General features: G+C 52.7%; 47 protein-coding genes and 1 pseudogene (1 of these 48 running past the window's edge). 38 read left to right on the forward strand and 10 right to left on the reverse strand.

Translation table 11 applies throughout. The features are described from left to right. Positions 1–79: 79 nt before the first annotated feature. The 4 genes and pseudogenes from PSCS_RS15585 to PSCS_RS16260 all read left to right on the forward strand — a co-directional run bounded on the left by PSCS_RS15585 (position 80) and on the right by PSCS_RS16260 (position 4015). Positions 80–1191 (forward strand): IS3 family transposase gene (locus PSCS_RS15585; protein WP_397387140.1). Its coding sequence is split into 2 segments (ribosomal slippage): positions 80–332 and positions 332–1191, totalling 1113 coding nucleotides; the frame shifts between segments, so codons are not numbered across the junction. Positions 1192–1208: 17 nt separating this feature from the next. Beyond that, positions 1209–1820 (forward strand): annotated as a pseudogene (cysD, locus tag PSCS_RS08975) (sulfate adenylyltransferase subunit CysD); the annotation flags it as partial. Next, positions 1820–3721, forward strand: coding sequence for a sulfate adenylyltransferase subunit CysN (gene cysN, locus PSCS_RS08980; protein WP_068811781.1), 1902 nt, complete (start codon positions 1820–1822; stop codon positions 3719–3721). The pseudogene cysD and the gene cysN, both read left to right, overlap by 1 nt. A gap of 165 nt (positions 3722–3886) precedes the next feature. Then, positions 3887–4015 (forward strand): hypothetical protein, encoded by a 129-nt coding sequence (locus PSCS_RS16260; RefSeq protein ID WP_267890005.1) that lies wholly within the window; start codon positions 3887–3889, stop codon positions 4013–4015. Between the two features lie 11 nt (positions 4016–4026). Here PSCS_RS16260 and PSCS_RS08985 read toward each other — a convergent pair whose 3' ends face one another. Both PSCS_RS08985 and PSCS_RS08990 read right to left on the reverse strand, forming a co-directional pair. Beyond that, positions 4027–5457, reverse strand: a complete 1431-nt coding sequence (locus PSCS_RS08985; protein WP_068811782.1) for a mannose-1-phosphate guanylyltransferase/mannose-6-phosphate isomerase — start codon at positions 5455–5457, stop codon at positions 4027–4029. Positions 5458–5792: 335 nt separating this feature from the next. Beyond that, positions 5793–6218: a nucleotidyltransferase substrate binding protein gene (locus PSCS_RS08990; protein WP_068811783.1), complete on the reverse strand. Its 426-nt coding sequence runs from the start codon at positions 6216–6218 to the stop codon at positions 5793–5795. Positions 6219–6378: 160 nt separating this feature from the next. On the opposite strand from PSCS_RS08990, the gene PSCS_RS08995 reads away from it, so the two are divergent. Together PSCS_RS08995 and PSCS_RS09000 are read left to right on the forward strand one after the other, a co-directional pair. Then, complete coding sequence (locus PSCS_RS08995; protein ID WP_068811784.1) at positions 6379–6612, forward strand: CopG family transcriptional regulator; 234 nt, start codon at positions 6379–6381, stop codon at positions 6610–6612. After that, positions 6599–6865, forward strand: a complete 267-nt coding sequence (locus tag PSCS_RS09000) for a type II toxin-antitoxin system RelE family toxin (RefSeq protein ID WP_068811785.1) — start codon at positions 6599–6601, stop codon at positions 6863–6865. Before PSCS_RS08995 ends, PSCS_RS09000 begins: the two co-directional genes overlap by 14 nt. A 3-nt stretch (positions 6866–6868) precedes the next feature. Here PSCS_RS09000 and PSCS_RS09005 read toward each other — a convergent pair whose 3' ends face one another. Further along, the gene (locus PSCS_RS09005; RefSeq protein ID WP_068811786.1) at positions 6869–7351 is read right to left on the reverse strand and encodes an RES family NAD+ phosphorylase; all 483 of its coding nucleotides are present in this window, start codon (positions 7349–7351) and stop codon (positions 6869–6871) included. Next, positions 7351–7830: an antitoxin Xre/MbcA/ParS toxin-binding domain-containing protein gene (locus tag PSCS_RS09010; RefSeq protein WP_158662860.1), complete on the reverse strand. Its 480-nt coding sequence runs from the start codon at positions 7828–7830 to the stop codon at positions 7351–7353. The genes PSCS_RS09005 and PSCS_RS09010 overlap by 1 nt, the downstream gene beginning before the upstream one ends. A gap of 302 nt (positions 7831–8132) precedes the next feature. On the opposite strand from PSCS_RS09010, the gene PSCS_RS09015 reads away from it, so the two are divergent. Continuing rightward, complete coding sequence (locus tag PSCS_RS09015) at positions 8133–8522, forward strand: H-NS histone family protein (RefSeq protein WP_082866367.1); 390 nt, start codon at positions 8133–8135, stop codon at positions 8520–8522. 53 nt (positions 8523–8575) lie between these two features. Here the strand turns inward: PSCS_RS09015 and PSCS_RS09020 are convergent, their stop codons facing one another. Then, positions 8576–9763, reverse strand: coding sequence for a Fic family protein (locus tag PSCS_RS09020; protein WP_068811788.1), 1188 nt, complete (start codon positions 9761–9763; stop codon positions 8576–8578). Positions 9764–10153: 390 nt separating this feature from the next. Between PSCS_RS09020 and PSCS_RS09025 the strand changes: the two genes are divergently transcribed. The 8 genes from PSCS_RS09025 (at position 10154) to PSCS_RS16265 (ending at position 20851) form a co-directional block, all read left to right on the forward strand. Continuing rightward, positions 10154–11893, forward strand: a complete 1740-nt coding sequence (locus PSCS_RS09025; RefSeq protein WP_082866366.1) for an SLC13 family permease — start codon at positions 10154–10156, stop codon at positions 11891–11893. 134 nt (positions 11894–12027) lie between these two features. Then, the gene (locus PSCS_RS15590; RefSeq protein ID WP_157885679.1) at positions 12028–12174 is read left to right on the forward strand and encodes a class IIb bacteriocin, lactobin A/cerein 7B family; all 147 of its coding nucleotides are present in this window, start codon (positions 12028–12030) and stop codon (positions 12172–12174) included. A 433-nt stretch (positions 12175–12607) separates the two neighbouring features. Beyond that, positions 12608–13918: a DUF2235 domain-containing protein gene (locus PSCS_RS09030; protein ID WP_068893738.1), complete on the forward strand. Its 1311-nt coding sequence runs from the start codon at positions 12608–12610 to the stop codon at positions 13916–13918. A gap of 609 nt (positions 13919–14527) precedes the next feature. Next, entirely contained in the window at positions 14528–15961 is a 1434-nt protein-coding gene (locus PSCS_RS09035) for a GGDEF domain-containing protein (protein WP_068811790.1), read from the forward strand. Positions 15962–15968: 7 nt separating this feature from the next. Beyond that, the gene (locus tag PSCS_RS09040; RefSeq protein ID WP_068811791.1) at positions 15969–19442 is read left to right on the forward strand and encodes an EAL domain-containing protein; all 3474 of its coding nucleotides are present in this window, start codon (positions 15969–15971) and stop codon (positions 19440–19442) included. A gap of 112 nt (positions 19443–19554) precedes the next feature. Further along, the gene (locus PSCS_RS09045; RefSeq protein ID WP_068811792.1) at positions 19555–20328 is read left to right on the forward strand and encodes a GGDEF domain-containing protein; all 774 of its coding nucleotides are present in this window, start codon (positions 19555–19557) and stop codon (positions 20326–20328) included. Between the two features lie 13 nt (positions 20329–20341). Then, on the forward strand, positions 20342–20665 hold the full coding sequence (locus PSCS_RS09050; RefSeq protein WP_267890004.1) for an EAL domain-containing protein: 324 nt from the start codon (positions 20342–20344) through the stop codon (positions 20663–20665). 60 nt (positions 20666–20725) lie between these two features. Next, positions 20726–20851 carry a hypothetical protein gene (locus PSCS_RS16265; protein ID WP_267890003.1) on the forward strand — a complete coding sequence of 42 codons (126 nt, stop codon included), beginning with the start codon at positions 20726–20728 and terminating at the stop codon, positions 20849–20851. An 83-nt stretch (positions 20852–20934) separates the two neighbouring features. On the opposite strand, the gene PSCS_RS09055 is transcribed toward PSCS_RS16265, so the two are convergent. Further along, on the reverse strand, positions 20935–21258 hold the full coding sequence (locus PSCS_RS09055) for a helix-turn-helix domain-containing protein (protein WP_068811794.1): 324 nt from the start codon (positions 21256–21258) through the stop codon (positions 20935–20937). Between the two features lie 500 nt (positions 21259–21758). Here PSCS_RS09055 and cysQ point away from each other — a divergent pair, with 500 nt between their 5' ends. The 3 genes from cysQ to PSCS_RS09075 all read left to right on the forward strand — a co-directional run bounded on the left by cysQ (position 21759) and on the right by PSCS_RS09075 (position 24845). Continuing rightward, the gene (gene cysQ / locus PSCS_RS09060) at positions 21759–22589 is read left to right on the forward strand and encodes a 3'(2'),5'-bisphosphate nucleotidase CysQ (protein ID WP_317621798.1); all 831 of its coding nucleotides are present in this window, start codon (positions 21759–21761) and stop codon (positions 22587–22589) included. A 621-nt stretch (positions 22590–23210) separates the two neighbouring features. Next, on the forward strand, positions 23211–24293 hold the full coding sequence (locus PSCS_RS09070; protein WP_068811796.1) for an NAD-dependent epimerase: 1083 nt from the start codon (positions 23211–23213) through the stop codon (positions 24291–24293). 36 nt (positions 24294–24329) lie between these two features. Then, positions 24330–24845, forward strand: coding sequence for a VanZ family protein (locus PSCS_RS09075; protein ID WP_068811797.1), 516 nt, complete (start codon positions 24330–24332; stop codon positions 24843–24845). 716 nt (positions 24846–25561) lie between these two features. Here PSCS_RS09075 and PSCS_RS09080 read toward each other — a convergent pair. Genes PSCS_RS09080 through ylqF form a run of 3 tightly spaced genes read right to left on the reverse strand, consistent with a single transcriptional unit; the run spans position 25562 to position 32576 of the window. Then, the gene (locus PSCS_RS09080) at positions 25562–28495 is read right to left on the reverse strand and encodes an insulinase family protein (protein ID WP_068811798.1); all 2934 of its coding nucleotides are present in this window, start codon (positions 28493–28495) and stop codon (positions 25562–25564) included. Further along, complete coding sequence (locus PSCS_RS09085) at positions 28492–31497, reverse strand: SNF2-related protein (RefSeq protein WP_068811799.1); 3006 nt, start codon at positions 31495–31497, stop codon at positions 28492–28494. The genes PSCS_RS09080 and PSCS_RS09085 overlap by 4 nt, the downstream gene beginning before the upstream one ends. 11 nt (positions 31498–31508) lie before the next feature. Further along, positions 31509–32576, reverse strand: coding sequence for a ribosome biogenesis GTPase YlqF (gene ylqF / locus PSCS_RS09090; RefSeq protein WP_082866364.1), 1068 nt, complete (start codon positions 32574–32576; stop codon positions 31509–31511). Positions 32577–32911: 335 nt separating this feature from the next. Here ylqF and PSCS_RS09095 point away from each other — a divergent pair, with 335 nt between their 5' ends. Further along, on the forward strand, positions 32912–33232 hold the full coding sequence (locus tag PSCS_RS09095; RefSeq protein ID WP_068811801.1) for a BolA family protein: 321 nt from the start codon (positions 32912–32914) through the stop codon (positions 33230–33232). A gap of 147 nt (positions 33233–33379) precedes the next feature. Beyond that, positions 33380–34366 carry a glucosaminidase domain-containing protein gene (locus PSCS_RS09100; protein ID WP_068811802.1) on the forward strand — a complete coding sequence of 329 codons (987 nt, stop codon included), beginning with the start codon at positions 33380–33382 and terminating at the stop codon, positions 34364–34366. Positions 34367–35378: 1012 nt separating this feature from the next. On the opposite strand, the gene PSCS_RS09105 is transcribed toward PSCS_RS09100, so the two are convergent. Beyond that, positions 35379–36461, reverse strand: coding sequence for a polysaccharide deacetylase family protein (locus tag PSCS_RS09105; protein ID WP_082866363.1), 1083 nt, complete (start codon positions 36459–36461; stop codon positions 35379–35381). Positions 36462–36788: 327 nt separating this feature from the next. Here PSCS_RS09105 and rpsB point away from each other — a divergent pair, with 327 nt between their 5' ends. The 18 genes from rpsB to tilS all read left to right on the forward strand — a co-directional run. Next, positions 36789–37586 (forward strand): 30S ribosomal protein S2, encoded by a 798-nt coding sequence (rpsB, locus tag PSCS_RS09110; protein ID WP_068811803.1) that lies wholly within the window; start codon positions 36789–36791, stop codon positions 37584–37586. Positions 37587–37784: 198 nt separating this feature from the next. Then, positions 37785–38654, forward strand: coding sequence for a translation elongation factor Ts (tsf, locus tag PSCS_RS09115; RefSeq protein ID WP_068811804.1), 870 nt, complete (start codon positions 37785–37787; stop codon positions 38652–38654). A gap of 193 nt (positions 38655–38847) precedes the next feature. Further along, complete coding sequence (gene pyrH, locus PSCS_RS09120; RefSeq protein WP_068811805.1) at positions 38848–39585, forward strand: UMP kinase; 738 nt, start codon at positions 38848–38850, stop codon at positions 39583–39585. A 17-nt stretch (positions 39586–39602) separates the two neighbouring features. After that, complete coding sequence (frr, locus tag PSCS_RS09125) at positions 39603–40160, forward strand: ribosome recycling factor (RefSeq protein WP_068811806.1); 558 nt, start codon at positions 39603–39605, stop codon at positions 40158–40160. 11 nt (positions 40161–40171) lie between these two features. Then, positions 40172–40936, forward strand: coding sequence for a polyprenyl diphosphate synthase (gene uppS, locus PSCS_RS09130; RefSeq protein ID WP_068811807.1), 765 nt, complete (start codon positions 40172–40174; stop codon positions 40934–40936). A 74-nt stretch (positions 40937–41010) separates the two neighbouring features. Further along, positions 41011–41931 carry a phosphatidate cytidylyltransferase gene (locus PSCS_RS09135; RefSeq protein ID WP_068811808.1) on the forward strand — a complete coding sequence of 307 codons (921 nt, stop codon included), beginning with the start codon at positions 41011–41013 and terminating at the stop codon, positions 41929–41931. Continuing rightward, positions 41931–43148: a 1-deoxy-D-xylulose-5-phosphate reductoisomerase gene (gene ispC, locus PSCS_RS09140; protein WP_068811809.1), complete on the forward strand. Its 1218-nt coding sequence runs from the start codon at positions 41931–41933 to the stop codon at positions 43146–43148. Before PSCS_RS09135 ends, ispC begins: the two co-directional genes overlap by 1 nt. A 30-nt stretch (positions 43149–43178) precedes the next feature. After that, positions 43179–44600 carry an RIP metalloprotease RseP gene (rseP, locus tag PSCS_RS09145; RefSeq protein ID WP_068811810.1) on the forward strand — a complete coding sequence of 474 codons (1422 nt, stop codon included), beginning with the start codon at positions 43179–43181 and terminating at the stop codon, positions 44598–44600. Positions 44601–44646: 46 nt separating this feature from the next. After that, complete coding sequence (gene bamA, locus PSCS_RS09150; protein ID WP_068811811.1) at positions 44647–47346, forward strand: outer membrane protein assembly factor BamA; 2700 nt, start codon at positions 44647–44649, stop codon at positions 47344–47346. Positions 47347–47421: 75 nt separating this feature from the next. Next, positions 47422–47931 (forward strand): OmpH family outer membrane protein, encoded by a 510-nt coding sequence (locus PSCS_RS09155; RefSeq protein WP_068811812.1) that lies wholly within the window; start codon positions 47422–47424, stop codon positions 47929–47931. A 29-nt stretch (positions 47932–47960) separates the two neighbouring features. Beyond that, complete coding sequence (gene lpxD, locus PSCS_RS09160) at positions 47961–49112, forward strand: UDP-3-O-(3-hydroxymyristoyl)glucosamine N-acyltransferase (RefSeq protein WP_317621799.1); 1152 nt, start codon at positions 47961–47963, stop codon at positions 49110–49112. After that, a complete protein-coding gene (gene fabZ, locus PSCS_RS09165; protein WP_068811881.1) occupies positions 49112–49555 on the forward strand; it encodes a 3-hydroxyacyl-ACP dehydratase FabZ in 444 nt (147 codons plus the stop codon). The genes lpxD and fabZ overlap by 1 nt, the downstream gene beginning before the upstream one ends. Then, the gene (gene lpxA / locus PSCS_RS09170; protein ID WP_317621800.1) at positions 49528–50322 is read left to right on the forward strand and encodes an acyl-ACP--UDP-N-acetylglucosamine O-acyltransferase; all 795 of its coding nucleotides are present in this window, start codon (positions 49528–49530) and stop codon (positions 50320–50322) included. The genes fabZ and lpxA overlap by 28 nt, the downstream gene beginning before the upstream one ends. Before the next feature lie 22 nt (positions 50323–50344). Further along, complete coding sequence (gene lpxB, locus PSCS_RS09175; protein ID WP_068811814.1) at positions 50345–51523, forward strand: lipid-A-disaccharide synthase; 1179 nt, start codon at positions 50345–50347, stop codon at positions 51521–51523. Next, positions 51520–52158 carry a ribonuclease HII gene (gene rnhB, locus PSCS_RS09180; protein WP_082866361.1) on the forward strand — a complete coding sequence of 213 codons (639 nt, stop codon included), beginning with the start codon at positions 51520–51522 and terminating at the stop codon, positions 52156–52158. Before lpxB ends, rnhB begins: the two co-directional genes overlap by 4 nt. A 46-nt stretch (positions 52159–52204) precedes the next feature. Next, entirely contained in the window at positions 52205–55912 is a 3708-nt protein-coding gene (gene dnaE / locus PSCS_RS09185; RefSeq protein ID WP_068811815.1) for a DNA polymerase III subunit alpha, read from the forward strand. Between the two features lie 84 nt (positions 55913–55996). Continuing rightward, positions 55997–56950: an acetyl-CoA carboxylase carboxyltransferase subunit alpha gene (locus PSCS_RS09190; RefSeq protein ID WP_068811816.1), complete on the forward strand. Its 954-nt coding sequence runs from the start codon at positions 55997–55999 to the stop codon at positions 56948–56950. A gap of 89 nt (positions 56951–57039) precedes the next feature. Beyond that, positions 57040–57671: the start of a tRNA lysidine(34) synthetase TilS gene (gene tilS / locus PSCS_RS09195; protein ID WP_158662859.1), read on the forward strand. 847 nt of this gene lie beyond the right edge of the window; 632 of the gene's 1479 nt are visible here — the first part of the coding sequence; the start codon lies at positions 57040–57042; the stop codon falls past the right edge of the window.

A 57671-nucleotide genomic window follows, 5' to 3' on the forward strand; every position in this document is an offset into this window, starting at 1 on the left:
TGTAAACCTCCCCTAAAATTGGGCCAGTGATTTTTAGAGGTTCTTGTGGATAATAGTAGTTAACCACGGAGAACCGAAAATGCGAAAAACGAAATTCAGCGAGCACCAGATTATCAAGATCCTCAAGGAGGTCGAAGGCGGTAGGATGGTCAAGGATGTCTGCCGCGAGCATGGCATCTCCGATGCCACGTACTACAACTGGAAATCGAAGTATGGTGGTATGGAAGCCTCCGACATCCGACGGCTGAAAGCCCTGGAGGAGGAAAACGCCAAGCTCAAGCGAATGTATGCCGATATGGCGCTTGAGAACACTGCCCTGAAGGACGTCATTGAAAAAAAGCTCTAGCGCCGGCAGAGAAACGCAGTATTGTCGATTATCTGGTAAGTGAGCATGGGCTCAGCGTTCGGCGCAGCTGCAAAGCACTGCGACTGAGCCGCTCGACGTACGATTACCAGCCAGATACCCACAGGGACGACGAGGTGATCGAAACATTGCTGTCGGCGGTTGAACGCTATCCACGCTACGGATTCAGAAAGCTGTATCACGTACTGAGGCGAGAGGGCCATCAATGGAACCACAAGCGATTACACCGAGTGTACTGCGCTTTGAAGCTTAACATGCGACGACGCGGCAAACGACGACTACCCAGTCGCAACCCGAAACAGCTGTCAGTACCGCAGTCGTTGAACCAGAGTTGGTCGGTTGATTTTATGAGCGATGCACTGTACTGCGGGCGGCGATTTCGCACCTTCAATGTGGTCGATGACTTCAACCGTGAGGCTCTGGCCATCGAGATCGATCTGAATCTGCCAGCCGCACGAGTGATCCGCACGCTGGATCGACTGGCTGCTTGGCGCGGATATCCGGAGCAGGTCAGACTGGATAATGGCCCTGAGTTCATCTCGGTCGCACTGGCCGAATGGGCAGAGGAAAACAATGTGCACCTGGAATTTATTTCGCCAGGAAAACCAACGCAAAACTCATATGTTGAACGGTTCAATCGAACCTATCGGAACGAGGTATTAGATTTTTACGTCTTCCGGAATCTGACGGAAGTTCGGAATATCACAGAACAATGGCTGACAGAATACAATGAAGAACGGCCGCATGAGTCACTGAATGACATTCCGCCAGCAGAATATGCTCGGCTGAAAAATGAACCCTTGGCCTCTAAAAACTGTTGGCACTAATTAAGGGATGTTTACAGATTAACCCCTTTGATCACGGATCTTCATTACATACGGATATGTGGAAGACGCAAGGCCTTAAACAGGCGCTTGATCATTATGGCTTCGATGCGGCTTTTGGTGGTGCACGGCGGGATGAAGAAAAGAGTCGGGCTAAAGAGCGTATTTTCAGTTTTCGTTCGGCAAATCACCGCTGGGACCCCAAAAATCAGCGACCGGAGGTGTGGTCACGCTATAACGGCCTGAAAATGCCGGGTGAATCTATCCGGGTATTCCCTTTGTCTAACTGGACTGAGCTGGATATTTGGCAATATATACTGACGGAAGGAATCTCTATCGTCCCGTTGTATCTGGCAGCCAACCGTCCCGTTGTTCAGCGCAATGGCACCTGGATTATGATCGATGATGAGCGGATGCCGTTAAATCCGGGCGAGCAACCGCAGATGAAATCTGTGCGATTTCGTACGTTAGGCTGCTATCCGCTCTCTGGTGCGATTGAGTCGAATGCATCCACATTGACAGATATTATCCAGGAAATGCTGCTTTCCACCACCTCTGAGCGTCAGGGGCGTCTGATCGATTTTGACCAGGCTGCATCGATGGAGAAAAAGAAGCAGGAGGGCTATTTCTGATGAGCCAGCAGTCAGACTTGATTGAGAACGACATCACCTCCTACCTGAACCAGCATCAGCACAAGACTATGCTGCGCTTTATCACTTGCGGTTCCGTTGATGACGGCAAATCCACCCTGATTGGCCGTTTGCTCTACGAATCCAACCTGCTGTTTGATGACCAGTTAGCTGCATTTGAGAGCGATTCCAAAAAATATGGCACGCAGGGCGGTGATCTAGACTTTGCCCTGCTGGTGGATGGTCTGGCAGCAGAGCGAGAGCAGGGCATTACCATCGATGTGGCCTATCGTTTTTTTGCCACGGATAAGCGTAAGTATATTGTTGCAGACACGCCGGGTCATGAACAGTACACCCGAAACATGGTGACTGGCGCGTCGACAGCAGATGCCGCCGTTATCCTGATAGACGCACGACGTGGTGTGTTGACACAGACACGACGGCACAGCTACCTGGCGCACCTGATTGGTATTCGCAAAGTGGTTGTGGCCATCAACAAAATGGACCTGGTTGATTACAGCCAAGAGCGCTTTAAGGCCATCGAACAAGAATATCGTCAGTTTGCAGAGCAGTTGGGCCTGGAAGCTATTACGCTGATACCGTTATCTGCATTGAAAGGCGATAACATCATCGCATCCAGCACCCGGATGCCCTGGTATCAGGGGCCGTCTTTACTTTCCTGGCTCGATAACTGCGAGGTGAATACCGACGCCATGCAGGGGCAGCCATTTCGATTTATGGTTCAGGGAGTCAATCGCCCCAATCTGGACTTTCGAGGTTACAGCGGCATGATTGTCGCTGGCCAGGTGCAACCTGGTGATCGGGTTCGCATACAACCATCTGGTAAGGAGAGTACCGTTGAACGCATCGTCACGTTTGATGGCGATCTGGATCAAGCGGTGGCTGGCCAGGCGTTAACGTTAACCTTGAAAGATGAATTGGATATCTCTCGTGGCGATGTCATTTCAGTCGCCAGTGCTCCTTGTGAGGTCTCCGACCAGTTTGAATCCACGATTGTCTGGATGTCTGACGGGGCCATGTATCCGGGGCGTCCGTATCGCATCCTCATCGGCACTCAATGGGTGAATGCGACGATTACTGCCTTAAAACACCGCGTGGATGTCAATACACTAGCGCAGGAGGCCGCCACCAAGCTGGAGCTGAACCAGATAGGTATCTGTAATATCAGTTTTGATCGACATGTCCCCTTTGAAGCTTATGCGAAAAACAGAGAGCTTGGTGGCTTCATTATCATAGACCGGATGAGCAATCAGACGGTGGGGGCGGGCATGGTGCATTTTGCCTTGCGCCGATCCCATAATATTCACCAGCAGCACTTTGATATCAACATGCAGGCCAGGGCACAGCAGAAGGGGCAGCAGCCCGTTGTGCTCTGGTTCACTGGACTCTCTGGTGCCGGTAAGTCCACTATCGCGAACGAGGTAGAACGGCAGTTATTTGCGCTTGGTCGACATTCCTATCTGCTTGATGGTGATAACGTTCGACATGGTCTCAACCGTGATTTGGGCTTTACCGATGCTGACCGGGTAGAAAATATCCGCCGAGTGTCGGAGGTAGCAAAGCTGATGATTGACTCGGGTCTTATCGTGCTGACTGCCTTTATTTCACCTTTCAGAGCGGAAAGGATCGGTGCCAGGCAAACGATTGGTGACAAGCAGTTTTATGAGATATATGTGGATACACCACTGCGTGTAGCGGAAAAAAGAGATGTGAAAGGGCTCTATAAAAAAGCACGTAAAGGTGAACTCAGGAACTTCACCGGCATTGATTCACCTTATGAAGTGCCCAAATCACCAAAGCTGACAGTAACGACAGAAAATGAAACACCCGAGCAGTCAGCTGCCCAGGTCATCGAGTTCCTGAAAAAAGAAGGTATTATTTAGTAAATACATAGAGTTTATGATCCGTGTCACATTTTCTTTTATACATGTGATTTCCGGATAAAGATCTGCAGAAAATGGTCGTTAGCCAAGTATATGGTAATAGGGTGTGTGTAAGCCTCCTATAACATGACTTTTCTTTTCGTTGTGAAACGGCAGGAGAATACGATGAATAATAAGATAAAAAACCAGCCTGCAGCCGTCGCCGAGGCCCGAGAACATTTTGTCTATGTCATAGTTGCCATGATGCTGATAGCCGGAACCACCGAATGGTTTGGCGCAGTTTTTTCCGGCTGAGAGGCGGAGCATTAACTCCGCCCAAAATTATCCTGCAACCGGACAATATCGTCCTCGCCCAGATAACTGCCGCTCTGTACCTCAATCAGCTCTAGCGGTACCTTGCCCGGATTCGTCAGCCGATGAATCTCTCCCAGCGGAATATACACAGACTGATTTTCCGAGAGTATGCTCACTTTCTCACCCACCTGAACTTCTGCCGTGCCAGTTACCACAATCCAGTGTTCTGCCCGGTGGTGATGCTTTTGCAAAGACAGCGACGCGCCGGGTTTCACCGTAATCCGCTTCACCTGGTAGCGATTACCAAAATCGATCGAGTCATAACTGCCCCAGGGGCGGTGCACTTCCCGGTGATACAGATGTTCCTGACGGTCATCTTCTGCGATCTGGCTGACTGCCTCTTTAACATCCTGAACCCGGTCTTTATGGGAAACCAGCAGGGCATTTGGGGTATCAACAATGACAATATCTTCCAGTCCGATAGTACAAACCAGCTTGTCTTTGCTGTTGCTGTGTACCAGCGTGTTTTTCGAATCGATATTGAGAACATCGCCGACCGCTGCTGTACCTTGTTCGTTCTTGTCTAGAATGTCCCAAATAGCGCGCCATCCGCCAATGTCACTCCAGCCAGCATCCAGGCCGACAACATTCACCTTGTTGCTTTTCTCCATGACTGCGTAGTCAATGGAATCGGAAGGGCAGGCTGCGAACGCTGCCTTGTCGATACGAACAAAATCCAGGTCTTCCTTTGCAGTCTCATAAGCCGCTTTGCAGTGGCGAGCGATGGCTTCATTATGTGCGCTGAGTTCTTCAATAAAGGTTGCGGCCTTGAAGACAAACATGCCGCTGTTCCAGTAGTAGTTCCCGCTTGCAAGGTATGATTCAGCGGTTGCCAGATCCGGCTTTTCAACGAACTGTTTTACCGGCTTTACCTCATGACTGTCATTTTTGCTGCTTCCTGACTCACATTCGATATAGCCGTAGCCCGTTTCAGCATGGGTTGGCACGATACCGAAGGTCAGTAATGCGTTATCCGATTGTGCTGCCGAGACGGCAGTTGCCAGGGCCCGCTCAAACACGGCTTGATTGGCAATGACGTGGTCCGCAGGGAACACCGCAATGACTGCGTCTGAATCAATTTCCAGCGCTTTCAGTGCTGCGAGGGCGATGGCAGGTGCCGTATTCTTTGCTTCTGGTTCGAGCAGAATGGCAGCAGGGCTGATGCCAACCTGCTGAAGTTGGTCGGCCAGCATAAATCGGTGGTCTTCATTACAGACCAGAATAGGGGCAGCCAGGTGCTTCACCCGCAACGCCGTGTCCTGAAGCAGCGTTTGTCCGCTGCCGCTGAGCCTGTGAAACTGTTTGGGGTAATGTTTTCTGGACAGTGGCCAAAGGCGCGTGCCCGAACCACCAGAGAGAATGACAGGAATCACTGTGCTCATTTAATTACTCACTTTTCCATATGGGTAAAAAGACATAGCGTTATTGTACATGGAATGAGAATGTACGGGTATGACAGAACGGCAGGACTAAACTGCTACGACCAGGGACTTTGGTTTGGAAAAAATTGCCACTTTGCAGCTCAATCAGTTTTAGTGGCACTTTTCCCGGATTCGTCCATGAATCTTTTTTCCCAGATCACCTTGCCGATACGATCGATATGCTCGATCAGGGCCTGGTTTTGCAATTCATGGTAAGGCTGAGCACTGCTTTGTGAACAGTCAGATATTTGTTGAATACCCCGGACATCAAATCCAGGGTTTTGGTGTCCAGAGCGTCACACATTGAGTTCTTCCAGCAGCTTCAGATACCAGTCATCGAGCATAGGCAGATACTCTGCACGCAGGGTGATAATGATGGCTTCAAACTTGCTGAAATCATAGGTATGGCTCATGAGGTTTCTGTCGCCGATCATGCGTAACCAGGTGTCTGCGTCATCCAGATATTTGGCGGCATATGCCTGCCTTACCACCGCTTTGGGTGATATCTGGTTGATCTCCAGGCCATCAAACTCCATTTTGTCTTTCAACACCTTCCACGCCAGTTCAAAGGTATACTCAAAGCGCTGAATAATACCCTCTTTTTCCAGTTGACTCAGGGTCTCCGGCTCTTTTTCCAGCGCCTCTCTTAACAGCAGGAAGGCTCGCTGAAAATTCTTGAATCGCTGTTGCCAGCGTATGTCTTGAGGGGGGTGTGTGCTCATGACATTAGTATAGACGGGAAGGAGGGCGGTTTAGCAGGGGCAACTACAGGACTGACTGGCAACTTCAGATATCAGTTATCGAGCTTCAAATCGTATCGTCGTTGACGCTATAACGTTGTGGCGATATGATGTTTTGACATCATGGTAATTGGAGAGCCCAATGAACGAAACATCAAAGCGTTCTACGATATATTTTGACCCTCAGTTACACGCAGCACTGAGGCTAAAGGCAGCCCATACGCACCGCTCCCTGTCAGACATTGTTAACGATGCTGTTCGTGCAGCATTGGCTGACGATCAGGAAGATTTGGCAGCGTTCGAGGAACGCGTTTCCGAGCCAACAATGAGTTATGAAGCCTTGCTGGACGACTTGAAGGCTCATGGCAAAATATAAGCTTGTCTTTAAGAAGTCGGTTGCAAAGGATCTTCGCTCAATTCCAAATAGAGATGTCGCCCGCATTCTTCAGCGCACAAGAAAGCTGCAGGAAAATCCTCTCCCGGTTGACAGCGAAAAACTGTCAGGGCAAGAACGTTACCGGATTCGGCAGGGCGGCCTGTACCGGATCATATATGAGATGGAAGATGAACTGCTTGTCGTGACGGTTGTGAAGGTAGCCCACCGAAAGCATGTTTATAAGCGCAGCTAAGTTTTATTGCTTGATACCATTAAATGCCCTTGAATTGTAAATGTCAGCAATAGTGTCTATCAGTTTTATATCATCGATAGCATTGTGGGCAGGGTTAATCACCATGATTTCACCAAGACCAGCAGCCACAGCACAGCTCGGGACAATTAATCCGAATGCTTCGCTACTCTTGAACCACTGTTCACCAATTTCCTGTGTAGACTCAGGGAAAGGGTGGTGTGTCCAGTCATCTGGCAGATCATTCCCGTTGAGTCGGTCAACCTGTGTATCATCGGGTATTTCGTAAACGCCCAGACGGGTCGATGGTGGCAGCATGCGAGGGCTGCTCGTGTAATTTGCCATCTCCAACTGAGCTACCGCGGCAGACATCGCAAAGTACAGCACCGGCGTGTGAGGTTTATTCCAGCGCGCACCGTTTGCGTAACTCCCGCCAAGCCCCCTCAGGTCTTCTAGATATTTTTGTTTGGCAATTCGGTACAGGAGCACTAGGTAAATTCCCCGTGCTCAATGCTGTCGAGTAGCTGAGAGACCCACTGGCGCCCCTGAAAGGTATCGAACTGATCAATAGGGCGGGAATCGTTCAATGCACCCACAGGACTTCTCAACCACTGTAGTGCCAGTTCTTCAGACTCCCAAACCTCGTTAGCCTGTTGAATCACTCTAACCGCATGCAGCATTTCTTCTGATTGGCCACTGGGTAGTGATTGACGTCGATAAACCCGGCTCAGGTTGCTCGAAGACACTCCCAGGATAACAAGGAAGGTTTCGCGGAGCCCGGTGCCTTCAACAATGTTTTTCACCCACTTTCCCGGAATGCCTTTTCGCGATTGGCTGATAAATTCGCGTTGATCGCGAAGGGTTTCAACGGGTATGGCGTTGTAAACCAACCCAGTGCTTTTGTAAGGCGGAATGTCTTTTGCCCGGAAAGTATGCGCGCGTGGGCGCGAATTCTCTAACGTCGTCATTTTGCTTCTTCTTGCTTTTTGTTGCGCTGCTTTTTTTTGTGCTCCCTTTGTTTTGGTTAAGGGCTTTTTCGTGCCTCGACCTTCTGGTAGCGTTGCCATTATACTTCCTCTCGTCAATATGATGTTAGTTTTGCATCATGTTGACGAGAGGTCAAATGATGATTCATTTAATCTGTTATAGCAGACTTATTAAGCCATCATATTTGTTTTATTTCTTATTAATTCTATTTAATATTCAATCTCAGGAAATAATAATTTAAAAATAATAGTTATTTTTAATTCTCTTAGTATGGGAGTGTATTTTGAGTAAATACGAAGAAATCCAGAATAAAATCGCAGAGCTGCAAAAACAGGCCGATGAGCTGTATAACAGCGAGCGCAAAACTGCGATTCAGGAGTGCAAAGAAAAAATCAAGTTATATGATTTGACGGCATCGGATTTGGGACTTTCCGGTGGTGCAGGGCGGGGCAGAAAAGCTGCGACGAAAACAGTTGCAGGAAAATCTGCTGGGAGCACTAAATCAAAAGCAACGGCTAAAAAAGGGCGTAAAGCGGGACGTAAACCCGTCAAAAAAGCAGAGCCCAAGTTTATCGGCCCTAACGGTGAAACCTGGGCGGGTCGTGGCAAGCAACCGAACTGGCTGACTGACCTGATCAATAACGGGGCGTCTCTGGACGATTTCCGGGTCTGACTCATGTAAACCCGTTGTCAGTTTTATTGAACTGGCAGCATGGCTGCCCAGTGTCATTGTTCCGGGAACAAGCCGGGCATCCATCGCCCGGCAAGCGAGGCAGGAAACGCAATCGTTAACGGTGCTCGCGAACTTTGTGAATGCAATGCGCCGGTTTTTATCAGCTCAGATGTGATGCGCCTGGCTGTGCGCTCACTGACTCCAACCAGATCAGCCACCTCGCCTCGGGCCACCTCACCTTGATGAAGAATGGCACGAAGGACTACATCTGATTTTGGTACCAGTGTGCCACCTCTGATTTTCTCTTGGGCCCAAATCATGATCCTGTTCTGAAGCTCATCCGGGCGCATCAATTGCTCCATAAAGGCAATTTGATCCAGGCAGGTGGAGAGAAAATAATGCGCGAAATCAATCAGCGCCTTCTCACTGAGAGCGCCACGACCATCGCGATCTCCCTGCCTTGGCTGATCGCATGCCTGCAGGTGTTTTTTGTAATCAGACTCACTCCTCGCCAGTCCTCGAGCAACGGACCATAGCCCCTGGGTGTCAAGCGTTTCACGCAGCATGGCGTAGCTCATCAGCCTGGCAACGCGGCCATTGCCATCGAGAAAGGGGTGGACCCATAACATCCGATGGTGGGCGCATGAGGCGGACAAGATGGCGCTAATCTTGCCGGGGCGACTATAGGTTTCATGCATTTTGGATAGAAATCGAGGCACTCTAGCCGGACTGATTGCCAGGTGCTTGCCCACTTCGACATCACGTTCCCTGAACTGTCCGGGTACAACCTTGGCAGTTTCTCCCGTTTTAGGATTCTTAACTACGAGCAACTCTTCAGGCAGTTGCTCACAAAAGCGACGGTGTATTGCCCGAATCATTTCCGGGTCAGTTGCCGGCGCTTCTAATCCACCATCATCAATCCATTGTTGCACCTTAATATGGGCTTTTGCCTCCAATTGCAGGTCCCTTTTCTCAGGATCGGCACTGTAGTCATCCTCAAGAGCCCGCTCGATATCAACCGGGTGGGTGTTATGGCCTTCTATCAAGTTGCTGTAGTAACAGTTCATAGAGCGAACCAGACCAGCCAGGGCGCGAACGACAGGTGCCGGCAAGCTGTGACGGAAACCTGCGTTGCGTGTTGCCAGTTCTAATGCCAGGTCGTTTAGGTGCTCCCGGTGAGGGCCCTCACTAATAAGTAAGGGTTCAAACAAGAAGGTATCTTCCTCGGCATCTCTCATCATGGAGGGCTCCTTGGTGGCCGCTTTTTTGGCCGCTTTGAATTTATCAATAAAATCATGATATCAGGATGTTAGGAAGGAGGTAAGTGAATTTACTGCCTGATTATTGGCCGGTTAAATGGCTGGAATCAGACGGTGTTTTCAGGTCGAAGACCCAAATAGGCTATTTGGACTCCAAATTTATTGCTATAACCTTCTGAACAGGCCATACATTTATCTGTCGACTATCTATGTTTTCCGGATTAATACCCATACTTGATTTTCGAGTATTTAATGGACTGAGCATTATGACGATTAATTTGAATAGCCGTAGCCTGTTTACAAAAACTAATAATTAAGCATTGCCACCGCGCCTGAAGCCCGTATACTCCCCAGAATAATAAGAGCGAATTTATGCCTATGGACCTGTCGCAACTTTTTATTCTGGCCACCTTGTTTTTTCTGGTTGGCATGCTCATCTGGGGACGTTACCCGGTTGGTGTGATTTTCTCTTCCGTGGCCTTTGTCTACTTTGTCGCCGGCTTTATTCCCCTTGAATCCCTGACCCGCCAGATCGTCAATCCCGGCCTGATCACCGTGGTGCTGCTGATGCTGATGGCGACGGTGCTGAACAAAGTCAGGTTGCTGGAGGTCTGGGCAAACCGGTTGGTGCGCGGCGGTTACCGCAGCGCCCTGGCAAAGCTGCTGACAGTGGTGGGGCTGCAATCCGCCTTCCTGAATAACACCGCCGTGGTCGCTTCACTGATCGGGCCGCTGCGCTCGGCCAGTAAAAAGGATGCGCCCAAGCTGCTGCTGCCGATGTCATACGCAGCGACGCTTGGTGGCATGCTGACCCTGATCGGCACTTCCACCAACTTGCTGTTAAGCGGTTTTATCAGTGAAGCCGGGTTACCCGAGTGGAATATCTTCACGCCGCTGCCCATGGGCATTTTGCTGTTCTGCATTTGCCTGGGCGTTATGCTGCTGCTTTTCCCTTATTTGCTGAAACCATCCGAGGTGGAAGAGACACCGCGTGAGGATTACCTGATTGATGCCCGGGTCTCTGAGGATTGCCCCCTGATCGGCAAAACGGTCAGCCAGGCGGGGCTGATTCGGCTGGATGAGTTGCGTCTGGTGGAAATAGTCCGCCACGGTCAAGTGATTGCGCCGGTTCGCGCCTATCAAACCGTACGGCCCGGGGACATTCTGGTGTTTGCCGGTGATGTCTCCCGGCTGGATCTGCTTTCGCAGTTTCCCGGTCTGGTCACTCGAGGTCACGGCCAGGACATTCCTACCGACAATCTGCTGGAAGTGATGGTCAGTGGCGAGTCAGCCCTGGCAGGGCATCGACTGGGGCGGGTAGATTTTCGGTTGCGCTACGATGCGTCGATTGTCGCTGTGCGCCCGGTGACACCGCATTTCGACCTGATGAAAGGGCAGTTGCCGATGCGTTTGCAGGCCGGTGATACGCTGGTGCTGGCGACCGGTCCGGATTTTACTGCCCGCAACGGTGTGGAGCGTAACTTCATTCCCATTTCCCGGCCTATGGTCACCAAGTTTGTCCGGCCCTGGAAGTCTCATTTTGCCCTGAGCACGTTTTTGCTGACCATCCTCGGTGCCAGCCTGGGCATGTTTTCTCTGATCAAGGGACTGGCCTGTGTGCTGGTGCTGTCATTGGCCGTCAACCTGGTCAGGGCTCAGGAGCTGCGCCGCAATGTGCCCTGGCAATTGATTTTTACCATCGCCTCCGCACTGGTCATCAGCTACGTACTCAATGACTCCGGCCTGGCTGCCATCTTTGCCAACGGTGTGCTGGCCACCCTGGACAGCGACCCTCGGCTGTCCATGATAGCCATCCTGCTGCTCACCGCGCTGATGACCGAGATGATGACCAACAACGCCGCCGCTGCGTTGATGTTCCCCGTGGCGCTGAGCACTGCCACTGCACTGGGGCTCGACTACATGCCCTTTGTCATGGCTGTGCTCTATGGTGCCAGTGCTTCCTTCCTGACCCCGCACGGCTACCAGACCAATCTCATGGTCATGTCTCCCGGCGGTTACCGCCCCCGTGACTACCTCAGGGCAGGGCTGCCCATCTCCGTTGCCTACCTCGGCAGTGCCGCTTTTTTGCTGCCGGTATTTTTCCCCTACTAAATAGCCTGGTCAGCAAGCTGTTCTGTCCATTAATGAAGGCATTTTTTCCTGTGACAGGGTCGTAGAGGCGCTAAACTATTTATGTTGGTACATTTGTATCAATGAAACTGTCTACATATACAAGGAGTGTAAAGATGAGAGAGCTTACTCAAACTGAAGTAGAGCAGGTTAGTGGCGGACTGGGACCATTGGCCGTGATAGGTATTGATCTGGCATTAAATGGTGTCTTGCTGGGGTATGCGACATTCATGTCGTCGCGCTATATGCAGCAAGAATCATAGCCTGTCACGACCGTAACGGTGGAGTCTTTATCGAGGCTCCGCCTTCATTAAACAAAGCCCAGTAATAATCAATGAACATACCAGGCTCCATGAAACAATGTTGCCAGACAAAAGCATGCTCGGAACCTGCAGCGCTAAAAGTAATGCTACAGTCAGTTGAATCAGGCCAAATACGAGCAATAAACCGCGCACACTGAATATTCTGGGTAACATCTTTATCATCCTTAATGGGTCTTCACCATCTAAGTTTAGTTGCTGCAATGACCCTCTGCTGCCGCATTACCCGTTCGGGTGATTGGCATGATTTATAAATGTGAACTGATTCACATTTCTCCTGCTTAGTCCTCGGTTCATCGCAAAATTCTATACCGAACGTTGCCTTTGCGACACAATGCCGAACTTTATAATAATCGTAAATAATAATTGGCAGATCATGGAAAACAGAACTGCGCATATAACGGTAGCCAGTGATGCAGGTGTCACGGCAAACAATACCGCGGCTGGACATCGGCATTTGGTCCTGGGGCTTGATGGCACGTGGAATACACCGGATCAGCAGGACCGCGACCGTCAGTGTCCAAGCAATGTGGTGAAACTGCTGCGCGCTATTGATACCCGGCAGAGCGATGTTGAGCAGCTTAAATACTACGATGCGGGCGTTGGTACCGATGGCTTTGTCGATAAACTCTGGGGCGGTATCGCTGGCCGGGGGTTGTTCGGCAATATGCGCCAGGCGTATGTGTGGTTGCTGGAAAACTACCGTATCGGTGATCAGCTTTTTCTGTTCGGATTCAGTCGTGGCGCTTTCGCGGTACGTAGCCTGGTCGCGATGATTGACCTGTGTGGTATCCCCAAGCGTGTCGATTATTCCTACGATTTTATGGATGTCGCCTCTGAGGCGGCGCGGATTTACCGTGAGCCTATCAAGACAAAGCAAAAGCGCATGGCACGTGAGTTTCGTAACCGGTTTCATGCTGTGGATGCCACGGTTACCATGCTTGGCGTCTGGGATACGGTGGGTGCGATGGGGCTGCCAACCCAGGGATTACTGGGCAAACTGACCCGGTCACAGCACCAGTTTCATAATACCCGATTAAGTAAGAACGTGCGCCATGCTTATCAGGCACTGGCCATGAATGAGATGCGCCGCCCGTTTGAACCGGCGCTGTGGCGTGGCAAATGTCCCAAAGACGTCGAAACGGTAGAGCAGGTCTGGTTCCCCGGGGTGCATGGCAATATTGGCGGCGGCTATGCCGATGCCGGACTCTCTGATGTAGCGCTGGAGTGGATGCTGGAAAAAGCCGCAAACCACGGTCTGACACTGCGCCCCAATTATCTGATTAACCGGGTCGACCCGAACCCTTTTGCTGAAATGCGCGATCCGATTCGCCCCCTGTATCGCAGTCTGATGATTGGCCGCCCCCGCGTTCGTCGCATTGGCAGCGGTGCCATCGGCGAAGCCATCGATCTGTCTGCCGCCCGACGCTGGCTGGCCGTCAGTCGCCCGGAAGCGCCACCGGCCAATTTTCTGGTTGATAGCCAGCGTGGCAGGAATTTTCAGCGCCGGGCGGGCGAATACGCGCACGTCGAGCAGGCGATTACTGAGTCAGCGCTAGAGCCAGAGATAGGGCCAGAGATAGGGCAACTGAATTCGCAGCAGCACGTATCTAACAGGTCCAGGTCTGCATCAAACAGAACAAACAGTCACTCGCTGGCTACCCGCACAACTTCCTCGCATTTTTAATATTTGCCGCCAACCTTTTGTAGTCATCATACGAGGCAATGGTGATGTGATCGATGAGCCCCTTACTAGCCACTCAGCCGCGTTCCTTGTGTAGTGGTTTAAAAAATGACGAAATAAAATTGTCACGGTATATCAAGTCAAGACCAATTTTTTACGTGTTATATCGTGTAATTTTAAAAGTGACGCGGTATACCCAATAAGATAACGTGTTTAATAGTGTATAAACGGTCGAACGTATTTTTGCATGGTGTATTGGGCAAATAATTCAAACTGACTGGGTATATCCTGAATTGTTAAAAACCATCAAATTTGAGACACATGCCTTTCACTGAGGCGGATGAGAAGGCGGAAGTGGTGATTATTGCTGCGTTTCGGAAACTGGCGCCTGAGATTCCGATTATTACAGAAAATGCCTTGGCAGATGCTAAACTATTCGCACCGCAAACATATAATGTGTTTTAAATAAATATTATTGAGTTCTTCTATGCGTTATAAGAGAATGTGAGCACCTTCACAATTTTGGGTTAAATTTCATATCCCAGTCAGGAAGTCCTGTAAACATAAAAATCATTTTTATCAGTTCCTAAGGTGTGTTAGTCGGGTGCATGTTTGAATCAGGAAGAACAGTCAGGCATCGAGCCTTTAGCCGACACCGCTGGTAATCAAGTCCAGCCATACCGACTTCTCCTGTTTGGCGCGGTGATTTTGGCGTTAGCGCTGATTGGCATCTGGTCCAGGCCTTCCGGCGCTTTTGCCGCCCTGTGGCCTGCCAATGCGGTGATGCTGGTCTGGCTGGCAAGGAGCGGCTCATCGGCGTCTTTGGCACACTACTTTTGTGCCGCTCTGGCCTTTTCTGCAGCCGATCTCATGACTGGCGCAAGCGTCGGAAATGCCCTGATACTGGCTTGTGGTAACTTGCTCAGTGTCGGAACCGGATTGCTGTTTTTGCACCTGTGCCGTTTGAAGACGATTGACCTGTCGGAGCGCGCCAGTGTCTTTCAGGTTCTGTTGCTGGCGTTGATCGGGGCGAACGCAGGCGGATTACTTGGTATGGTTGCCTGGCCGAAAATGTTCGGCGGCACTTTCCATGAGGGGTATTTTTACTGGGCCGGCACCGACTTTGTGAACTATATTGCATTTCTGCCACTACTTTTTGCCATGCCGGCATCACGTATTGAATTGATCAGGTCGCTGCGTCGGGATCTGAGTCAAACAAAGGTCTTGCCAGCGATAACTACGCTTCTGATGTGTGGTTTGCCAGTCTGGACGGATAACCCTAATGCACTGGCATTCCCGTTGCTGGGCCTGCTCTGGTGCGCTTTTACCTATAGTGTGTTTGTGACCGCACTGCTGACCCTGCTTTATTGTCTTTTTGCGCTGTTGCAGATATCACGTGTCTTTGATCAGGGGGCTGCTGATTTTTCGGGCTGGGCCGATCTGATGCTGATTCGTGTCAGTATCTCCTCCATTGCGCTGGCACCGATCGTGGTCTCAGCCTATATTCATTCAACCCGCGTCCAGGTAGCCAAGCTGGCATACTCAGCCAATCATGATTCGCTCACAGGAGCGCTCTCACGTGCTGCCTTCATGGAGGCACTGCAGGACAGAATGCAATCGCTGTCGGACGGACAATGTGTGACACTGTTTTTGATGGACCTGGATCATTTCAAAAATATTAATGACACTCATGGGCATTTGGCGGGTGACAGTGCGATTGTTCATTTTGTGCAAGTTGTTCAGCAGTGCCTCAGAGCGGGTGATGTTATTGGCCGGATTGGGGGGGAAGAATTTGCTGTAGTGTTTGCTGAGGAAAATAAAGAAGACTTTGACGCGCCCCTGATTGCAGATCGTATCCACAAAACCCTGAACGATTTGCCATTGGTGTTGCCCGATGGCAAGTCCTTGCCTTTCACAGTCAGCATTGGCATTGCAGAATGTTCAACACCTGGCGATTCGCTGGAGGCGCTGGTTCAGCAGGCCGATGATGCGTTGTATAAAGCCAAGGCGGCTGGTCGGGACCAGACAGTACTGAATCGGGTATAATGAATTCATGATGACTACCCCCAAACATCTTCGCATTCAGGCAGGCCTTTATGTCCTGTTTGTTTTAAGTGCCCTGATCGGTTTGCTGAGCCTGGTCGGGAATACCTGGCCCCAGTTACCTGTGCCGGGCAGTTTGCTGGTGACCACACAAGGCGCACTGGCGCTCTTACTCGGTGGTATCATCATGGTCTCGCTGATGATGCATTGGCGACGGGTTCGACACTTGTCAGGGTACCTGCTGCTGATACTGGCCAGTTACAATATTCTTCACAATCTGCTGGCTGGCCCGGGTGATTCCGGTTTGTCGATATTCACTGGTCAGCCCCGCCTCCAGTATCTTCCTGCCATTTGTGCGATTTTAATGGGCATTGTGGCCCTGGTTGGGTTAAGGGGACAGCGCTGCCGGCAATTTGCCATGGCCATGGGGGGGATTGGCGTCCTGGTCGGAGGCTGCGTGCTTGTTATGCTTATACTCAGCGCTGGCAGTCAGGATTTTGTGCTGGGTTTCAATCAGGTTTCCGCGTTTTTTTGCCTGGGGCTGGCACTGTCACTGATTGTTCTTGCCTGGCCCGGTCAACCCGAAGGCGCCAGTGTCGACAGGAGCGCTGCCGGTATGGGCACGCTTGGCATCGTGGGCACATTTGTTTTGCTGGTACTGGCCAGTTGGGGGATTCACATTGAACAACATCATGCTGCCGGTGTGTTGGCGAATCATCAGGCAGCTATGCTCAGGCGCGAACTGGAAACCTCGGCAGAACTTGCCAAACGACTCGCCAACCGCTGGGCAGCACTGGACTACAATATACCCGACTCACTCAGACAGGCAGAGCTGAACAGTTACTTCGCGGATATTCCGGCGATGCAGTTGCTGATGACCATTGGCGGTGATGGGCAGTCTGTTCTGCACCAAAGCAGGACCCCAGGGCAAGAACGCTGGCTGGATAGCCAGATGACGACTGACCTTGTGCAGCGCTGGCTCAATCAACCGCCAACGGCGTCGCTTGTGGAATCCTGGATCGTTCCTGATCCTGCACACCCGCTAACGGCGATCCTTATGGTGGTACCGGCAGGTGCTGAAGAGGTCAAGTTCATCAGTGCTTTTGAGGTAGGCTCCCTCTTGCAGCCGATGATTGGCCTTGCAGATGATGAGTTTCAGGTGGTTCTTTATACAGAGCCAACGCATCTTACCCACGCTGAAGGGGTAGGCCATGGATTTGATCACGAAATTTACGAGTATGCGACTGTCTCGGCCCCAGGGGGCGCCATTTTTTATGTCTCGGCCATCGGCAACCCGGTCAGTCTGTTCAGCCTGCGAGGAGCGCTGATTCCCTGCATATTGCTGTTTGGCTTGTTGGCCAGTTACCTGCTGACAACGGGAAGAAGTGTCGCTGCACTTCAGCGACAGAAATCCCGTGAACTGAGTATTGAGGAGCAACGTTTTCGCTCGCTTTTTTATCAATCGCCCGATGCAGTTTTCGAGTTTTCAAAAGATGGGCGCTATGTCTCACTTAATCCTGTTGCAGAGGCCATTACAGGTATTTCCCGGCAAGACCTGAGGGTGCTCAGGTACGATGAGTTCCTCTCTGGCGAAACCATGAGCAAAAAGGACTATCAGCTTTTCGATACGGCCTTTCGGGAAACGGTTGCGGGACAGGCCCAGACTTTTCACGTCAAGTTCCTAAACGTTAATGGTGATTGGCGAGATTACGAGTGCTCCTTTATTCCGGTACTGGTCGATGAGATTGTCTCCGGGCTATATGCCGTGGTCAAAGATGTGACAACGCGGTTGCGAGCCCAGGAGAACCAGCGGTTGCTGACCAAGAGCCTGGAGTCCAGTGACAGTGCCGTGCTGGTATTTGATGTCAGACAGCCAGCGATTCCTGCCGTTTTCGTCAATGCCGCATTCACAAAGATCACCGGGTACAGCAGAAACGAGATCCTCAACCATTCGCTGCTCCGTCTTGCCAGCTCGATAGAGGGAAAAGAAGATGTGCAACGGATCAAAGAGACGATTGACAGGGGAGAGGCCAGCAGTTTTACCGTAAAAAGTTATCGTCGTGATGGAATGCTTTTCTGGAACCATCTCTCGCTGGCGCCGGTAAAAGATGATGATGGCCTGGTTACCCACTATGCGGCGATCATGCAAGACGTATCGGAGAAGAAAGAGCATGAAAGCCAACTGGCTTATCAGGCAACCCATGATGTATTGACCGGACTTGCCAACCGCTCCCTGTTTGAAGACCGTTTGGCGCACGATATTGCGCTGGCACAGCGAAATGGCGAACTGCTCGCAGTATTGTTCATCGACCTGGATGCCTTCAAGCCCATCAATGACACGTTGGGACACCGTATAGGTGATGAGTTGCTTATCAGTGTTGCACAACGCATGCAGGGAGTCATTCGACCGGGGGATACGCTGGCTCGATTCGGGGGAGATGAGTTTGTTTTGTTGTTGCCAGACCTGGCTACAGCCGAAGAGGTGGAGTTACTGGCCGACCGGCTGCTAAATGAGATTGGACAGGCCCACCAGATAGGCAAACATGAGCTCTACGTGACCGCCAGTATCGGTATCAGTCTGCTGTCCGATGGCCTGGCTATACCGTCACGGATGATCCAGCAGGCTGATATGGCAATGTATAAAGCCAAACAGCAGGGCAGGGATACATTTGTTGCCTATTCTGATGATCTTGACGAAAAGCTGCTGAAACGGGTGACACTGCGCAATGAGTTACAGGAAGCGATAAAGACGGGGCAGTTATTTTTGAATTATCAACCCCAGGTCGACCTGCGCGGACAAGTCTGCGGGCTGGAGGCACTGGTTCGCTGGAAGCACCCCGTCAAGGGCATGATTTCGCCGGCTGACTTTATTCCCCTTGCCGAGGAGACGGGTCAGATCATCCAGTTGGGACGCTGGGTCACCACCCAGGCGTGTCAGGATGCCAGGCTATTGCTGGATATGGGGTTACTGAAAGGTCGAATGGCCGTTAACCTGTCTCCACTTCAATTCCACCGTTCGGGGTTTCTGGCAACCTTGCGGGAGGTTGTCGCCAGTTCATCTCTACCGCCATCCAGCCTGGAACTTGAATTGACAGAAGGTATTTTGATGCACAACAGCGAGGCCGCAATTGATACTCTTCGTGAACTGGCAGCCATGGGAGTCGCCACCAGTATTGATGATTTTGGCACGGGGTATTCAAGTTTCAGTTACCTGAAAGACCTGCCTGTCAACAGTGTCAAGATTGATAAAAGCTTTGTTGACGGGGTTCTCTCTGAGAGCAAGGATGCCGCTGTATGCAGAGGTATCATTACCATGGCCCGGGAGATGGACATCAAGGTGGTAGCCGAAGGCGTTGAGACCCGCGAACAGTTTGAACTGCTGGAAAGTTATGGCTGTGAAGCATTTCAGGGGTATTTCTTTGCCAGACCGATGGCTGTTGAGGATTTGCGGGTCTGGTTAAAACAGAACCTGAACGTTCAGTAATTGAGTTTCTAGCTGCTTTCTGGCATTAGCCATTTGAGATAGACTGCGGTAAGTCTGGCTTGCGTTACATAACAATAGTGACATAAAACACGACCGGAATAGATGATACTGCATGAGTGCTGCCAAATCATACGTTGCTTCTGTCAATAAGCTGTTTACGGAGTTTTATAAACTTTCGACCGAGCTGCAGATATTGGTCTGTATCGTGCTGTGGGTTTATATCGCGATCTTGATGCGCCTGATGTACCTGGGCGGTGGCGTGCCTTCCGATCATACTGTCATGATCTCCTTCCTGATTCTGCTGGTTGGGCTGATGGTGGGGCCCATCATCGGTAGTGTGACCGCGCTTGTCTGTGTGGCTCTGATCAATCCGGCAGGTATTATTCCCGCGTCGGTGGGTGCAGTTGACCCTAACGTCTGGATGCGTTCCATTGGGTTTATCCTGATGGCGCTTTTGGGTGGCATGTTGCAGCGTCTGGTGCATTGGCTCAACAAAGAGCTCTACGCAGCGCAACACCTTAACGTTGGTACAGACCTTCCCAACTTGAGGGCGACCGTCAGACACCTGGAGAAAATCCTTAAATCACGTAATCTGACCAATAAAGACCTGGACGTTCTGAATGTGCGCCTCAATAATCTGGACACGATTCGTGAGAGCGCTGGACAGGAAACTGTCAACCAACTGCTTAAAACGTTGGCCATCGAGCTTCAGAAGAAACTGGGCGATGATGCTTATGTCAGTCAATTGTCAGGCGACGAACTGCTGGGTGTTCATGCCGGTGAGGGGCGTGATGTGGAAGCCGTGCAAAACCTGATCAAGGAATTGTTGGCAAAACCCATCACATTGGATGGAGAGGATTATCACCTGACAGCCTCAACAGGCTGACTCCATCCTTCACTTGGGTGAGAGCTATTCGAGTTTACAGATTCAATCAGCCATGGAAAACAATGAGATTATGCTCTTTTTTGAGCCCAGGCTGAATACGCGGACTGGTTATTTCTCTGCACTTCATGCTGTTGTGCGCTGGCACAACCCGCGACGGGGTCAACTGATACTCGATGATTTCAAGACCATGCTGGAAGACGAGTCCGCGGTTCGCGGTTTCTCCGCATGGATGTTGAAACTTGCCTTTGCTGCTGCCGATGAGTGGTCTTCGCACGGGTATAAATTCCGTTTGGCTGTGAATGTCACCCATGTCCTGGAATGTCAAATTTACCATTAGCGGTATTCTTGCCTAATCAAATAGGGTAGTCAATCAATCAGGTAATGCCTCGAAGCCCCCGTGGGCATTGAAAATCTGTTCAATGAAGCTTACATGCCAGCGCGTGCCCAGGCCTTTACTTACAATGGCTACAACACCATGGCATTGGGTCGTACGCTGAAAGCCGGTTTTACTGTCGACTTCTAATCATGTCAGAAGGGATGGTGTCAGATGGGATGATGTCAGAAGTGGTTACTGCATTTCACTATGCAATGACCATTTCTGCGCTCTCAGCTGAAATCGTAATCATCCTCCAGCCCCAATTTGATGAGCATCCGTTGCCTTCCAACACGATCATTTTCAATGGCTGCAACCTTTTGTAGCTCGGCAGATAATTCCAGAAAGCCAAGTGCTGCCAGAACCGCACCAAAGGAAACGGTCAAACTTGCCTTTTCAATCGCCTGGTATGTAGTGAATGACATTCCACAGCAGCTTGCGATTTCTCGCTGGCTATACCCACGCAATTTTCTCGCATTTTTAATATTTGCCGCCAAAGCTTTGTAGTCATCATACGAGGCAACGGTGATGTGGTCGATGAATCCCTTACTAGCCACTGAGTTGCTTTCCTTGTGCACTGGTTAAAAAAATGACGAAATAAAATTGTCACGTTATATCAAGTCAAAACTAACTTTTTACAGGTTATATCGTGTAATTTTACGAGTGACTCGGTATACCCAATAAGATGCGGTATATCCAATAAGGTTATGTATTTAACAGTGTATAAAAGGTCGAACGTATTTTTACATGGTATATTGGGAAAATAATTCAAACTGACTGGGTATATCCCGCATTTTTAAAAAACATCAAATTTTAGACAGATTTCTTGCCCATACACAGGTCCCCATGAACCCATCATTGATAATTAGCCATTGATTTAGTCTCTCTTAAACACATTGCATTCCTTTTAGCACATCGTTTTCCTTTCAAGTACATCGCTTTCCTTTGAGCACATCGCTTTCCTTTCAAGTACGCCGTATTCCTTTTCTTATAGCACCTCTGATGTGTGCTAGATTAGGTATCTCGACATTTATTCAGCGTTGGAATGGAAACCACAATGACAGAAGTGACTGATAAGACAGCGATTGAGACATCGATTGAAACAGCGATTGAGACAGCAATGACCCGTAATCCTGTTGAGATGCAGGCGGCGTTGATTGAGGTGGCGCGCGACGCCGGGCAGGTGATCATGGATATCTACAACACTGATTTTGAAGTGCGAGGAAAATCGGATGATTCACCGGTCACTGAGGCGGATGAGAAAGCGGAAGCGGTGATCATTGAGGCTCTGCGCGAACTCGCCCCGGAAATTCCTATTATTGCCGAAGAGGCCGTTGCCGCCGGTAAAACTGAGCAGATCGCCGAACGCTTCTGGCTGGTTGATCCCCTGGATGGCACCCGTGAGTTCATTAACCGCAATGGTGAATTCACCGTCAATATCGCGCTGATCGAAAACGGCCAGCCGATACTTGGCGTTGTCTATGCGCCTGCCATCGATCGCCTCTTTGCCGGTTGCGTCGGACACGGCGCCCAGGTCATCGAAGCGGGTGAAGTCCGTGATATCCAGATTCGCGACATTCCTGCTGAGGGTCTCACTGTGGTCGCCAGCCGTTCACACGGTGATCCTGAGGCTCTCAAGCAATTTCTCGGTGACCAGAAAGTCGCCGAAGTCCGTAACGCCGGCTCCTCCCTGAAGATCTGCCTGGTGGCTGCTGGCGAAGCCGATCTCTATCCACGTCTGGGTCGTACCATGGAGTGGGACATTGCGGCAGGTCACGCAGTGTTGCGCGCGGCTGGTGGGCGGCTGACGAACCTTGAGCGGCAGGATCTGGGGTATGGGAAGGCGGGGTTTGAGAATCCGCATTTTCTGGCTTTTGGGGCGCTTTGAGGTCATTGCTTATGTTCCGGTCCTGCCAGTAGTCTGTCAAAACGCCAGACACGCCGTGAATACATCCCTGTAGGCTCTCTGTGGACATCCTTGTCCACAGAAGGTCTGGCTTACTTTGACAGACTACTGGCAGGACCTACCTTCAATGCGCGTCTGACCTGTTTGGGTTTGACGCTACCCATGCCTCTAAATGCAGTTAGAGGAAGATTCAACACGCCAAAACCTGCTCAAAAGCCAGAATCCCCCACGGGCTGAATGATAATTCCCGACCATGCCACTTGAGGGAGGTCTGCTCCGGGCTCTTTTCAAGCAAGCCGAGTCTTGTGCGGTGGATATAGCTACTAAGGTAGGTGCCTTGAGTCAGCAGGACAATATAAGCCGGACCGTCTGCGGACAGGGATGTCCGCAGCGAGCCTACATGGATGTATATACGGCGTGTCCGGCGTTATGTCCTGCTGACTCAAGGCGCCGGAACCACGAGGAGACAAACCCAGCGCTTGAAAAGAGCCCGGAGCAGGCCGGAACCGTGGCAGCGGGAACTGTAGAAATCCTGTAATATGGAATCAGGGATAATGAGAAACGTCATACTCACAAGGACTAAGCAGTAATGAGGGAGCAGCTATGAAAATTCTCGTCACCGGTGCCGCCGGTTTTATCGGCTTCCACCTGGTTCAGCGCCTTCTTGAGCGCGGCGATGACGTGGTCGGCATCGACAGTCTCAATGATTACTATGATCCTGCCCTGAAACTGGGGCGTCTGCAGGAAGCCGGTATTGATACCACGGACTTGCCTGCACAGGTTTCGGATGATCAGCCGCTGGATACGTTGCCAACGCTGGAGTCGGGCACACAGCCCAGGTACCGCTTTGTGCAGATGAAGCTGGAAAACCAGCAGGCCATGGATGCGTTGTTTGAAGAGCATCGCTTTGATGCGGTCTGTAATCTGGCTGCGCAGGCCGGGGTACGATACTCGCTGGAAAATCCTCGCGCCTATATCAGTGCCAATGTGGTGGGGTTCATGAACGTGCTGGAGGCCTGCCGGCACTTCGATGTGAAAAACCTGTGCTTCGCATCATCGTCGTCGGTGTATGGCCTGAACTCCAAAATGCCGTTTTCCACCACGGATAATGTGGATCATCCTATCTCTCTTTATGCGGCCAGCAAAAAGTCCAACGAACTGATGGCGCATACCTATTCACACCTGTACGGCCTGCAAACCACCGGGTTGCGTTTCTTCACGGTGTACGGCCCCTGGGGGCGTCCTGACATGGCACCTTTCCTGTTCACCCGGGCTGCGTTTAATGGGGATACCATCAAGGTGTTCAATCACGGCGATATGTTGCGCGACTTCACTTATATCGACGACATCGTGGAAGGGGTGATCCGTGTCATTGATCAGCCCGCTCAGTCCAATGGTGACTGGCACTCTGATTCACCCAGTCCGGATTCCTCCATAGCGCCGTATCGCATCTATAACATCGGCAATAACCAGCCGGTACGCTTGATGGATTTTATTGAAGCGATTGAAACCGCGGTAGGAGAGCCGATTGAGAAGGACATGATGCCGATTCAGCCCGGTGATGTGAAAGCCACCTATGCGGATGTGGATGCGCTGGCCCGCGACATGAGCTATCGACCGGATACCAAGCTGCAAGATGGTATTGACCGCTTTGTGGCCTGGTATCGTGACTTTTATCAGGTGTGATTGCTATTAGTTGACAGTAACGAGAGAGCGAACACCATGCAGTTCAACAGGGACGACTTACTGGCGCTGTCTGCCATCATCCTGCTTTTTGCCATTCTGTCCCTGCCCGGCGACTGGGTGATTGTCCTGAGAGACTGGCTGAAATCACTGATCAACCTGCCACCCCGACCGCCATCGCCAAGCTGGTTTCCCACCGATAAAGTGGTGCATGTCATTCTGTTTCTGGCAACGGCCCTGCCTGTGACACTGGCTATCCATAACCGCGTCACTCAGCGTCTCAAGCAGACCGTCAACAGCCATGACTGCAGTCGAGACGCCGCAAACGTGTCTGGCAATTATCAACGTCCCGCCAGCAAACGGCGCCTGCGACTGACCCAGGTCGGATCAATCGCCTTCATTGTGATGTTGATACTGGGAATCTTGAGTGAATGGATCCAGAGTTTTATCCCGGGCCGCAGCGCCGATCCCCTGGATCTGGTTGCCGATCTGCTGGGTACCTTACTGGGTATTGCGCTGGCGCAACTGTTTATCAAACGCTCGCGTTACGCTTAACACGACTGCTTTTCTCAGCCAAAAAATGCACGCATAAAAAAAAGCCCGGCGGATCAGGCCGAGCTTAGAGTCATACTACTATCAAGGGAGAGATAAATGAAACAAAACCCACAATTTTGTCTGCAATCTACCTACACTTAATCAGACTATTGGCCTTGTTCAAAGTTCCCACGTTTGTGCAAAAAAATTTACGTTATCCCTCAAAACAATACTTAACTATCTGAAAAATAATAATTAAAAATTCAAAAAATTACTTAAAGTAATTTCACAGAAGATTGAACTTGATGGTGGTGCCAGCGGTTAAAGTTCGCCATGGTTGTTACATTACCGTGGCTGAGAAGATTCTATTCAGAGTGGGAGTCCCCGGTACGATTAAAGCAGACGCTGTGATTTTCAGGTGCGCCTCTGACATTTGAATGCCGCAGTGACAGGATTGAGCGAGCAAGGCGTGCGTTCGAGCAAAAGAACCACCACCAACAGAACCCAGCACAAGGGAAGGGTATCATGGCTCAGAGGGCAGACAGTAAGACCACGTTAAGCATATCGCCTGTCGCTCGAAAACGCGGGCGGACTGTTTGAAGCCGCCAGGCTGAGTTTCCGCCCGCCGAGCGACAGGCGATATGCTGTGGTCGTCTGCCCTCTGAGCCATGATGCCCTGACCGCCTCCCCAGATTCATCAACGGTGCCCGGCATAAATTACGCCGAGCACCTGAAAATCACAGCGCCTGCACCGTCAACTGAAGCTTCTCAGCCACCGCCGCCTGCCCACTGTTCGAAACCACCGCCACACTCCCAAGTTCCGGCCGGAGGTACTTCTCAGCCACCCGCCGCAGGTCATCCAGCGTCACACCCAGAATTGCCTGGCGGAACGCCATGCGGCTTTCACGGGTGCGACCGAACAGACGGTTGTAATACTCCTGCTTCGCCGCCCCTGAAGGCGATACGGAGCGGTCCATGCTGCTGATCACGCCCAGGATGGATTCTTCCACCAGGCGTTCATGCAGCTCTTCATTGAGCATCCAGTCTACTGAACCGTCGAAGTCCTGCAGGGTTTCTTCCAGGCGTGGGTCACGGTAGGAGAAGAAGCGGAAGGAAGCGGACATCGGATCCTGTTCGGCACCGGCACCGTAGGCGCCGCCTTGTTCGCGGATGGCGCGGTGCAGGTAGGCGTTTCTGAGCACGCCAGCCAGCACGCACAGTGCCGGATGGTCGTCATGGCCACCGGGTACGGTGGGGTAGGCTTTGGCACAGAACTGCACCTGGGTGTTGGTGGTCCATAGTTCACGAACCGGTTCCCGGGTGGTGGGCAATGTCAGCGCCGCCTGTGCAGCATCGGCTGCTGGCGCCTGTTGCCAGGTCTGCTGCAGCGTCTGCAACAATTCATCGCGCTGGGCAGCTTCACCAATCAGCAGGAAGCGGCGTGGCGCCTGAGTAATGAGCTTGTGAATACGCTGGAACTTGTCCATCAGGGCATCCAGCTGGCTGTCATCGTCCAGTGACTTGATGAACTGCTTCAGGCGACGGATACCGGCCAGGCCGGTAAACTGGTGACCCAGCTGGGCAGTCGGGCTCATGCCGCTGGAGGCGGCAGAAACCGCCAGGCTGTGGCCGCGACCGGTCACATTACTGAGCTGACGGGCGCTGAGCTGGTTGAGCAACTCGCGGATGCGCTGTTTCTCATCAAAGCGCACCTTGAAGAAACTGTCATAGTGCAGCTGGCTCATTTCGCTGTGACGCGCCACCAGTGATTTGGAGGACAGCACCAGCACGGCCTTCATGTTCTGCTCGTTCTCCAGTGCGCTGCGCATGCTGGCAAAACAGTTCATACCCCCGGTCACGGCAGCCTGACGGCTTTGGATCTCGGCATAAGTCTCATCACCGACACCGAGCTCCGGATACAGTGTGCTGAACCAGGGCAGGGCGCTGAGCAGATCTTCCTCAAGTTCTGGCAAATCGACGATCACCTGCTGGTAGACCAGACCGTTAGTGCCCTGGGCATACCAGCTGACCGAACCAATGTCCGTGTCCAGCTCTTCTGCGGGGATGTCCGGCAGTTCAGCGGGGACGTCATCCAATGTGACTTTGGGCAGCATGCCGGGATCGTCTTCCTGCATCTGGCGCTCGTCCAGGCGCTTGTTCAGATCAATAATGGCAGCTTTTTCTTCATCGCTCAGGCGAGCCTGGATTGACGCCAGTTTGCTGGTCTCGGCGAGGATTTCGCGGTTGGCCAGTTCAGTATCCGGGGTCAGTGTCAGTGTGACACGGTGCTGATTGGACAGCAGCCAGCGCTTGATCAGACCAGGTATGAACTGCGGGTCTTTGATGTCTTCACGCAGCTGTGCCAGTGCCGGTTCGATGTCGAGCACCTCAAAGGGGTCGCCACGATGCACCACCGTGGGCAGGCCGGTCATCAGCAACTGCAGACCGTAAGGCGCGCCATCACCGGAGATTTCGCGCTGGTGCAGTTCCAGCTGATGCAACGCCGATTCGACGTGTGAGGCGTCGACGCCGTTTTCAGCCAGGTCATTGAGGGTGTCGAGCACCAGTTTCTCTGTTGCCGCGGCGGCATCCGGGTCGCAGCCTTCCAGGCCGCAAAGGAAGCTCATCTCGCGGTTGTTGTCTTCCAGGCCACACAATGGAGAAGGCGCCTGGCCAATTGCGCTGGTTTCCAGTGCCTGCATCAGCGGGCTGGCGCTGTTATCCAGCAGCACGGAGCTGAGCAGTTGTGCGCGATACAGCTCTGTCAGGTCGGTGCTCTCTCCCAGCAACCAGCCCATCACCACATGCGTCTGCTTGTCGACGCCTTCTTCGGGGTCAACCGCGTAGGACTCCTGCACTCTGACCGGAGCGAGGTAACGCTTCTCTTCCCCGGCGCTGAAATGCACTGGCAAGCGATTAAAACGGGCCAGCGCCAGTGCTTCAAAGTCGGCCTGAAGCTCATCAGCGGGGATGTCGCCATAGGTCATGAAAATGGCGTTGCTGGGATGGTAGTGCGTTTTGTAGAACTGTTTCAGTTCCGCGTAACTCAGGTCCGGAATATGGGCTGGCTCACCGCCACTGTTGTAGTGATAGGTGGTGCCCGGAAACAGGTAACTGCTCATGGTCTGCCAGAGTCGGGCAACCGGAGAACTCATGGCGCCCTTCATTTCGTTATAGACGACGCCTTTGTACTGCAGCTCACTGGCTGGATTGTCGTCTTCGCTAAATGCCAGGCGGTGGCCTTCCTGGGCAAAATCCAGCTCATGAAGATTGGAGAAAAATACTGCATCAAGATAGACATGCAGCAGGTTGTTAAAGTCTTTTCGATTTCTAGTGGCGAACGGGTAAGCCGTGCAGTCGCTGCTGGTAAAGGCGTTCATGAAGGTGTTCAGCGAGCGCCGGATCATGGTGAAGAAAGGGTCTCGAACCGGGTACTTTTCACTGCCACACAAAGCGGTGTGCTCCAGGATATGGGCGACGCCCTTGGAGTCCATGGGCAGGGTGCGCAGGGCAACCAGGAAGACATTTTCGGGATTGTCGGCGGCCAGGTGGAAATGCTTGGCACCGGTTTTGTTGTGCTCAAACTCCTGCATCTCAATTTGCAGCGAAGGAATGTTGTGGCTGCGCAGCCAGGTAAAGGCCGGATGTGCGTTGGTCGACGATTGCGTCATAAAGATTCCTGTTCGTGATTTGCTGATGGTGGTGCCGGGTCCGGAAAAATCGTGTGCACGGCAACCAGTTGGGCTTTGGCCTGACTCAGACATTCATGCAGGGCACGGGTCTGGTCTTTCAGATAATCGATTTCTTCTTCCCTTATATTGGGATTGCGCTGCTGTAATGCAAGCAGGCGTTTGATTTCGGCTGTCTGCCGCTCGAGCATGTGCTTGGAGGCCAGTGCAGCCAGCTTTTCGGTTTGCACCTGGGCGAGTTTACGCGTCTTCTTGGCCAGGCTGTTCAGTTTGCGCTGATATTCGGCCAGCACCTTGGTGATCGCCGGGCGGGCATCATCCACCGGACGCAGCCCACTATCCGTGTAAAGTTTCTCATTGCCGGGCAGGACGGAAAATTTACTGTCTTCATCCATCACCGCATGCAGAATAAACGCAGTCTCCGGCAGGTATTTGGCCAGCTGCAGATGTGACGGGGCGCTGACTTTGATGCGGAACAGACAGGTCATGATCAGATCGGTACGGGCGGGTATGGACGGCTGCCACTCCAGCAGGCTGACCGACGCCTTGCCCTGGTGTGATGACATCACCAGATCCAGGGCACCATTGATCATGGGGTGCTGCCAGGACAAAAAAGCACGGTCTTCACGGCGCACGGCCAGGTCGCGTTCAAAGCAGGCATCGATGCCATCTTCGGGCAGGCCGGGGAAGACCGGCAGCAGCATGTCATCGCTGGGAATCACAGTGTAGCTGCCGTCGAGGTTTGCTTCGTTGTGGACGTTATAGCGATCCAGTACCTGGACCATCCAGTCTTTCAGGCTGCTGTCCTGCTCGGTTTTGCGGATTTTTTCGATGACCCTGGCGGCAGTATCTGCATTGAAGGAATTCATTTCCAGCAGGCGATCACGACCTTGTTCCATGTCCTGTTGCAAGGCTTGCCGGCGAGTTGCTACGGCCTTGAGAAAATCCGGGAGCGATTGATCAGGGCCCTTTTCTGGATTCTCATCTGCACTCTCGTCTGCATTGGCAGGCTCGACAGCAGGTCCGGCGCCTTGAAGTTGTGCCTGCAGTGGTTCCCGAAACTCCTGCCACAGTCGCCAGCCGGTACTGGCAATCTGGGTGAAGGCATTGAGGCCCTGATCGTACCAGTGGAACAGGATGGCCTCGGGGCTGGCATTGCCGTCGGCATTATCGCGACGGTAAGGCACGTGCAGATTGACGTTTCCCTGTTGACCGATACGGTCCAGGCGTCCGATGCGCTGTTCCAGCAGGTCGGGGTTGTCGGGCAGGTCGAACAGCACCAGATGCTGGCAGAACTGGAAGTTGCGGCCTTCGCTGCCGATTTCCGAGCACACCAGGATACGTGCGGCTTCGTCAGACTCGTCGCCCGCAAAGTAGGCGGCTGCGCGGTCACGTTCCAGCAGACTCATTTTGCGGTTGAACACCGTACTGCGAATGCCGGCATGACGGCGCAGGTAATAGTCGATGGCAATGGCCAGGTCGTCACTGGCACAGATCAGCAAGGCCTTTCCGTCTACTGTGGGCAACCAATCGGCCAGCCAGGCCAGCTTTTGACTGTGTGGCGCCAGGCGCGCTGCTGATGCATTGTCTTCATCACTGGTCGATGGCAGCTTGGCGGCCGCAGCATCAGGGCTCAGCGGATGCGGGTGCAGCACCCGTTTGGGGAATCCTTGCAGGTTTTGACGGGTATTGCGAAACAGCACCCGTCCGGTGCCGTGCTGATCCAGCAGGTCGGCCAGTTGCTCCGGGTTGTCCGCAAATTTGTCCTGCAACTTGTCAATATCAGCGGCCACCTTCTGGTAGGCCTGTTGTTCTTTGAGAAAGGACGGGTAATCGTTGAAGCGGGCGGGGTCGAGTAGTTGCAACAGGGCGAAAAAGTTGGCGTTGCCCATTTGTTCCGGCGTCGCGGACAGTAGCAGCAGGCCTTTGCAGGCGGCGGCCAGGTGCTGAAGTGTCAGTAGCGTCTGGTCGCCGGTGCTGGCATTGTCCCGGGAAGCTGGCTGTGCCGTCTGTTTTGTCAGTTCTGTTTGGGCATCGGCAGGATCTGCGCCATTCAGTACGTGATCGGTTTCAAAATAGTCGGCTTCAATATGGGCGGCTTCAATATGATGGGCTTCATCAATGATGCAAAGATCCCAGCCTGCCTGACAGGCATCGGCTGTGTCGTTGCTGTTTGTGGCAAACAGGCTCAACGGGCAGAGCACCAGTTGTGCGCTTTGAAAAGGGTTGTCGCCGTCACTGTCGCGCAGGGCTTTGATCCGTGCCTTGTCGAGGATGGTGAACTTCAGGTTGAAGCGTCGCAACATCTCAACCAGCCATTGGTGAAGCAGGGCGTCCGGCACCACAATCAGGGCGCGTTTAGCCAGACCGCTGACCAGTTGCTGCTGAAGGATCATGCCGGCTTCGATGGTTTTACCCAGGCCGACTTCATCTGCCAGCATGACTCTTGGTGCATAGCGGCTGGCGACTTCATTGGCAATATAAACCTGGTGGGGAATCAGTTCGGCGCGGACGCTGCTTAGCCCCATCAGTCCGCTTCGCTCTGCCTGACCTTGCACGCGCAAGGCGTCGCGTTTGAGATTGAACCAGTAGTGTGATTCAAACTGACCGGCAAAAAGCCGATCCAGTGGGCGGTTCATGCTGACATCATCAGGTAGCAGCACTTCGGGCAGCGGGTGAGTCTCATCGCCCACGCGAACCTGGTAGACCAGCGTGTGCTGAGGGGTCAGATTGACATCAACAATTTCTGCCTGTTTGGCGTCTTCACGCTCCAGCATCTCGGCCAGGTCAATATGATGACCGGGTTTGAGGATCAGACGGGTCAGCGGGGCGCTGGCCTGGGCGTATTGACGCTGTTCTTCACTGGCGTTGAACTGCAGGGTCACGGTGCGACCCTGTATTTCACTGACGGTTCCGAGCCCTAAATCTGGCTCTGTGTCGCTGAGCCATCGCTGGCCCATTGCGAAAATTCGATTATTTGACATGCAATGACTCTTTACTGCGAGGCAGGAGACTGCTGTTCTGATGCTGCTGCCTTTGTTGCTGTTTTTTCACCCGAGTTATCAGTCTCATCAGGTGTTGTTGGCGGTTTTTCCAGCGTCAGCCGTCCCAGTTTTCCTTGCCTGTAATCATGCAGAAGGATTTCAGAAACACGGTGCCAGTCGACACCGTGACGGGTTTTACAAGAGCGGCGCATGGCCAGCTCGGTCATAAAGTCTTCTGCCTTTTCTGGCAGCTCTTTGAAGCCGTAATGCTTTTTCATGGCTTCAGGGAAATCGCGGATCAGGAATTCGGCGGTATCCATCGCGACATCTTCAAACACAATCGCCGTATTGCGAATGGCACCGGAAGCGGCCAGGCGCACGGCAGCGTCCTGGTCTTCCAGTTTTGGCCACAGCACGCCCGGAGTATCAAACAGGTACCACTGCTCGTTGAGCTTGATGCGCTGCTGTTTTTTGGTGACTGCCGGTTCGTTACCGGTGCGTGCCAGTTTTCGGCCCGCCATCAGGTTGAGCAGGGTGGATTTGCCAACATTGGGAATGCCGGCGATCACAGCGGTGTATTTACGCTTGGGTGGCAGGCCTTTGACCAGTTGCTGACACTGGGTAACGATTTGTTGTGTGCTCAGCGCCTTGGCGTCACCTTTTTGCAACTTGCCATTGGCCAGCGCCGCACAGCCTGTCTGGCTGTTGAGGTATTTGATCCACTCACGGGTGCGATGCGGGTCGGCCAGGTCGGCTTTGTTGAGGATATGCAGACAGGGCTTGTGGTGCTGGCGGCGCATCTTGTGCATCAGCGGATTGGAGCTGGCACCGGGCAGCCGCGCATCCAGTACTTCGATGACAACGTCTATCTGTTGCATCAGTTTGGCCAGCTCTTTGTTGGCCTTGAACATGTGTCCGGGATACCAGGATATGGCCATGGGGCAGTGAGTCTCTGTCTGAATCAAAAAAAATTTGCTGCGAATGATAACACGTGGGAATAAAGATTGAGGCAGTCCGTTATGAGGGGGGAAGGCGAGTGCTGAATGGTGAACTGTTCTCCAGGGATTTGGAGGCAGCATGAAGTACCCGCTCTGGAAAGTGACCAGAGACCTTTAGTCGGGTCTCACAAGGAACCCACAGTTCCGGAAGGAATCGGTGCTCTTGGTTCGGACAGCTTCATCGTCCCCCGCCAACGAAAGAGGTGGAGCTGTCTGAACCGATTTTTTTATTCACTTTTCCGTTGTTGTGCTGCCGGATTAAAGACAACGAATCCTCGGTAAGCAGGCATCGAATAGTCGGCACTCTTGTCGATGCCCCCGAAGGCTGTGCTATAATCTTGCCACATTTGGTCATAATGTTTGCTCGAAGTGCGAATATTGTGAAAGATTTCAATGTAATGAGGTAGTCGATAAGCATGTCAGTAGAAGCAGGATCGATGGCGCAGAAGATTAATGACAAGGTCACCGCCGCTATTGAGCCCGAGCATATTGAACTGATTAATGAGAGTCATATGCATGCCGGTCCGGCAACAGAGTCTCATTTCAAGCTGACCGCTGTCTCAAACCAGTTTGAAGGCCTCAATCCAGTCAAGCGTCACCAACGTATCTATGGTGTGCTGGCTGAAGAGTTGAAAGCGGGGGTACATGCCTTGGCCTTGCATTTGTATACCCCTGATGAGTGGCTGATCGCCATGCAAGAAGCACCCGACTCCCCAACTTGCCGAGGAGGCAGTTAAGGTCGGATACACTCAGCCCCTGTGTTATGAACCATGTCATAAACCCTGACATGAATCGTGACGCTAGCCTGAAAGTGAATTGCTCCGGATCTCAAAAGGAACCGGATCGTACAGGAACAGTAAAACTGAACTAGAGGACTGTTAATAGTGCTTGATTTATTCAAACATTCTCGACTGCCCATGTTGGCGCGTATTGGCGCCGTATCTGCGCTGGCGGCCTTCACCTTTACCGCCTTTGCCCAATACCGACAGTCAGAAACTTTTCTGGAAGACCTGACCATGCAGGATTTACTGCTGGAAGATCAGATGGTCCAGGAAGAACCGGAATTCATTGTCGAAGTCCCCGATTTTACGATTTATGAACAAGTTGATGAGCGCAAAGCTGCTTTTTTTGCCTTCATGACGGACTTCGTGGAAACAGAAAATGCCCGTCTGGCAGGTTTGCGTAAAGAGCTGCTGCCGATGTGGGGCGTGCTCAATCACGACCAGGAGCTGACCGATATCGAAGTCGCTCGCCTGTATGAAATTGCCAAAGGCTTCGGTTTCAGAAATGAAGTTGAAGCGATGATTGCCGCCCGGAACATTGAAGACGGCGTCGCTGGCGAAGATGAGAATTCAGATCAGGCAGCTCTGTCAGAAGATGCCGAAAGAATTCTGGCTGCCGGTGAAGTGCTGAGCCACTATGAGCTGGTTAAAGAGCTGGTTCGCCGTGTTGATGTCATCCCGACGTCCCTGGTGCTGGCCCAGGCAGCCAACGAATCGGGTTGGGGCACATCGCGTTTTGCCCGTGAAGGTAATAACATTTTCGGACAGTGGTGTTTTGACGAAGGTTGTGGCCTGGTGCCAAACCGCCGTGGTGAAGATGCCAGTCACGAAGTCCGCGCCTTTGCCTCAGTGGATGCCGCTGTGCGTGCCTATTTCCGCAACCTCAATACCCATCCCAGCTATGAAGACCTGCGCACCCTGCGCGCTTCCATGCGCATGCAGGGCCTGAAACTTAACTCCATGGTACTGGCACGTGGCCTGACTCGCTATTCTGAGCGGGGTATGGATTATGTTGAGGAGTTGCAGGATATGATTCGGATTAATGAGTTGCGGGAGCGCGACCGTGTTTTCATCAACAACGCGACGTAATTTCTGACAGGTCACTCGGTTCACGGCGCAACTGGTGTGTAGGTTCAAACGCCAGACGCGCCGTGAATACTTCCATGTAGGCTCGCTTCGGGCATCCATGCCCTCAGACGGTCTGGCTTTTTGAACCTACACACCAGCTGCGCCTCAAGTCAGTGCTACTCAGAATTTAAGAGTTTAGCGCTTGGTGACGGACGTCCTGTCCGCCGACATCCCTCCTGAATCACACGTATACCCGCCGGTCTTGTGCTCACTCACAGATTTTCAATATTGCTGAGTGTATTACGCCACAAATGACGCCGCGCTGTTTCAGGAGAGGTTTTCCATGCCCGCAGAAGGTCTGGCTCTTCTAACCTTATCTGCCAGGAACGCCTCAAGCCAGTGCTACGCCGATAATTAAGGCTTAAGCGCCCAGCGGGTATACGGGTGTTCACTCGGGAGCGCGCGTAAATCCATCCCTGGAGCGCTTGGCGGCGGACGTCCTGTCCGCCGACATCTCTCCTGAATCACACGTATACCCGCCGGTCTTGTGCTCACTCATAGATTTTCAATATTACTGAGTGTATTACGCCACAAATGACGCCGCGCTGTTTCAGGAGAGGTTTTCCATGCTCTGGCAGGAATCAACGGCACAAGGTCAGTGCATCATAGCTCAGATGGCAGACAATAAGACCACGTCCAGCATATCGCTGGTCGCTCGAGAAAGCGGGCGGACTGTCCGAAGCCGCCAGGCTGAGTTTCCGTCCGCCGAGCGACCAGCGATATGCTGTGGTCGTCTGCCATCTGAGCTATGATGCGCTGACCGCTCCACCCGAGTTTTCGGCTGCCGGGTGAGGGGCGCTAGGCAGTGGTCGGCTGAGATACGTAAAATGATGTCCTGACCGCCGCTCGAGAAAGCGGGCGGACTGTCCGAAGCCGCCAGGCTGAGTTTCCGCCCGCCGAGCGACCAGCGATATGCTGTGGTCGTCTGCCACCTGAGCTATGGTGCCCTGACCGACTCGCACTGATCACAGCCTCAATCCGCATTCTCAGGCGTAGACCGCACCCAGAACTTATTAAACCAGAAATACCGCCCATCCCCCCGCCGCGCGGTACAGATGTACCCAAATCGCCGAGAATTAAAGGTCGTACCTTCGTTAGGCTCAATCCGAAAATGCACCGCCTCCCGATCAATCCACTCAAAATTCAGCGGCTCGCCACTGGCATAGCAGCCAAGCTGGTCCACTGTGAAATCACCTGCCAGTTGTAAAGTGACAGCGGGGCGGCGGCTGTCTGTAATTGGTGAGCGGGGTGTTTGCTCTTTGATCTCAAAAGCCAGTGAGTTGAGTTTGGTGCTGGCGGTGTCGAGGCTGGCATAGATGCTGGCCAGCGGAAAACGGGGAAGGGCTTTGAAATCGGAGTGGTAGCCAACGGCACCCGAGTTCTGGGCGACGCCGATAAAATCAAGTTCGTCCAGCAAGTCGAGGATGGGTTGGTCAAATTCGCCGTAAGGGTAGGCCAGGATCTTGTGGTTCTGGCCGGTTTCTTCTTTGATGCGCGCTTCGGCGGTCAGAATTTCATCACGGACGCGCGCCATTCTGTCAGCTTCGCTTTCGCCGGGCTCGGCGTCAATCAGGTGCGGGTGATTGATAGTGTGGTTGGCGATCATGTGACCGGCATCAGACATTTCGCGAATCTGGTTCCAGGTCAGATAGCCGCTTTGCTGGTCGTCGACTGGCTGGGTGCTGACAAACAGTGTCATCGGGTAATCAAATTCGGCCAGCATGGGCATGGCAGTGGTGTAAATGGATTCGTAGGCATCGTCAAACGTCAGTACCGCCACTTTGTCTGGCATCCCGGCCTGGTTTTTCAGGGCGTCGAGCAGATGATCCAGTCGCCAGACCGCAAAATCATTGTCTTGCAGGTATTCCAGGTGAGCACGGAAATCGGCAGGTGAAATGCTGGTGGAAGGCGGAGTGTCTTCTGAAACATGGTGGTAGACGGTGATGACGGCATGCTGCGCCAGGGCGGGCAGGGGCAGGAAAGTCATTGTGGCTAAAATGGCGATGATCAGTGCCGGGAACTTTATCGGTACGAGTCGGGTTTTTCTTGGTGTCATAACGTCTGCTATTCCTGTTGTGCTTGCATCATACTATTCTGTGTCAGTCAGGGGGCGGAAAGCCAGTCCCAATCAGGCCTGAAAGACAATTTAATTGACAGTAAATCCTTTATCCCCAAGGCGTTTTATGGTATAAATCCGCCCGCTGCAAAAGTACCCTTGGCGCTGGTCGAGGAGTGCGCAGTAAATCAAACCATAATGTCACACACGTTCCGACACATTAGCCTGGGTGCCCGCAGGCTTCATTGCCACGACAGTGCACAATGAACAACGGGTTGGCTGATGGGGTGCGTGGAGGCTTAACCCGATAGAAATAGGTATTTACTTATGACATCAGTATCCATGAAGGACATGCTGAAGGCAGGCGTTCACTTCGGTCACCAGACACGTTACTGGAATCCGAAAATGAAGCAGTACATCTTCGGCGCTCGCAACAAGATTCACATCATCAACCTCGAGCAGACAATCCCTGCGTTCAACGAAGCCCTGGCTGCCGTTGAAAGCCTGGCTGCCCGTAACAAAAAGATTCTGTTCGTCGGCACCAAGCGTTCAGCTGGCAAAATCATCAAAGAGCAGGCCGCTCGCGCTGGCATGCCTTACGTTGATCACCGCTGGCTGGGCGGCATGCTGACTAACTACAAAACGATCCGCGGTTCCATCAAGCGTCTGCGTGACCTGGAAGCCCAGGAAGCGGACGGTACGATGGATCGCCTGACCAAGAAAGAAGCCCTGATGATGCGCCGCGCCAAAGAAAAGCTGGAGCGCAGTATTGGCGGTATCAAGGATATGGGCGGTCTGCCAGACGCACTGTTCGTGATTGACGTTGATCACGAGCGTATTGCGGTAACAGAAGCCAACAGCCTCAAGATCCCTGTGATCGGTGTGGTTGATACAAACTCTGACCCGGTTGGCGTTGATTACGCTATTCCAGGTAACGATGACGCCCTGCGAGCCATTCAGCTGTACGCATCGACGGTTGCTGATGCTTGCCTGTCAGGCCGTACGACTGGCAACAAGGTTGGTGACAGCGAGTTTGTCGAAATTGATGATAGCGAAGAAGTGGCTGCAGCACCTGCTGCAGAAGAAGCATCCAAAGAAGAAGCGCCTAAAAAGGCTGAGGCCTAAGACGCTTATGGTGCCGACTCTGCTGAGTCGGCACAGTGGATTCCCACCACTTGCCGTTATAAAAGAAAAAGGGGCTTTGCCCCTTTTTTTTGAGTGGCTTTCCCCCTTTGGGCGGAAAGGGCATCAATAACGGCGACGGGATACGAATTACTGGCTGCAATTTGAATTGATTATCTGATTAAACGAGGCAATAAGGTTATGGCAAACATTACAGCAGGCATGGTCAAGGAACTGCGTGAGCGCACCGGTCTGGGCATGATGGACTGTAAAAAGGCGCTGGTTGAAGCTGGCGGTGACATGGAGACAGCAATTGAAGATCTGCGTAAAGCATCAGGTCTGAAAGCTGCCAAAAAAGCCGGTCGTACTGCCGCTGAAGGTGTGGTACTGACTAAAGTTGCAGAAGATGGCAGCTACGCCGCCGTTCTGGAAGTGAACAGTGAGACTGACTTCGTTGCTCGCGATGACAACTTCATGGCTTTTGCCAACAAGACAATGGATAGCGTTTTCTCGCAAAAAGAGAGCGACATTGCCAAGCTGCTGGAAGCGGGTCTGGAAACAGAGCGTGAAGCACTGGTTCAGAAAATTGGTGAAAACATTAACCTGCGTCGTGCTGAAATTCTGGAAGGCGACGTCGTTGACGGTTATGTTCACAGCAACAACCGCATTGCGGTACTGGTCGCGCTGAAAGGCGGCAACGCTGATCTGGCGCGTGATGTGGCTATGCACATTGCAGCGGTTAACCCGATGGTTATCCGTGGCGAAGATGTGCCTAAGGACGCACTGGACAAAGAGCGTGAAATTTTCACGGCTCAGGCCCAGGAAAGTGGCAAGCCAGCCGAAATCATTGAGAAAATGATTGAAGGCCGTATCCGTAAGTACGTTGCGGAAATCACGCTGGTTGAGCAGCCTTTTGTAAAAGACCCTGACACAAAAGTTGGCGCACTGCTGAAAAACGCCGGTGCAGAAGTGGTAAGCTTTGTCCGTTATGAAGTGGGCGAAGGTATCGAGAAAGAAGAAGTCGACTTTGCTGAAGAGGTTGCCGCTCAGGCAGCAGCCGCTAAAAAGTAAGCTTAAAGTTATCGACGATGCCTTAATCGTCGTTAAAAATAGCTAAGCTGTCTTGGTTATACGTTTAACGCATAATCAAGGGTAATAGAAGTCTGCCGGGCGGGATCGCCCGGCAGGTTTGACTGCAATACAGGCCTGGGTTTTATCGAGCAGGCCTGACCTCCAGTAAACAGTATCGACAAGGCTGACGATCATGGCAAAAGCTGAGAAGAAGTATAAACGTATACTATTAAAGCTCAGCGGTGAGGCCCTGATGGGCGATGCGGAATTCGGCATCGACCCCAAAGTGCTTGACCGTATGGCAGTAGAGGTGGGGCAGCTGGTCGGACTAGGTATTGAGATCGGCATGGTCATTGGCGGTGGCAATCTGTTCCGGGGTGCTGCGCTGCATTCAGCGGGCATGGAACGGGTCACTGGCGATCACATGGGTATGCTGGCCACTGTGATGAATGCCCTGGCGATGCGCGACGCACTGGAGCGTGCCGGAATTTCAACGCGCGTGATGTCAGCCATTCCGATGAGCGGTGTGGTCGAACATTACGACAGACGGGCAGCTATCCGTCACCTGCGTGGAGGTGATGTGGTGATATTCGCTGCCGGAACGGGCAATCCGTTCTTCACAACCGATTCTGCAGCCTGCCTGCGTGGCATTGAGATTGATGCCGGGCTGGTTCTCAAGGCGACCAAAGTGGATGGTGTTTTCTCGGCAGACCCGATGCGGGTGCCGGACGCCATCAAATACGACTATTTGACTTACGATGAAGTGCTGGACAAGAAGCTGGGGGTTATGGACCTGACGGCGATTTGTCTGGTGCGGGATCATGATATTCCGGTTTGCGTGTTCAACATGCAGAAACCCGGTGCCTTGCTGAACAGCGTGATGGGGTCAACAGATGGTACCCTGATCGGTTTGAACAGCACGGATCAATAACAGGGGATAAGACAACGATGATTGAAGACATTATCAAGGACGCCGGTCAGCGAATGGAGAAGTCCATTCAGTCACTTGAGACGGCTTTTAACAAGATCCGTACTGGTCGCGCACATCCCAGTTTGCTGGATGGCATCCAGGTCCCGTATTACGGTGCGGATACGCCGTTAAACCAATTAGCCAATATCACAGTGGAAGAAAGTCGCGTCCTGGTCGTAGTACCATGGGAGCGACAACTTATCGGTGATGTTGAAAAAGCGATTATGAAATCTGACCTGGGTCTCAACCCTTCGAATAATGGCGAATCGATCCGTATTCCCATGCCTGCTCTGACGGAAGAAACCCGTCGTGGGTACACCAAGCAGGCCAAGGCAGAAGCAGAGAATGCCCGGGTGGCGATTCGTAATATCCGCCGTGATGCCAATAACCAGGTTAAAGACCTGCTCAAGGAAAAAGAAATCAGCGAAGACGATCAGCGTCGCGCCGAGGAACGTATCCAGAAGCAGACTGACAAGCATATCGCCGATGTGGACGCAGTCTACGAAGAGAAAGAAAAAGATCTGATGTCAATATAAGAAGCGAGCGGATGACAAACACGGACAGTCAAAGCGAAGTCACGCACAAACAACCCCGACATATCGCGATTATCATGGATGGTAATAATCGCTGGGCTCGTGGACGCGGATTATCAGGTGGAGCCGGACACCGGGCCGGTGCAGAAATTGCGCGCGACGTGGTGCACGGCTGTGCAGATCGCGGTATAGCGTACCTGACATTATTTGCTTTCAGCAGTGAAAACTGGTTTCGACCGGACAAAGAAGTGAAAGGTCTGATGGCGCTGTTTCTGAGTGTGCTCAAGCGCCATGAGATTAAGCAGATGCATGAGCGTAACATTCGCCTGCAGTTTATTGGTAAACGTGATGATTTCTCGCCACGATTACAGAAAAACATGCGTGAAGTGGAAGAGCTGACGCGACACAATACTGGCCTGGTGGTTACAGTGGCAGCAGATTATGGCGGTCGCTGGGATATTGCCCAGGCCTGCCAGGCTGTGTCCCGGCAAGTGCAATCCGGGCATATTAATGTTGAAGACATTACGCCGGAGCTGTTGCAGAATTTTGTCAGCATGGGTGATGTGCCGGAACCGGATTTGTGTATTCGCACTGGTGGGGAGCGACGCATCAGTAACTTTTTGCTCTGGCAATTTGCTTATACAGAACTGTACTTTACTGATTGTTACTGGCCGCAGTTTGATGAGACTGAACTTCAGCAGGCTATTGATGATTTCAGCCGCCGGAAGCGCCGATTTGGCCGCGAGTCCGGCAGTGATGAACAAGAAAAAATAACGTAATTAGTAACGTTAGCAGTAACGTTAGAAGTGGCGTTAGCAGCAGCGTTAGCAAAAAACGTATAAGGGAGCAGGTTTTGCTCAAACAACGTGTTATTACGGCAGTGATCATGCTTGCCGTCCTCTATGCCGGTACAGCCTGGCTGGCCTTGCCCTGGTTTGCCGGTTTCCTGACCCTGATTCTGTTACCCGCCCTGTACGAGTGGGGTAAGTTAATGGGGTTGCGACACTGGCAGCACCATGCCACCTGGTTTGCATTATTCGGCAGTTGCCTGCTGTTTACCCTGACCGCACTGCGCCTGCCGGTGATGGGGCTGGATGATGTGCAGATTGGCGGTGCCACCGCCGATTACGAGCCGCTTTCCGTGAATGGTATTGTCGCTATTTCTGCCCTGGCTGTGCTGTATTGGTTATGGGTGTTCTGGACTATTCGCAGCTACCCCGGTGGCAGTCGTCGCTGGCAGGCACGCTGGAAAATCGGTTTGATGGGTATCGCCTGCCTGATCCCAAGCTGGGTCGGACTGGTGTACCTGAAAATGCTCAATGAAGAAGGCTGGCTGGTACTGATTCTGGTGGCGATGGTGAGCGTCGTTGATATTGGCGCGTTTTTCGCTGGCTCCATCTGGGGCAAGAAAGAAGGCCGTCGACCACTGGCGCCGGCGCTCAGTCCCAAGAAGACCTGGGCCGGGCTCTGGGGTGGGTTGGTGAGTTGTACGCTGTTTACCTGGGGTGTACTGGCCTGGATACATTTGCAGTACCGCGAACTCTCCGCCAGTGTTTGGGCGCTGTTGATGATGATTTCCCTGTTGTTGGCGGTTTACTCGGTGGTGGGTGACCTGTTCGAAAGCATGCTCAAGCGTCACCGGGGCATCAAGGACAGTGGCCGAACATTACCCGGGCACGGTGGTGTGCTGGATCGCATTGATAGCCTGTTGGCGGCAACGCCGGTATTTGTGCTCGGCATTGCCTTGCTCAGTCGTGTGCTGGAGGTTATCTGATGGCGGCTGAAAACGGCGTACCATTGCCGGTTCAGTCATTGACTGTGCTGGGTTCAACCGGTTCCATCGGTGTTAACACACTGGACGTGGTGGCCAGGCATCCTTCCTTGAAAATATATGCCCTGACGGCCGGTAGTAACGATGGTTTGATGCTTGAGCAGTGCCTGGCATTTTCACCGCAGGTTGCAGTGATGGCCGATGCGGCCGCTGCAGAGCGATTGCAGGTGGCGCTGGCAGATGCCGGCTGTCAGACCCGGGTGGAGCAGGGCGAGGATGCGCTGGCGGCTGTCGCTGCCGCTGAATCGGTTGATACGGTGATGGCGGCCATTGTGGGTGCGGCCGGAACGCTGCCAGCACTCGCGGCTGCCAGGGCTGGCAAAAAAGTGCTGCTGGCCAACAAGGAAGCACTGGTCATGACCGGTGAGCTGTTTATGCGGGCAGCCCGCGAAAGTGGCGCCACGGTCCTGCCGATCGATAGTGAACATAACGCCATTTTTCAATGTTTACCGCCCAATGGTCAGACGGAACCGGGGTGCGATTTGCGCTCCCAGGGCGTGCGTCGGGTTGTCCTGACTGCCTCTGGCGGACCGTTTTTGCATGCAGACCCGCAAACTCTGGCCTCAGTGACACCGGCGCAGGCCTGTAATCACCCCAACTGGTCCATGGGACGCAAGATTTCCGTGGATTCGGCCACCATGATGAACAAGGGGCTGGAATATATCGAGGCTTGCTATCTGTTTGATTTGCAGCCGTCCCAGGTGGATGTGGTGATTCACCCGCAAAGTATCGTACATTCCATGGTCGAATATCATGATGGTTCGGTGCTGGCCCAGATGGGTAGCCCGGATATGCGAGTACCTATTGCACACGCGCTGGCCTGGCCACAACGGGTGGACTCCGGCGCCAGTTTTCTGGATCTGGCGACCAGCCCTGACCTGCAGTTTTATCAGCCGGATCTGGAGCGTTTCCCCTGTCTGGCACTGGGTATTGAGGCCGCACGCCAGGGAGGCTATATGCCAGCCACACTGAATGCCGCCAATGAAGTGGCCGTGGCCGCTTTTCTTGACGGGCGATTACGATTTACCGACATCGCCACGGTAGTCTCTGAAACGCTGGCCCGAATCACTTGTACAGAGCCACTGTCACTGGCTATGATTCAGCAGGTGGATAAGGAAGCAAGAGCGGTTGCGACCGGTCTTGTCAGCAAACACGCGTAACCCCTTGTATTACACGGGAACAGGAATTATATGCTGCAAACCTTGGTCGTAAACGTCCTGGCTTTGATTGTGACCCTGGGAATTCTGGTCACGATCCATGAGTTCGGGCATTTCTGGGTGGCTCGCAAATGCGGTGTCAAAGTACTGCGCTTTTCCATTGGTTTTGGTAAAGCGGTCAAAACCTGGGTCGGAAAAGATGGCACTGAATATGTGATCGCACCGATCCCCCTGGGTGGCTATGTCAAAATGCTGGGGCAGGATGACACCAATGCCGAAGCCGGCTCCCAGGTGTCGGAAGACGAGAAACATATGGCCTTCAATTACAAACCGCTGTGGCAGCGGTTCGCGATTGTTGCCGCCGGGCCCATTGCCAACTTCCTGCTGGCAATTTTTGTTTTCTGGGTCATTAATGTGGCTTACGGGACGCGTGGCATTTCCCCGGTTATCTCGCACGTTGAGCCGGATTCACCCGCCTGGGAAGCAGGACTGCGTGAAGGTGATGAAATTACCGCCGTCGATGGCAAGCCGGTGTCACTGTGGCAGCAGGTCAACCTGAAGCTGCTCGACCGTCTGGGCGAAAGCGGCAATCTGATGATCACTGCTATTCCGGCGCAATCGCGCCAGGGCGCTGTTTCTGCCACCGATAACCAGTCCACAGAGACGTTTGCTGTTGCTATCCAGAACTGGATGGGCAATACCACGGAGCCCAATCCGCTGGGGTCACTGGGCATTGTTCAGTACGAGATTCCTCCGGTTATCGATACCATCGTGCCGGGTGGTCGGGCTGAGGCTGGCGGGCTGCAAAGCGGCGATACAGTGGTGTCAGCCAATGGCACTGATATCAGAAGCTGGTCACATTGGGTCAGCATGATTCAGCAGTCACCGGAACTGCCACTGGATGTTGTTGTCCAACGCGAGTCGGAGTTGGTGGCGCTGGAAATTGTGCCGCAGGCAACGGAAGCCGCCGACGGTACACAGATGGGACGCATTGGTGCGGGTGTGCAGATCTATGATCTGTATAACTCATTGCCAGCGGAGCGTCGCCGGGAAGTCTCGTTTAATCCATTGTCAGCCATCGGGCCGGCCATGGTGGAAACCTGGGACAAGTCGGTGTTCGTGCTCGATTCCATCAAGAAAATGGTGATCGGCCTGATTTCAGTCAAGAATATCAACGGTCCGATTACCATTGCGCAGGTCGCTGGTGAAACTGCCAGCTATGGCCTTGAGGTGTATCTGGGCTTTCTTGCCATACTCAGTATCAGTCTTGGTGTGCTGAACCTGTTGCCAATCCCGGTACTTGATGGTGGCCATTTGTTGTATTACATCATAGAGGCTATCATACGCCGTCCTGTGCCAGAGCGAGTTCAGGCAATGGGTCTGCAACTGGGATTGCTGATCGTAGGCAGCATTATGGTGTTGGCGTTGTATAACGACGTCAGTCGCTTGATGTAATCAGAATTAAGCGAATATAGAAAGAGTCCGGATTTAAGCGAGTTTCATGATTAATAAACGAGTCACTACCTTGCTGGGGAGCTCTCTGTTGTCCCTCAGCATCTCGCTGGCGGCACAAGCCCAGAACAGCGATAGCTTCATCATCGATGATATCCGAATAGACGGATTACAACGTATCAGCCCCGGGGTCATGTTCGGGTTGCTGCCTATTTCCGTGGGGGATCAGATGCAGCCAGGTATGGCTGGTCAGATCATCCGTTCCGTGACCGAATCCCAGTATTTTGAGGAAATCGAGGTTGCCCGCGAGGGTGATGTGCTGTTGATTACGGTACTGGAGCGGCCTTCGGTCAGTGAAATCAATATTTCCGGTAACGATGTGCTTGAGACCGAAGATATTCTCAACAACATGCGTGAAGCGGAAATCTACGAAGGCGGTATCTTTACCCGCTCCACGCTGGAGGCCATCAGTCAGGGCATTCAGGAGGTTTACTCTTCCCGTGGCCGTTACGGTACCACAGTAGACATTGAGGTCACTGAACAGCCGCGAAACCGTGTTGCCATTGACATGACCGTGAATGAAGGCGAGGAAAGCCGCATTCAGGGTGTCAATATTGTCGGCAACCAGACCTATCAGTCGGATGAACTTAAAGATCTGATGGAGCTGGGTACCAAGCCCTGGTGGTTACCGCTGAGCCGTCGTGATCGTTATTCGCGCGAACAGCTGGAAGGGGATCTGGAAAACCTGACCTCCTATTATCTGGATAACGGTTACGCCCGTTTCAATATCGATTCCACCCCGGTGGCGATTACCCCGGACAATGAAGACATTTATATCACCATCAACGTCAGTGAAGGGCAGCAGTATCAGATCAGCAATGTTGATCTGGTCGGTGACCTGGTCAACGCTGAATCGTTGCTGCGTGCCTATACGCTGGTCGGGCCGGGACAATCGTTCTCCCAGGCTCTGATTACCGCCAGTGAAGAATACATGACCCAGATTCTGGGTAATCTCGGCTATGCTTTTGCCACGGTAGAAGGCGTGCCGGAGATTAATGACGAAGATCAGACCGTTGAAGTGATTTTCTATGTGGATCCGGGTGCGCGCACATATGTGAACCGTATTAACTACGCTGGTAACTTGAGCACCGCTGACGATGTCCTGCGCCGGGAAATGCGGCAGCTGGAAAGCGCTCCGGCCTCTAGCCAGCAGATCGAGTTGTCGAAAGTGCGCCTGGAGCGCCTGGGCTATTTCTCGACAGTGGAAGTGGATACGGTTGAAGTGCCTGGCACCACGGACCAGATTGATGTGAACTTTGATGTGCAAGAGCAGAGCTTCGGCAGTGTTTCTTTCAGCGTCGGTTCCGGCGGTGGTGGTAACTGGTTTATTGCCACAGACCTGCAGGCGGAAAACTTCCTGGGTACCGGTAAAACCGTTTCTGTCGGTTTGAACCGCAGTTATTACTCCAGCAGTGCCAACTTCTCCTACGTGGACCCGTATTACACGCCCGATGGCGTCAGCCGTGGTTTCAGTGTTTATGCCCAGAAGCAGGACGGTTTCCTGAACGTATCCAGCTTCTCGACCACGTCTTACGGTGCGGCAGTCAACTTTGCCTACCCGATCAGTGAAATTGAGCAGATCGGTTTCAACTTTGGTTTTGGACATACGGAATTGTCAGCCTATGGCTCTTCAGCCCAGGAAATTCGACGATCACCGACTTTGTTCGATGGAGTGGACCGTTACATTATCAGTGAAGCCAATACCAACCCCTGGAATGGTCCGCTTTCTGATGCGGTGACTGCGCCGTTGAGTGATTTGCCCGAAGAGTACAAGTACCAGACCGGTGCCCCGGGTTTTATCGATAAATACGGTCGCGAGTTTGATAACTTTACCTTCTCCACGAACTGGATTCGTAACACACTTAACCGCGGCCAGTTGGCGACCCGGGGTACCTTCCAGCAGGCGCAATTTGAGTTCTCGGTACCGGGTTCAGATCTGGAGTACTACCGCCTGACCTATAACGCTGATTACTACAAACCGTTATTTGGCGATGACTGGGTGTTCCACCTGCGTGGTAACCTGGGTTATGGCGATGGTTATGGCGATACCGATGAGCTGCCATTTTTCCAGAACTTCTTTGCCGGTGGCCTGACCTTCAACGGCGTGGTCCGCGGCTTCGAGGAAAACAGCCTTGGTCCGCAGAGTACTCCCCCTGTGGTTTTGGAAACGGGCTTTACAGAGCTGGCCACAGACGAAAACGGTAATGTGCTGGTGGGTGAGTCAGGTCATGCCAATAGCTTTGTTCGGGACAGTGGGGCCTATTTGACAGTGCCTGTCCCCGATGCCAATGGTGACCCCTTGCTGGATGAAAACGGTAATCCGGTATTGCAGCTGGCAACAACCACTTATCAGTTTGACCGTGACCGGGATAATTTCGGGGGCAACTTCGTGACCGCCGGTTCGATGGAACTGCTGTTCCCGTTACCGTTTGTCACCGATCGCAGCCGGGTCCGTTCCAGTGTGTTCTTCGATGTCGGTAACGTGTTCTCCACTGACTGTACTACCCAGCAGTCGTTAGAAAGAAACTGCAGCGATTTCAGTATTGATGAACTCCGTTACTCGGTCGGTGTGGGGGTGACCTATCTGTCGCCCTTCGGTCCATTGACTTTCTATCTGGCCAAGCCATTTACCCGCGGTGAAGAGGACGATACCAAGTCATTCGACTTCACTATTGGAGCAGGATTCTGATAGCGGTGGTATAATCCGCCGCAATCCAGCCAGACAAATTCAACGCTAAACACAGATAACAATTAGGGTGAAAACATGAAGAAGTTAGTATTACTGCTTGCAGCCACATTATTTGTCAGCACTCAGGCAGTGGCCCAGGACAACCCCGTTGTGGGCGTGATTAACCTGGAGCAGGCGCTGTTTAATTCTGACGCCGCACAGTCACTGGAACAAAATACTCGAAGCGAGTTTCAGAGCGACGAGCAGCGTTTAGAGCGTCTGAACACAGAATTGCGTGAAATCATCGAGCGCGCCCAGCGTGACGAATCTATCCTGAGCGAGCAGGAGCTGCGTGAACTTAACGCTGATGCCGAAGAGAAACAGGTTCAGATGCAGTTAATTGCCGAGCGTCTGCAAAACGCCTGGAACCAGCGTCAGCAGCAGTTTGTTGAAGCTAATCGCCAGTTACTGGGCCAGGCCATTGAAGCCGTGGTCGAAGAAGGCGAGTACGATCTGGTACTCAATGCTGAGGCGGTGGCTTACTTCAATAACAGCTACAACATCACTGCGCTGGTAACGGCCAAGATCAACGAACTGGCGCCGTAAGCGGCCCGGTTCGATCGGAAATTGCCTCAGTGACGGTGACGGAGTCCGCTTACTATACGCTGGCAGAGCTTGCAACACGCCTGAGAGTGTCGTTAAACCCGGCCGCTGAGGCAGCGTCAGAGACGCGAATCTACGGGCTGGCCACCCTGGCCAGTGCCGGAGAAGGGCAGCTGAGCTTCGTCAGCAATCCGCGTTATGTCAGCCAGTTGTCTTCCTCAGCCGGAGCGGCCTTTATTGTGCCTGCCAGTCTGGGGCAATCAGAAAATAGACCCTGCCTGCTTTCGGAAAATCCTTATGTTACCTATGCGCTGGCATCGCAGCTTTTTGCGGCGCTGCAGGAGCGCATGGCTGGGCGAGAGGGTGATACCAACAGCGAAGCAGGTCATGATTCTGCTACAAATACAGGGATGGGTGAGAACAAGACCCTTGTTCATCCCTCTGCCTGTATTGCTGATGATGTCACACTGGCTGCCGGTGTTCGCATTGGTCCGAATGCAGTCATTGAGGCAGGGGTCAGTATTGCTGAGAACTCCATTATTGGTGCCGGCGTTGTCATCGGCAGAGACTGCCGGATTGGCAGGGAATGTCGTTTCCAGCCAAACGTTACGCTTTACCATGAAGTGCACACGGGTGATCGTGTTTTACTGCATGCTGGTGTCGTGCTGGGTGCAGATGGGTTTGGTTTTGCCTTCGATGGCACAAAATCCGTAAAAATTGCCCAACTTGGGCGCGTTATTCTCGGTGATGATGTAGAGGTTGGCGCTGGCTCCACCATTGATCGTGGTGCATTGGACGACACGACCATAGGTACTGGAGTGAAAATTGATAATCAGGTACAGATCGGCCATAACTGTGTGGTAGGCGATCATACTGTGATTTGTGGCTGTACAGCGCTGGCTGGCAGTACAAGAGTTGGACGTTACTGTGTGATAGGGGGGGCAGTTGGTATTACCGGCCATCTGTCGATATGCGACAAGGTGTCGGTCAGCGCCATGTCGATGGTGACACAGTCTATTACCGAGCCCGGCGTGTATTCCTCGGGCACATTGCTACAGGAAAGCCGGCAGTGGAAAAAAAATGTGCTGACCCTGAACAAACTGTCGGGTTTGTCCAGAACGGTACGGAATCTGGAGAAGCGGTTGCCGCAAGAGCGGCCGCCTGAGTCGGGAAACGAGTTATGATGATGAATGTGGAAGAAATCAAAGAGTATTTGCCACAGCGCTATCCATTTTTGATGGTGGATCGGGTTGTCAGCATGGAGTTGGGCAAGTCGATTGTTGCCTATAAAAATGTGTCGGTTAATGAACCGTTTTTTAATGGTCATTTTCCGGATTATCCTATCATGCCCGGGGTGATGATTATTGAAGCGCTGGCCCAGGCCGCTGGCGTACTGGGCTTCAAAAGCCAGGAAAAAAAGCCCAAAGATGGCTATCTGTATTATTTTGTTGGTTCGGACAAGGTTCGTCTGAAGCGTCCGGTTGTGCCGGGTGATCAGCTTCAGCTTGAAGCGACGGTTATCACAAATAAACGTGGTATTTACAAGTTTGCATGCCGGGCCTCCGTCGGTGGTGTGACAGTGTGTGAGGCGGACATTATGTGCGCAGAGAGGAAGCGAGAGCAGTGATAGATTCGCGAGCAATTATTGATCCATCTGCAAAGCTGGCTGATGATGTGGAAGTGGGCCCCTGGAGTATCATCGGGCCGAACGTTGAAATAGGTAAAGGGTCGGTTATTCAGTCTCATGTGGTCATCAAGGCCAATACGATCATGGGAGAAGGTAACCAGGTCTATCAGTTTGCTTCTGTTGGTGAAGACCCTGCTGACAAAAAATTCGAAGGCGAAGACACCTGGCTGAAAATCGGTGACAACAACATCATCCGTGAAGGTGTGACCCTGCACCGTGGTACGGGCAGTGGCGGTAACTGGACACGCATTGGTGATAACAATCTGTTTATGGCTTATGTCCATGTGGCCCACGATTGTATCGTCGGTAATAACACCGTGTTTGCCAACAATGCTGGCATCTCCGGCCATGCAGAGATCGGCGATTGGGCCATTCTGGGTGGTTTTGCCGGGGTGAACCAGTTTAGAAAAATTGGCGAGCATGCCATGGTTGGCGGTATGACACATATCGCCCATGACGTCCCTGCCTGTGTGATTGTCAGCGGCAGCCCGGCATCTGTGCGCAGTGTCAATATGGTGGGGCTGGAGCGCCGGGGTTACAGTGCAGAACAGATTCGTGCGATTCGCCAGGCTTTCAAGATCGTTTACAAAAAAGGTCTGCAATTACAGGAAGCCATTGTCGAACTAAAAGCGATGGTTGCCAAGCACCCGGAAATAGACCCTTTCCTGCAATCCATTCTGGCTGCGACCAAAGGCATTCATCGCTAATGTCCTGCTGGAGAGTGTCTGTATGGAGAGCATCATGCTGATAGGCATGGTGGCTGGTGAGGCGTCAGGAGACATTCTTGGCGCCGGCTTGATTCGCGCACTGCGCAAGCACTATCCCGAGGCTCGCTTTGCTGGCGTGGGTGGTCCGAGAATGCTGGCCGAAGGCTTCGAGTCTATTACGCCCATGGAGCGTCTGTCCGTGATGGGCTTTGTTGAGCCCCTGGGGCGTCTTCCCGAATTGTTAAAACTCAAAAAAGATCTGGTATCGCTGTTTCAGCGAGAGTCAGCCGCCGTGTTTGTGGGGATTGACTCGCCTGGCTTTAACCTGCGCCTGGAGCAGAATCTGCATGATGTCGGTATTCTGACGACTCATTATGTCAGCCCCAGTGTCTGGGCCTGGGGGCAGAAGCGTATCTTCAAGGTCGCCAAGGCTGTTGATCTGATGCTGACGCTGTTCCCTTTTGAGCAGGAAATATACGACAAACACAACATTCGTTCCGTTTGCGTTGGTCACCCTTTGGCCGATGATCATGACCCGGATGTTGATGTGCTGACACAGCGACTGGCTGCACAATCCGCGTTATCACTGGCTGCGCCGGGTAATGCTGCGGAGCAAACGCCATTGCTGCGCTACATTTGCCTGATGCCAGGCAGTCGCGGCGATGAGGTCAAGCGCCTGATGCCAGTCTTCCTGGCAGCGGCTCAACGCTGTCTGCAGGATGATGCTTCGCTGCGGTTTGTCATTCCGGCTGCCAATGAAGCACGCAAGTTGCAGATTGAAGCGCTGTTGGCAGGGCTGGACCTGAGGCACTGCTTTACCGTACTGGATGGCCAGTCACATGCGGCGATGCAGGCCTCAGAGCTGATTGTCATGGCCTCTGGTACTGCGACTCTGGAAGCTTTGCTGCTCCAGCGACCGATGATTGTGGCCTATAAAATGTCATGGGGAACCTGGCAGTTGGCCAGACGTCTGGTGAAAGTCCCTTATATTTCATTGCCTAACCTGCTCGCTGGGGAAGAGCTGGTACCAGAACTGTTGCAGGATGAAGCCAGTGAGGCGCGCATTGCACAGGAAATGAGTAAAGCGCTGGCATCCCCGGCACGGCAACAGGAGTTGCAGGCACGATTTCGTGATATTCATAAAACCCTGCGCCGTGACGCGGACACCAGTGCTGCCCAGGCTATTGCTGAGCTGCTATGAGCCTGACACAGAGCGTATTTGAGTTTGAGCAGGGGCATGCCGTTCAGCATCGGCCGGAACGCACCGCTGGTGTCGATGAGGCCGGACGTGGTCCGCTGGCAGGTGCCGTTTATGCCGCGGCTGTGATCCTGCCGAAACACTATGATTTGCCTGGCCTGACTGACTCCAAGAAATTGACCGAACGGCGCAGGGAACAGTTGTTTGATGCGATTCAACAGCAGTCTGTGGCTTATGCCATCCATGCAGTCAGTGCCGCTGATATCGATGCGATGAACATTTTTCAGGCAACCATGCATGCCATGAAATCAGCTGCCGAAGCGCTGGAGACAGTCCCCGAATTTGTGTATGTTGATGGTAATCGTTGCCCGGAGTGGTCATACCCGTCAGCGGCACTGGTTAAGGGTGACAGCCGTCTGGGCTGTATCGCTGCTGCCTCGGTACTGGCCAAGGTGGCACGGGACCGGGAGATGCTGGCACTGGATGCACAATATCCCGCTTACGGCTTTGCCCGCCATAAAGGGTACCCGACTACAGTGCATCTGGCGGCCCTGATAGAGCACGGGCCTTGCCCGGCACATCGCAGCAGTTATGCACCGGTCGCCCGGGCAATCGAACGTTTCCAGAACCAGAAATAACGACCAGACCAGAAACAATACCAAAATAAAAGGATCATTGATCGCAATGACTGTGGCGCCATTTGTTCACTTAAATGTACACACGGAATTCTCTATCGTGGACGGCCTGGTCAGGGTTAAGCCGCTGGTAGGCAGTGTCGCCGCGATGAACATGCCGGCGGTTGCCATGACCGACCAGGACAACCTCTTTGCCATGATCAAATTCTATACCGCGGCCATGGGCAGTGGTATCAAGCCAATTTGCGGTTGTGAAGTGCGGGTCGAGAACCCGGAGAATGCGGATCGCCCCTTTGTGACGCTGTTTCTGGTTCGTGATCTGACCGGTTATAAAAATCTCACCCGACTGATTTCATTATCCTATACCGAAAAAGAAGGGCATGGTCTGCCAGTATTGCGCTGGTCCTGGGTCAAGCAATATGCCGAAGGGCTGATTGTGCTGTCAGGTGGTGCCCAAGGCGAGGTCGGGCGTCATCTGGTTGATGGTGATCTGGCAGCGGCCAAGAGAACACTGAAAAAATGGCAGTCGCTATTTCCTGACAGCTTTTATCTGGAAGTGCATCGCTGTGGCCGTGTCGGTGACGAAGTGCATGTGGCTGCCGCAGCCAGGCTGGCATCAGAGACGGGCTGTCCGCTGGTTGCGACTAACGCGGTCCGCTTTCTGAAAGCAGAAGACTTTGAAGCTCACGAAGTCCGTGTCTGTATTCATGATCGCCGCACGCTGGATGATCCGCGCCGGTCGAAAAATTATACCGAGCAGCAATACCTTCGTTCCCCGGAAGAAATGCAGGAGCTGTTTGCTGATTTGCCGGAAGCGCTGGCGAACTCGGTCGAAATAGCTAAACGCTGCAACCTTGACCTGGAACTGGGCAAACCTTTCCTGCCCAACTATCCCATACCAGATGGTATGACCATGGATGAGTACTTTTCCCAGATCAGTCGGGAAGGTCTGGACCTGCGTCTGGATTTTATATTCCGGGAAAACGGCGGTGATCCCGCTGACAAGGCGGCGCTGGCCGAGTTCAGCCAACCTTATTATGATCGCTTGCAGTTTGAACTGGATGTCATCATTCAGATGGGGTTCCCGGGTTACTTCCTGATCGTGATGGAATTTATTCAGTGGGCCAAGAATAATGACATCCCGGTGGGCCCCGGTCGTGGTTCCGGCGCCGGTTCCATTGTTGCCTATGCACTGAAAATTACTGACCTGGACCCGCTTAAATATGACCTGCTGTTCGAGCGGTTCCTGAATCCGGAGCGGGTATCGATGCCTGACTTCGATGTCGATTTCTGCATGGAAGGCCGTGACCGGGTTATTCAGCACGTGGCTGAACTCTATGGAAAGGAGGCGGTCTCCCAGATTATCACCTTTGGTACCATGGCGGCGAAGGCGGTGGTGCGTGATGTGGCGCGGGTACAGGGAAAATCCTATGGCCTGGCAGACAAGCTGTCCAAGCTGATTCCGTTTGAAGTGGGTATGACACTGAGCAAGGCCATGGAGCAGGAGCCGCAGCTCAAGGAATTCGTTGATAGCGACGAAGATGCCCAGGAAATCATGGAAATGGCCTTCAAGCTTGAAGGTGTCACCCGAAATGTCGGCAAGCACGCGGGGGGGGTGGTCATTGCGCCTACCGTGTTAACCGACTTCTCGCCGCTGTATTGTGACGAAAACGGTGAGAGCCTGGTCACCCAGTTTGATAAGAATGATGTTGAAACAGCGGGCCTGGTCAAGTTTGACTTTTTAGGTCTGCGTACACTGACTATCATTGACTGGGCGCTGAAAATGATCAACGCCCAGGAAGCAAAACACAAAGATAATCCATTGGATATTGCCGCCATTCCGCTGGATGACTCGCAAGTTTATGACCTGTTGCAGAATGCCGAGACAACAGCCGTTTTCCAGCTGGAATCCCGTGGTATGAAAGAACTGATGCGCCGGCTGTTGCCCAGTTGCTTTGAAGATATTGTGGCACTGGTGGCACTGTTCAGACCGGGTCCGTTGCAGTCAGGCATGGTGGATGACTTCATTAACCGAAAACATGGTCGCGCTGATGTGGCCTACCCGCACCCAGACCTGGAGCCGGTGCTCAGTAACACCTACGGCGTCATTCTCTACCAGGAACAGGTGATGCAGATTGCACAGGTGCTGGCGAACTACAGCCTGGGTGGTGCGGACATGTTGCGTCGCGCCATGGGTAAAAAGAAACAGGAAGAGATGGACAAGCAGCGCGTCATCTTCCAGGAAGGCGCCGCGAAGAATGGCATTGATCCCGCGCTGGCCAGTTCCATCTTTGACTTGATGGAAAAATTTGCCGGTTACGGCTTTAACAAATCTCACTCGGCTGCCTATGCGCTGGTGTCCTATCAGACCGCCTGGTTGAAGTTTCATTATCCGGCCTATTTTATGGCGGCGGTACTGTCTGCGGATATGCAGAACACCGACAAGATCGTGACACTGATTGAAGAGTGCCGCAGCATGGGATTGCCACTGGTGGTGCCGGATGTCAATGTCGGGAGATACAATTTTACCGTCAACGATCAGGGTGAGATTGTCTATGGCCTGGGCGCGATCAAAGGTCTGGGTGAAGGGCCGATCAACGCCATTATTTCAGCTCGCGAAGCAGGCGGGCCGTTCACTTCTTTACTGGATTTCTGTCAGCGTGTTGATCTGAAAACGGTAAACAAGCGTGCGCTGGAAGCGCTGGTCCGTGCCGGTGCGCTTGACCTGCTGCATCCCGGTGACACTGACAGCATTCGTGCCCGGTTGATGGCCTCGATTGCCGAGACAGTGCAGGCTGCTGAACAAAGTTCGCGAAATGAAGAAGCGGGCGTGCTGGATCTTTTCGGTGATATTGCCCCGGTGGATACCGGCGATGATAGCGACAGTGATGATGGTCTGGTTGCCGCCAGACCCTGGTCGCAGCAACAGCGTCTACGGGAAGAAAAAGAGACCCTGGGGCTGTACCTCAGCGGTCACCCGATTGATGAATTTTTGCCGGAATTAAAGCAACTGACCCGGGATCGTTTGGCAGACTTGCGGGCTGACCGCAGTTATCAGTTAATTGCCGGTCTGCTGGTTGGGGTCCGCACCATGCGCAACAAACGCGGTGACATGATTGCCTTTCTGACGCTGGATGACCGCAGTGGCCGCCTGGAAGTCTCACTGTTTGCCCGTGAATATGAACAGTTTCGTGACCTGCTGCAAAAAGATGCCATTCTGGTGATTGAATGTCAGGTCGCTACCGATGACTTTAGTGGCGGTTTACGTGGCCGAGCCAGAGAAGTGCTGAGTCTGACCCAGGCCAGGCAGCGTTTTGCCAAGTCGCTTGACCTTTGTGTTCGGGCTGAACAATTGACGCCGTTGTTTCCGGAACAACTGGCTGATTGCCTCAAACCGTATGTTTGTGAGATTGAGTTGCCTGCTGAGACATCCGTTGGCATGCCTGGGCAGGAACAGATCGGCGCCGTGGTAACCGCAGCGCCTCAGGGTTATGGTCAAAATGGTCATGGCAGTCCACAAAGCGGCAACCATGGCAAAAACGGCAGCAATGCGGGAAATGGGCAGAGCAAGGACAGTAAAGAGTCTCTGGTGCCTGACGTACCGCAGCCTTGCCCGGTGCGGGTTTATTATCAGCGCCCGGATATCAGCGGCTGGCTCAGGTTAGGGGAGGGCTGGCAAGTGCTGCCTGATCAGGATCTGATTCATAGCCTGTCGCAACTTTGTGGCAACGGCAGTGTCACGATTACTTATCGTTAGTGTCATGATTGCATACCGCTAACCCATCTTATTTGCTATCATTGCCCGCAATAATTATGTACGGGGAGTCGAGTACAAAACATTATGAATCCCAATTATCTCGATTTTGAGCAACCAATTGCCGATCTTGAAGTGAAGATCAACGAATTGCGTCTGGTCAGTGACGACAATGAACTCAATATTGGTGAAGAAATTCAAAAGCTCCAGGAAAAGAGCACCAAGCTGACTGAGAAGATTTACAGCAACCTCAGCCCCTGGCAAATTTCCCAGGTGGCGCGTCACCCGTTACGTCCGTATACGCTGGATTACATTCAGCATATTTTCACGGACTTTGATCAACTGCACGGGGATCGACTGTTTGCAGATGATCAGGCGCTGATTGGTGGTATTGCCCGTCTGGACGACAAGCCGGTCATGGTCATCGGTCACCAGAAAGGTCGTGGTACCAAGGAAAAGGTTCGCCATAACTTTGGTATGCCGCGCCCTGAGGGCTATCGCAAGGCTCGTCGTCTGATCGAAATGGCTGAACGCTTCAAACTGCCGGTGCTGAGCTTTATCGATACGCCCGGCGCCTATCCGGGTATTGATTCGGAAGAGCGCGGCATTAATGAAGCGATTGCTGAAAACATGGCGATGATGTCACGTGTTCAGACACCGCTGATTGCGACGGTGACCGGTGAAGCAAACTCGGGTGGCGCGATTGCCATTGGTATTGCTGATCATCTGAACATGTTGCAGTACTCAACCTATACGGTGATCACACCGGAAGGCTGTGCCACGATTTTGTGGAAGTCGGCTGAACATGCTGCCGATGCGGCAGAAGCGATGGGGGTGACATCCGGTCGACTGGAAGAGCTGGGTATTGTTGATACCACGATTCCTGAGCCGCTCGGTGGAGCGCATCGTGACGTGAAAAAAATGTCTGAAAGCATTAAAGAGTCACTGATTGACCAGGTTGAGCGATTGCAGACCATGGATGTTGATGATCTGATTCGTCGACGTTACAAGCGTCTGATGAGTTACGGTATTTCCAGCTAATAAACCGGGTGTCGAAACGCTATCTGCCTTAGAACGCTTTTTGGCACCCGATTTTATCTCTATTTACGCCTTATGCGATGAGCGACCAGGTGCCAGATCAGTTGCTGGATCGGTTGCAGGAAACCCTGGCTGGGTTGCTGCAAGCCATGCCGAATGTGCGAGGCGTAGTCATTGCCTTGAGTGGCGGCATGGACTCCATGGTGCTGCTGGACCTTTGCAGTCGTCTGCAGTCTGAATTTCCCTCCTTTTACCCGCAATTGTCCTGGCGCGTCATTCACGTCAATCATGGCCTTCACGAGGATGCTGATCACTGGCAGCGCCACTGCCTAAATGCCTGCGAGCAGCGATCCATGTCTTGCCAGTCGTTTTCACTGCATCTGCGCAACAAGCTGTCTTCTTCGTCTGGGGAAGGGCTGGAAGCCATGGCCCGCCAGGCCCGTTACCAGGTTATTGCGGAGAATATGCAGGCGCATGAAGTCTTGCTGACCGCTCACCATGCCCAGGATCAGGGAGAGACCGTATTATTTCGCTTGTTACGCGGCGCAGGCCCGCGTGGCCTCAGTGGTATGCAGCAGGCTGCTACTGTGCCGGGCAGTCCTTCTTATCCTCTGTGGCGGCCATTACTGGGAGAATTGCCTGAGGATCTGCGAGCTTATGCCGCCTCCAGGGCCAGTTTCGGGGCTACATCCTGGACTGAAACCCGGGCTGGATCCGGACAAAT

This window comes from Pseudohongiella nitratireducens, from assembly GCF_001642735.1.
Classification (GTDB): domain Bacteria; phylum Pseudomonadota; class Gammaproteobacteria; order Pseudomonadales; family Pseudohongiellaceae; genus Pseudohongiella; species Pseudohongiella nitratireducens.

What these genes read in the sequence shown, in the direction of transcription:
- tsf (WP_068811804.1), top strand. Translation starts at nt 37,785, where the DNA reads ATGGCAAACATTACAGCAGGCATGGTCAAGGAACTGCGTGAGCGCACC.
- PSCS_RS09020 (WP_068811788.1), bottom strand. Translation starts at nt 9,763, where the DNA reads ATGATGAGAGATGCCGAGGAAGATACCTTCTTGTTTGAACCCTTACTT.
- rnhB (WP_082866361.1), top strand. Translation starts at nt 51,520, where the DNA reads ATGAGCCTGACACAGAGCGTATTTGAGTTTGAGCAGGGGCATGCCGTT.
- cysN (WP_068811781.1), top strand. Translation starts at nt 1,820, where the DNA reads ATGAGCCAGCAGTCAGACTTGATTGAGAACGACATCACCTCCTACCTG.
- PSCS_RS16260 (WP_267890005.1), top strand. Translation starts at nt 3,887, where the DNA reads ATGAATAATAAGATAAAAAACCAGCCTGCAGCCGTCGCCGAGGCCCGA.
- PSCS_RS09040 (WP_068811791.1), top strand. Translation starts at nt 15,969, where the DNA reads ATGATGACTACCCCCAAACATCTTCGCATTCAGGCAGGCCTTTATGTC.
- lpxB (WP_068811814.1), top strand. Translation starts at nt 50,345, where the DNA reads ATGGAGAGCATCATGCTGATAGGCATGGTGGCTGGTGAGGCGTCAGGA.
- PSCS_RS09010 (WP_158662860.1), bottom strand. Translation starts at nt 7,830, where the DNA reads ATGACGACGTTAGAGAATTCGCGCCCACGCGCGCATACTTTCCGGGCA.
- PSCS_RS09095 (WP_068811801.1), top strand. Translation starts at nt 32,912, where the DNA reads ATGTCAGTAGAAGCAGGATCGATGGCGCAGAAGATTAATGACAAGGTC.
- PSCS_RS08995 (WP_068811784.1), top strand. Translation starts at nt 6,379, where the DNA reads ATGAACGAAACATCAAAGCGTTCTACGATATATTTTGACCCTCAGTTA.
- PSCS_RS09105 (WP_082866363.1), bottom strand. Translation starts at nt 36,461, where the DNA reads ATGACACCAAGAAAAACCCGACTCGTACCGATAAAGTTCCCGGCACTG.
- ispC (WP_068811809.1), top strand. Translation starts at nt 41,931, where the DNA reads ATGGCGGCTGAAAACGGCGTACCATTGCCGGTTCAGTCATTGACTGTG.
- bamA (WP_068811811.1), top strand. Translation starts at nt 44,647, where the DNA reads ATGATTAATAAACGAGTCACTACCTTGCTGGGGAGCTCTCTGTTGTCC.
- PSCS_RS09085 (WP_068811799.1), bottom strand. Translation starts at nt 31,497, where the DNA reads ATGTCAAATAATCGAATTTTCGCAATGGGCCAGCGATGGCTCAGCGAC.
- pyrH (WP_068811805.1), top strand. Translation starts at nt 38,848, where the DNA reads ATGGCAAAAGCTGAGAAGAAGTATAAACGTATACTATTAAAGCTCAGC.
- dnaE (WP_068811815.1), top strand. Translation starts at nt 52,205, where the DNA reads ATGACTGTGGCGCCATTTGTTCACTTAAATGTACACACGGAATTCTCT.
- PSCS_RS09070 (WP_068811796.1), top strand. Translation starts at nt 23,211, where the DNA reads ATGAAAATTCTCGTCACCGGTGCCGCCGGTTTTATCGGCTTCCACCTG.
- rseP (WP_068811810.1), top strand. Translation starts at nt 43,179, where the DNA reads ATGCTGCAAACCTTGGTCGTAAACGTCCTGGCTTTGATTGTGACCCTG.
- frr (WP_068811806.1), top strand. Translation starts at nt 39,603, where the DNA reads ATGATTGAAGACATTATCAAGGACGCCGGTCAGCGAATGGAGAAGTCC.
- PSCS_RS09190 (WP_068811816.1), top strand. Translation starts at nt 55,997, where the DNA reads ATGAATCCCAATTATCTCGATTTTGAGCAACCAATTGCCGATCTTGAA.
- PSCS_RS09075 (WP_068811797.1), top strand. Translation starts at nt 24,330, where the DNA reads ATGCAGTTCAACAGGGACGACTTACTGGCGCTGTCTGCCATCATCCTG.
- ylqF (WP_082866364.1), bottom strand. Translation starts at nt 32,576, where the DNA reads ATGCTGCCTCCAAATCCCTGGAGAACAGTTCACCATTCAGCACTCGCC.
- PSCS_RS08990 (WP_068811783.1), bottom strand. Translation starts at nt 6,218, where the DNA reads ATGAGCACACACCCCCCTCAAGACATACGCTGGCAACAGCGATTCAAG.
- PSCS_RS09030 (WP_068893738.1), top strand. Translation starts at nt 12,608, where the DNA reads ATGGAAAACAGAACTGCGCATATAACGGTAGCCAGTGATGCAGGTGTC.
- PSCS_RS15590 (WP_157885679.1), top strand. Translation starts at nt 12,028, where the DNA reads ATGAGAGAGCTTACTCAAACTGAAGTAGAGCAGGTTAGTGGCGGACTG.
- fabZ (WP_068811881.1), top strand. Translation starts at nt 49,112, where the DNA reads ATGATGAATGTGGAAGAAATCAAAGAGTATTTGCCACAGCGCTATCCA.
- PSCS_RS09155 (WP_068811812.1), top strand. Translation starts at nt 47,422, where the DNA reads ATGAAGAAGTTAGTATTACTGCTTGCAGCCACATTATTTGTCAGCACT.
- PSCS_RS09045 (WP_068811792.1), top strand. Translation starts at nt 19,555, where the DNA reads ATGAGTGCTGCCAAATCATACGTTGCTTCTGTCAATAAGCTGTTTACG.
- PSCS_RS09025 (WP_082866366.1), top strand. Translation starts at nt 10,154, where the DNA reads ATGCCTATGGACCTGTCGCAACTTTTTATTCTGGCCACCTTGTTTTTT.
- PSCS_RS08985 (WP_068811782.1), bottom strand. Translation starts at nt 5,457, where the DNA reads ATGAGCACAGTGATTCCTGTCATTCTCTCTGGTGGTTCGGGCACGCGC.
- cysQ (WP_317621798.1), top strand. Translation starts at nt 21,759, where the DNA reads ATGACAGAAGTGACTGATAAGACAGCGATTGAGACATCGATTGAAACA.
- uppS (WP_068811807.1), top strand. Translation starts at nt 40,172, where the DNA reads ATGACAAACACGGACAGTCAAAGCGAAGTCACGCACAAACAACCCCGA.
- PSCS_RS09080 (WP_068811798.1), bottom strand. Translation starts at nt 28,495, where the DNA reads ATGACGCAATCGTCGACCAACGCACATCCGGCCTTTACCTGGCTGCGC.
- PSCS_RS09000 (WP_068811785.1), top strand. Translation starts at nt 6,599, where the DNA reads ATGGCAAAATATAAGCTTGTCTTTAAGAAGTCGGTTGCAAAGGATCTT.
- rpsB (WP_068811803.1), top strand. Translation starts at nt 36,789, where the DNA reads ATGACATCAGTATCCATGAAGGACATGCTGAAGGCAGGCGTTCACTTC.